Raw genomic sequence first — 57,671 nt, 5'->3', positions numbered from 1 at the left:
CCTCGACCTGGCACACCAGGTCAGCCCGCTGCCGCCGGGCCGTGAGCTGGACATGCTGCTCACCGCGGGCGAGCGCATCTCGATGGCGCTGCTGGCGATGGCGATCCACAACCTCGGCTTCGAGGCCCGCTCCTACACCGGCTCGCAGGCCGGCGTGGTGACCACGTCCGTGCACGGGCGGGCGCGGATCATAGACGTCACCCCGGGCCGCCTGCAGTCCGCGCTGGACGAGGGCGCGATCGCGATCGTGGCCGGCTTCCAGGGCGTCTCGCAGGACACCAAGGACGTCACCACGCTGGGCCGCGGCGGGTCGGACACCACCGCGGTCGCGATCGCGGTGGCGCTCGAGGCCTCGGTCTGCGAGATCTACACGGACGTGGACGGCGTCTACACCGCGGACCCGCGGATCGTCTCCGACGCGCGGCACATCAAGACCATCACGTACGAGGAGATGCTGGAGCTCGCCGCCTGTGGCGCGAAGGTGCTCCACCTGCGTAGCGTCGAGTACGCACGCCGGGCGAACCTCCCCATCCACGTGCGCTCGTCGTACTCGAACAACACCGGAACCATGGTCACCGGATCGATGGAGGACCCTTCTGTGGAGCACGCACTGATCACCGGTGTCGCCCACGACCGCAGCGAAGCGAAGATCACGATCGTCGCCGTGCCGGACGAGCCGGGCGCCGCCGCGAAGATCTTCGAGACCGTGGCCGAGGCCGAGATCAACATCGACATGATCGTGCAGAACGTCTCCACCGAGGGGACCGGCCGCACCGACATCTCGTTCACGCTCCCCAAGGCGGACGGCCCGACCGCGATGGCCGCGCTCAACAAGGTGCAGGAGCAGGTCATGTTCAAGGGCCTGCTCTACGACGACCACGTCGGCAAGGTCTCGCTGATCGGCGCCGGCATGCGCTCGCACCCCGGCATCGCCGCCAAGTTCTTCTCCTCGCTCGGTGAGGCCGGGGTGAACATCGAGATGATCTCCACTTCGGAGATCCGGGTCTCGGTCGTCTGCCGCGACACCGACCTGGACGCCGCCGTGCGCTCCATCCACGACGCGTTCGACCTCGGTGGCAACGAGGAGGCCGTCGTCTACGCCGGAACAGGAAGGTAAGGACGTCATGGGACGGCCCACCCTCGCCGTCGTCGGTGCCACCGGCACCGTCGGCACCGTCATGTGCGAGTTGCTGTCGTCCCGCAAGGACGTGTGGGGCGAGATCCGCCTGGTCGCCTCCGCCCGCTCGACCGGCCGGCTCGTCTCCGTCCGCGGCGAGGAGCTGGAGGTCCAGGCGCTCACCCCCGAGGTCTTCGACGGCGTCGACGTCGCCATGTTCGACGTCCCGGAACCGGTCGCCGCGGAGTGGGCGCCGGTCGCCGCCACCCGCGGCACCGTCGTGGTCGACAACTCCGGCGCGTTCCGGACCGACCGCGACGTCCCGCTGGTCGTCCCGGAGATCAACGCCGAGCAGGTGCGCAACCGCCCCCGCAACATCATCGCGAACGCGAGCTGCACCACGCTCACCATGGTGGTCATGCTCGCACCGCTCCACCGGGAGTACGGTCTTCGCGAGCTGGTCCTCGCCTCCTACCAGGCCGTCTCCGGCGCCGGTCAGGCCGGCGTCGACATCCTGCACGACCAGATCTCCAAGGTCGCCGGCGACCGCGCACTCGGCACCCGCTCCGGCAACGTCCGCCAGTCCGTCGGCGACGACCTCGGCCCGTTCCCCGCGCCGATGGCGCTCAACGTGGTGCCGTGGGCGGGATCGTTGCAGGACCTGGGCTGGTCCTCCGAGGAGCTGAAGGTCCGCGGCGAGACCCGCAAGATCCTCGGCCTCCCCGACCTGAAGGTCTCCGCCACCTGCGTCCGCGTCCCGGTCATCACCGGCCACTCCATCGCCGTCCACGCGGTCTTCGCCTCCGAACTGGACGCCGAGGGCGCCCGCCAGGTCCTCCGCAACGCCCCCAGCGTCATCCTGGTCGACGACCCCGCCTCCGGCGAGTTCCCCATGCCCATCGACGCCGTCGGCACCGACCCCGCCTGGGTCGGCCGCATCCGCCGCGCCATGGACGACCCCCGCGCCCTCGACCTCTTCGTCACCGGCGACAACCTCCGCAAGGGCGCCGCCCTCAACACCGTCCAGATCGCCGAACTCCTCGCCAAGGAACTCACCCCCAAGCCCAGCTCGTCCCGCTGACGCGCGGTGGGCCGTTCTGGCCCGAACCGAATCAGAGGCTGATAGTTTTCGGCCCTACTCGTCGAGCGGTCCGGCATGTGCGGCTCCTGCCCGGGGTCGATCCGGCGCGCGGCGAGTGATAGGTGGACTCCGACAGAAGGTCTCAGATGAGCGCGAAGAAACCATTCAACGAGGAATGGCGTAAGAGCACCCGAAGCACCACTACGAACTGCGTCGCGTGCAGCCGTGTGGCGGGGGACTCGGTCAAGGTCATGGATTCCAAGGGCTCTCCCACTGAGCAACTGCGCTTCTCCGAGGCGGCTTGGGTGGCTTTCACATCGATGATTACCGGAGTCGCACGGTCCTAGGACAGCTTTACGGCAGCTCGGCATGGTGAAGAACCGCCGCCTTGTCGATCAGGTCGCGGCTGGCCTCCACGGAGAGGCTGCTTGCCTCGAGGCCCCAAAACCGCTCCACGAAGGGAGCCACCCGGGACGCACCGTCCGCGATCATGACATCGCCGGCCTGATGCTCGAGGAAGACCAGGTCATCATCGGCCGGCGCGGCGAACTCCAGGATCACGAAGGTGCCCCACAGGCCGAGGTGTGCGCCTCGCCGATTGGGAATCACCCGGATGTCGACGTTGTCACGATCACTGACCGTCCGGAGCTTCTCCAGCTGACGGACCAGTCCAATCGGGCCACCGATCTGGTGGTGGAGGACGGCTTCATCGAGGATGAAGATCGCTTTGAAGCCGTCCGCCCGATCCAGCACTTCTTGCCGTTTCATGCGCGCGTGCACCAGTCGACGAACGCGGGCTTCGTCGTTCGACAACGCCCGCAGCAGGCACTCCGCGTACTCCTCGGTCTGCAGTAGGCCCGGAATGACTGATGGTTCGAACGACCGAATGACGCTGGCCGCACCCTCATATTGCAGGTAGGTCCGAAAGTCGGGCCGGTGTACGTCCTCGTACTCCGCATACAGGCGCTGGCGTGCGTACGTCGCGCACTCGATCAGTTCCTCGGTGCGCGCCGGGTCGTCGATGCCGTAGTAATGGAGTAGTACGCACAAATCCATGATCGAGAGCTCCACCATGCCGGACTCGATGTGCAGCAGCTTCGAGAGGGGGCGCCAAGTCAGAGCGGTGGCTACTTCCTTCTGGGACAGCCCTCGCTCCTCGCGGAGAGCTCGCAATGTGCCCCGCAGGTGCCTGCGGAGAATGATCGGGCTCTCGTTTCGTATGTCCATCGGACCCACTCCGCCCCTTCACCCCGATACGACGTGGGTCACCAGCGTATCTACGGGGAGTGATGTTGGTGGGGTTCCTAGGTGCCTGAGTGAACACTCGTGAATGGATCTCGAGTCGCGGACTGTCGTACCTGTGTCGCAAGCTGTAGGGGTGACACGGACGTTCAAGGTTGTGATGGCTGGGGTTGCCGCTGCGGCGACGTTGGGGATGGCGGGCTGTCAGGTCGAGGTGGGGAGCGACGGGCCCGCGGGGACGGGGGCCACGGCTGATCCGGGTGCCGGGGCGGCGGACGCGTCCGCGCAGCTCGAGGAGCTGGCGGTGGCGAAGGCCGGGTCGATGAGCGGCTACAGCCGGGAGAAGTTTCCGCACTGGCGGGACGCCGGCGCGAACTGCGACGTGCGGGACACGATTCTGCAGCGGGACGCGGAGGACGTGAAGCTGAACGGCTGCAACGTGACCGACGGCCGGTGGTACAGCGTGTACGACGGGCAGACCTACGACGACCCGGGCAAGGTGGACATCGACCACATGGTGCCGCTGGCGAACGCGTGGCGGTCCGGGGCCAGCAAGTGGTCGAACGAGCAGCGCGGGGACTTCGCCAACGACGAGGAGCGGCCGCAGCTGATCGCGGTTTCGGCGAGTCAGAACCGGGCAAAGGGTGACCAGGATCCGTCGACCTGGAAGCCGACACTCAAGGACTACTGGTGTCAGTACGCGCAGGACTGGATCACCGTCAAGCACTACTGGAAGCTGTCGATCACGAGCGCGGAGAAGGAGGCGCTCGGCGACATGCTGGCGACCTGCTGAGGGGGGCGAAGGGCGTGGCTGACGCGGACATCGTGGCGGGGCCGGGCGGCGTGATGACCGACGAGGTGGGCGTGGTCACCGGGGAGCTGACATTGCGCAGCGAGCTCGTCGACGGCCACGCGGTGCTGCGGGTGCAGTACAAGGACGCCGAGGAGTGGTACGCGGTGACGGGCGGTAAGGCCGCGCTGAAGGACCCGGCCGACCTCGACGCGGTGCATGCGATCGCGGTCGGCCTCCTCAACCGTCCCGAGGGCTAGGCCCTGTATCGGCGTGGATGGCCGGGCTGCGGCGAGGCCCGGACGACACCCGGACCGTGCCTCACCCCGACGCCCACGTCGATACAGGGCCCAGGGCGTGTTCGGTGGAGCATCACCGGACACGCCCTGGGTCAGGAGCGTTCGAAAGATCAGGAGCCGGCGGCAGCCGACCCGGACGACGCCCACATCTGCTCGAGGGCCGGCCCGCACTGCGGCTGCCCCTCGAAGACGGCCAGGAAGTCGGAGATCGGGATGCGCGAGCTCTCGTCCGGGGACGGGATCTCGACCGGTGCGCCCAGGTCGTTGAGCAGCAGTTCGATGCTGTCCTGCCCGGCCTCGACCGCGAGGTACGGCGAGGCGCCCGGCGGCACCATCGCCCACATCCGGCGCACCCGCCCCTGCGGGTCCAGCTCGACCTCGCCGGTGACCTCGGTGGCGGTCAGCCCGATCCGGCCGGCGTCCAGCGCGGCCCGGAGCGCGGGCCGGTCCTCCTCCGACGCCATTTCCAGCGCCTTCCGCAGGTCCAGCCGCACGCGTACCACGTCGGGCGACGGGCCGGGCTGTGCGGACGTCACCCCGCGCAGCCAGCTGACCATGCCGATGGGCGTGGCGGCCAGGCCCTCCACGCCCATCCGGGCCGCCTCCCAGGTGCCGGTCGGCTCCGCGCCGGCCGGTTCCTGGAGGGCGTAGAACGTGCCGTCCATGACGATCGACCGGTTCTCGACGGTCCATTCGGCGCCGATCCGGCTCGGGTCGTCGAGCGCGGAGTCCATCTCCGGTTCGGCCAGCGACGGGATCTGGAACCGTGATCGCATCGCCAGCCGTCCGCGGTCGAAGTCGACAGCGCCCTCGCACGAGCCCAGGTCGCCGCGGCCGGCGGGCATCCGCCAGCAGAACATGGTCGTACCGGCGGCGTGGGTGGCGTCGACCGCCGCCCGTACCCGCGCGCTCAGCTCTTCTGTCACACCCGCCCCCTCGTGTTCGTGATCTAGTCCCTGCCCAGAATGAGCCAGGTCACACGCGAGTGGGCGGGTTTTCTCAGTCCTCGTCGACGACGGCGACCTTGGCGGCCGCGGCGGCGGCCGCGGAACGCCCGCTGCCGGACGCGTGCTGCTCCTCGTCGCTGACCGGGAAGTGGCAGGCGACCTGGTGGCCGTCGGCGAGCACGGCCAGCGGCGGCTCCTCCGTCGCGCACACGTCCTGGGCCTTCCAGCAGCGGGTACGGAACCGGCAGCCGGACGGCGGGTCGATCGGGCTCGGCACGTCGCCGGTGAGCAGCACCCGCTCGCGCTGCGCCTTGTCCCGACGGGACGGGTCCGGGACCGGGACCGCCGACATGAGCGCGACCGTGTACGGGTGCCGCGGGTGCGCGTACAGGTCGTCGCGCGGTGCCACCTCGACCACCTTGCCGAGGTACATGACCGCGACCCGGTCGGAGATGTGCCGCACCACGGACAGGTCGTGCGCGATGAACAGGTACGTCAGGTCGAGTTCCCGCTGCAGGTCGTCGAGGAGGTTGACGACCTGCGCCTGGATCGAGACGTCCAGCGCGGAGACCGGCTCGTCCGCGACGATCATCTTCGGCTTGAGCGCCAGCGCGCGGGCGATGCCGATGCGCTGCCGCTGGCCGCCGGAGAACTCGTGCGGGTAGCGGTTGTAGTGCTCGGGGTTGAGCCCGACCATCTCCAGCAGCTCCTGGACCGCCTTCTTCTCACCCTGCGGCGTCGGGATCTTCTGGATCTGCAGCGGCGCCGCGACGATCGTGCCGACCGTGTGCCGCGGGTTCAGCGACGAGTACGGGTCCTGGAAGATCATCTGAATGTCCTGGCGCAGGCCGCGCAGGCCACCGCCCTTGACGTGGGTGATGTCCTTCCCGTCGAACGTGATCTTGCCGCCGGTCGGCTCCAGGATCCGGGTGATCAGGCGCCCGGCCGTGGACTTGCCGCAGCCGGACTCGCCGACCAGGCCGAGCGTCTCGCCCTTGTTCACGGTCAGGTCGATGCCGTCGACCGCGCGGACCGCCGCGACCTGGCGGCGCAGCAGACCGGCCGTGATCGGGAAGTGCTTCTGCAGGCCGGAGACCTCAAGAAGGGGAGTACTCACAGGTTCGGGCTCACTTCCTGGGTGAAGATCTCCCGGCGCAGCTCGGCCGGCATGTGACAGGCGACCGCGTGCGTGGAGCCGACCAGCTCGGGCCGCTCGGTGAACGAACGGTCGCCGTTGCGGCCCGCGTACGGGCAGCGCGGGTGGAAGGAGCAGCCGGACGGCAGGTTGATCAGCGACGGCGGCGTACCCTTGATCGGGTTGAGCCGGTCGCGGACCTCGCGGTCCAGCCGGGGCATCGAGCCGAGCAGACCCCAGGTGTACGGGTGCTCCGGCGTGCGGAACACGGTCTCGGCCGGTCCGCGCTCGACCGCCTTGCCGCCGTACATGACCAGGATGTCGTCGGCCAGCTCCGCCACCACGCCCAGGTCGTGAGTGATCATGATGACCGCGGAGCCGAACTCGTCCTGCAGATCCCGGATCAGGTCGAGGATCTGCGCCTGCACGGTCACGTCGAGCGCGGTGGTCGGCTCGTCCGCGATCAGCAGCTCCGGGTTGTTGACCAGCGACATCGCGATCATCGCGCGCTGCCGCATGCCGCCGGAGAACTGGTGCGGGTAGTCGTCGACGCGGCGCGCGGGCTGCGGGATGCCGACCCGGGCCAGCATGTCGATCGCGCGCTGCTTGGCGGCCTTCTTGCTGCCGCCGTGGTGGATCCGGTACGCCTCCACGATCTGCTGGCCGATCGTGTAGTACGGGTGCATCGCGGACAGCGGGTCCTGGAAGATCATCGACATCTTCCGGCCGCGCAGCCGGCGTACCCGCTCGTTGTCGGCCTTGATCAGCTCTTCGCCGTCGAGCCAGATCTCGCCGCTGACCGTGGCGTTGCTGCGGGTGCGGTGCAGGCCGAGGATCGCCAGGCTGGTCACGCTCTTGCCGGAGCCGGACTCGCCGACGATGCCGAGCGTCCGGCCGCGCTCCAGCGCGAACGAGACGCCGTCCACGGACTTGACGATGCCGTCGTCCGTCGCGAACTGCACGCGCAGGTCGCGTACCTCGAGGAAGGACTTCGGCGGTGAGATGTCGGCCGGGCCGATCTCGGTGACGGGCACAGAAGTGGTCATGGACTAACCCCTCAGCTCAGCCGGACGCGCGGGTCGACAGCGGCGTAGAGCAGGTCGACGACCAGGTTGGCGATGACGATGAAGAACGCGGCGAAGAGCGTGACGCCGAGGATGATCGGCAGGTCGTTCTGCCGGATCGAGGTCAGCGTGGCCTCGCCCAGGCCGCGGAGGTTGAACGTGGTCTCGGTCAGGATGGCGCCGCCGAGGAGGCTGCCGAGGTCCAGGCCGAAGACGGTGATCAGCGGCGTGAGGCCGGAGCGCAGCGCGTGCTTGCTGACCACGTCCCGCTCGCGCAGGCCCTTGGCGCGCGCGGTGCGGATGTAGTCCTCGCTCAGCGTCTCCAGCATGTTCGCCCGGGTGAGACGCGCGTAGGTCGCGGCGAACAGGAAGGCCAGGGTGATCCACGGGAGGATCAGGTTGAGCGCCCACTCGGCCGGGTTGACCACGAAGTCGACGTACCCGGGCGGCGGCAGCCAGCCCAGCCAGTAACTGAAGACCGCGGCGGAGACCAGGCCGGTGAAGTAGATGGGGAGCGAGACACCGGCGAGCGCGGTCGTCATCACGATCCGGTCGGCGGGGCGGCCCTTGCGCAGCGCCGAGATGACGCCGGCACCGATGCCACCGATCACCCAGAGGACCGCGGCGCCCAGCGCCAGCGAGAGTGTCACCGGGAGGCGGTCGATCAGGTACGGCCACACCTCCTGATCGGTCTTGAACGAGTAACCGAAGCAGGGGGCGTTGCAGGTCGTGACGTCCGGGCCGTTGTCGTACTCCCGGCCCATCACCAGACCCTGCAGGAACTTGCCGTACTGCACGTGGATCGGGTCGTCGAGACCCAGCTTCGTCCGGATGCCCTCCACCGCGACCGGGTCCGCCGTCTTGCCGATGTACAGCAGGGCGGGGTCACTGCCGGTCAGTTTCGGCACCAGGAAGAAGACGCCGAAGGTCACGAGCGTGATGACCAGCAGCGTGAAGACGACGTTGATCAGTCGCCGAACGACGTAAGCGAACACGAGCCGAGGCCTCCAGGTTCAACGGGTGTCCCTTCCCGGTCAGAGAAGGGACACCCGCCAGGCGTACTAAAGGGTGTTACCGAGGAACCTCAGGAGACGCCGAGCGCCTGGAAGTCGTACATGCCCCAGAACTGGTGGATGTAGACGTTGGTCAGGCGCGGGTTGCGGTAGTTGAGGGCCTTGTCGACGACGAAGGGCAGGACGTACGCGCCCTCCATCACCTTGTGGTTGATCTCCGTGTAGATCGCGGCAGCCTCGGCCGGCGGAACCGTCTTGGCCTTGTCGAACAGCGCGTCGATCGCCGGGTCCTTGATCTCGGCGTGGTTGAAGTTGCCGTTCTGCACGATGTACCGGCTGTCGGCCAGCGGCTGCAGGTAACCGGCGCCCGACGGGTAGTCCGCCGCCCAGCCGGAGATGATGAGGCCGTAGCCCTTCTGCTTCACCACGTTCGGCGCACCGGTGATCGAGCTGGACTGCGCGCCGTCGATCTGGTCGATCTTGGCGTCGATGCCGACGGCCTTGAGCGACGCCTGCAGTGCCTCGGCGGTCTTGACCTCGGCCGGCTTGTTGTTACGGACCGCGATCGTGGTCGAGAAGCCGTTCGGCTGGCCACACGCGGCGAGCGCCTGCTTGGCGGCGTCGACCTGCGGCTTGCCCTGCTTGCGGTTGTACGGGTCGTAGTCCGCCTCGGAGCCCGGGATGTTCGGCGGCAGCAGGTTGATGCCGATGTCGCCACCCGCGATCGGGCCACCGCGCGCGGTCTGCAGCGAGGTCGGGTCGGAGGCGAGCATGACCGCCTTGCGGCAGTCGACGTTGTCGAACGGCGGCACCGAGGTGGCCATCGACGCGTACCGGATGAAGCCGGTGGTCGGGGTGTCCGAGTTCGCCTTCAGCGTCTCGTCCTGCAGGATCTTCGTGCGGGCCGCGGCCTGCACGCCGGTCTGCGCGGCGTCGACGTCGGCGGTGCCGGCGATCAGACGCTGGTCCATGTCGTCGGCGTTCGTCGTGATCGTCATGTTGATCGCGTCCGGCAGCGCCTTGCGCAGCGGGTCCGAGGCCTGGTCCCAGTGCTCGTTACGCACCCACTTGATCGACTTGCCGGGCGCGTACGCCTCGACCTTGTAGGGGCCGGACGAGGCCGGCTTCGTGCCGTACTGCGCGCCGGTGTCCCGGGCGGCCGGCACCGGGCCCGCGCCCGGCATCGCCAGCAGGTACGGGAAGTCCGCGTACGGCTGCTTCAGGTTGAAGACGATGGTCTTGTCGTCCGGCGTCTGCACCGACTTCAGGCCCAGCTTGTTCGGGTCCGAGTCCTTGTACGGGCCGGGGTACTTCTGACCCTGGTCCAGCTGCTCGATCAGGTAGACCGGGCCGCCGGAGACGACGTCCTGCGCGAAGATGCGCTCGATGCCGTACTTGACGTCCTTCGACGTGATCGGCGTGCCGTCGTCGAACTTCAGGCCGTCCCGCAGCGTGTAGGTGTAGGTCTTGCCGTCGTTGCTGAGCGTGGCCTCGGCCGTGGCCAGGTCCGGCACCAGCTTCATGCCGTCGGCGCCCGGCTTGGCGTCGTAGGAGAGCAGCGTGCGGGTGTAGAGCCGGTTCAGGTTCCACACGAACGCGTAGTAACCGCGGGCGGGGTCGAGGCTGTCGACGTCCTGCGAGCTCCAGAGCTCGAGGGTGCCGCCCTTCTTGTCGGACACGTTCAGCACCTCGGTCAGCGCCGCGTTCTGCGCGTTCTTGGCACCACCGTTCGACGAGTTCGACCCGCCGCTGTTACCGCATGCCGCGGTGAGTCCCAGGGCGACGGCCGCCGTGGCGGCGACCAACGCCTTCCTCTTACTAGACACTGCTGCCTACCTCCTTGACGTGCGACCGTGGGTCGCGACGGAATGCGCGTACTGCGGTGATGCGACTGCTGCGCGGGTCAGTGAGCCTTGGGGTCCAGGGCATCGCGGAGTCCGTCGCCGAACAGGTTGAAGGCCAGCACGGTGATGAAGATGCACACGCCGGGAATGATCATGTACATCGGGTCCGACTGGTAGTAGCTCTTGGCGTCGTAGAGCATGCCGCCCCAGGAGGGGTTCGGCGCCTCGATGCCGACACCGAGGAAGCTGAGCGACGCCTCGGTGATGATGTTCGTCGGGATGATGAGCGTGGTGTAGACCAGGATCGGCGCGGCCAGGTTCGGCAGCAGCTCCCGGAACAGGATGCGCCCGGTGCGGGCACCCAGACTGCGCGATGCCTCGATGAACTCCCGCTCGCGCAGCGACAGCACCTGACCACGGACGATACGCCCGATGTACGGCCAGCCGAAGAATCCGATCACGCCGATCAGTACGGACATCCGCGACCAGCGGCCGTCCAGCCCGAAGAACGTGTCCGGCAGCACCGAGACCAGCGCGATCGAGAACAGCAGCTGCGGGAACGCCAGCAGGAAGTCCATCACGCGGCTGATCACCGCGTCGATCCAGCCGCCCACGAAGCCGGCCGCCAGGCCCAGGATCGCGCCGATCACCGTGGACACCGCCGCGGCCAGGAACGCCACGAAGATGGAGGTCTGCGCACCGTAGATGACGCGGCTGAAGATGTCACGGCCGGAGGTCGGCTCGACACCCAGCCAGTGCTCGCCGCTGATGCCGCCCAGCGGGCCGATCGGCAGGCCCAGCGTCGGGTCGATCAGGTCGTTGTTGAACGCGTCGATCGGGTGGCCGATCAGCTTCACGATGGGGGAAGCGAGGAACGCGACGAGCACCAGGAAGATGACGAAGCCACCGCCCGCCATCGCGACCTTGTCACGCTTGAACCGCCGCCATGCGATCTGGCGCAGCGAACGCCCCTCGATGGCCTTGCCGCTCGTGCTGGCAGCACCTTCAGCCGGATCGGCGACGTCGTGCGTCGACTCCTCCGAGAGGGACGCGCCCGGTCCACTGACCATCCGTGCCTCGGTCCTCCTCCGGCCACCGGACCGCAGGCGCCGCCGCAGCGTCGACCGGACGACACGAGGGTCGCCTGTCGGCACGGTGGATCACCCGCGGCCTACGGCAACCGGTCGATTGTCGTGAGCCTCGAGTGCCCACGCCTCCATCCGACGGCCTCAGGTGGGGCGTGGGAAGGCAGCGCGGACACGGCGACGGGTGTGCCGCCGCCGGATGAACAGTCCACCGAGGAGGCCACTCCGGTCAACGCTCAGAGTGACCATGTAACCAACTTCAGGCCACGCCGTGATGATGGCGTGACCTGAATGGGATCAAGGACGGAAAAACAGGGCAAATCAACTTTGAGCATAGGCAAAACATGTCTGTTACGGGGGTATTTCGGCGGCTTTTCAGCTTCACACCGCGCGACGCCCCTCGAACGCCCTGCCCAGGGTGATCTCATCCGCGTACTCCAGGTCGCCACCCACCGGCAACCCGCTGGCCAGCCGCGTCACCGAGATCCCCATCGGCTTCACCATCAGCGCCAGGTACGTCGCGGTCGCCTCGCCCTCGGTGTTCGGGTCCGTCGCCAGGATCAGCTCCTTGACGTCCCCGTTCCCCAACCGGATCAGCAACTCGCGGATCTTGAGGTTGTCCGGCCCGATCCCCTCCAGCGGATTGATCGCGCCGCCGAGCACGTGGTAGCGACCGCGGAACTCGCCGGTCCGCTCGATCGCCACCACGTCCTTCGGCTCCTCGACCACGCACAGCACCTCGTTGCCGCGGCGCGGGTCACGGCAGATCCGGCACTGCTCCTCCTCGGCCACGTTGTAACAGACCGTGCAGAAGCGCACCGACTCCTTGACCTTCCGCAGCGCCGCCGCCAGCCGCGCCACGTCCGCCGTGTCCGAGGACAGAATGTGGAACGCGATCCGCTGGGCGCTCTTCGGACCCACGCCGGGCAGGCGTCCCAGCTCGTCGATCAGATCCTGAATGGCACCCTCGTACATCGCCGGCTCAGAACCCCATGCCGAGTCCGCCGAGCCCGCCCGTGACCGGACCCATCTTCTCCTCCGTCAGCGCACGCACCGCCTCCGCCGCGTTGTGCAGCGCCGCCAGCACCGTGTCCTCCAGCGTCTCCGGGTCGTCCGGATCGATCACCTTCGGATCGATCTTCACGGACCGCACCTCGCCGGTCCCGGCCATCGTGACGGTCACCAGACCGCCGCCGGCCGTACCCGTGACCTCGGACTCCGCCAGCTCCGTCTGCGCGGCCTGCGCCGCCTGCTGCAACTTCGCCGCCTGCTTCATCAACTGCTGCATGTTGGGCTGTCCACCAGGACGCACCACGGCAGGCTCCTCTTCATCCCGCGGCTTCGCCGCACCACCGAACCGCCGCCCAGCGTAGCCGCCCCGCCCCGGCCCACCCGCCGTACAGTCCCGCGGCCGAGCCCCGGACCCCACGTTCGGTGCGGTGCGGGTTCGTGGGCGCTGTGCTGTCCCCGGGGCCGAGCCCCGAAACCCACGTTCGGCGTGGTGCCGGTTCGTGGGTCGGTCTCTGTTCCGCCGCCGATTCTTGTTCCCGCTTCCGGCGTGGGCACGCTGGGCATGCTCCCGCGGGCCAACCTTGCGGCGGCCTCCGCCGCCGCTCGGCCGCCGCATCGGAGCCGGTTCCGGCGTGGGCACCGAAAGACCGCCGGCTTCCCTCGCGTCGTTCGCCGCCGGTTCCGCCGGGCGCCGCGCCCGGCACGTCGTCCATAGCCGGACGGGACGCCTGGCGTGCCGGCCCGGTCGGGCCCGCACCCGCAGTGGGTGGGCCCGACCGGTCACATCTCCGTGATCTTCTCGGCGCCGAACGCCTGCTTGAGAAGGAGGAACGCCTGCTCCTCGCTGCTCTGCCGCGCCGACTGCTCGTCGATGATCTCGTCCAGCGGCTCGTCGCCCGGGTCGAAGCCCTCGAACTCCTTCGTTGCCGTCTCCACGGGCTGGCTGGCCTGAGCCGCCGCCGCAGCCGCCGCAGCCGCGGCGGCCGCGGCCACCGCCGCCGCGGCCCGGCCCTGTGTCGGGCGTGGAGCCTCCGTCGCCGTGGCCGCCGCCGGCTTGGCCGCCGAGCCACGTCCCTGGGCCGCCGCCGCGGCAGCGGCCGCCGCCCGGCTCGCGGCCGCCTTGGCGCTCGCGATCGCGGGATTCGACGCGCCCGGCCCGGCCGCGGTCCGTCCCGGCACCGTCGGCGCCGGGGCAGGCGGGGCCGACGCCGAAGAGGCCACCGGCGCCGAAGCGCCCGGCACCGCCACGGCGGATCCGCCGGCCCCCGGTGCCCCGAACGCGGGTGCGCCGGAAACCGGGCCCGCGCCCGGCCCGCCCAAGGCCGGCGCTCCGGAAACCGGCCCGGTCGAAGCCGCGAACGACGAACCGCCGCCCGCCGATCCCGGACCGCCGCCGGGCGAAGCGAAACCGCTGCCCGGCGCGCTCCCGGCGGTCGCCGGACGCGCCGGTGTGCGCGCCTGTCCGAAGCCACCGCGGCCGCTCGAACCGCTGTCCGGCGGCGCCGGACCGTCGTACTCCGGGTCGTAGGGTGGTTCCTCGTCCGCCGGGAAGTCGTCCCAGGCGCCGGCGCCGCTCGCGAACGCCGGACCGGCCGACGGCCCGCCCGGTGCGGATGCCGGAGCCGGCGCGTGGGTGGCCGCCGAGGGCTCCTCCGGCCGGGCCGGTGCGCCGCCGCGCGTGCCGCCGTCGGGCGCGACCTGCTTGCCGCGCGCACCCGCCGCGGCCGCGCGTGCCGCCGCGAGCCCGCCCGCGGACGCACGACGCCCGGGCGCCGGGTCCGCGGGAGCCGGGCCGTCCGGGTGCGCCGGAACCGCAGCCGCCGGCTCGCCGGTCCGCGCCGGCTCCGGCCGGCCACCGGCGGCAGCCGATCCGCCACCCGCGGGTGCGGGTTCCGGCCAGCCACCGTCGTCCGTCGCGCTCGGCAGGCTTCCCGGGCGTACCGGCTCGGGCCAGCCCGCACCGTCGTCCGCGCCGCCACCACCGGGCGGCACCGGGCTCGGCCAACCACCGTCACCGGCGTTGCCGCTCGTGTCATCGGAGCCGGCCGCGCCGGGCTGCACCGGCGTCGGCCAGTCGACGTCGCCGCCCTGTTCGCCGGCCGTGGTCACGCCCGGTTGCGCCGGGCCGGGCCGGTCGCCCGCTCGAACACCAGCGTTGTCGGCACCACTCGTGCCGCCGGGCCGTGCCGGCGTCGGCCAGCCGTCATCGGCAGGCCGGGGACCGCCGGGCTGAGCGGCGGGGCCGCGGTTGTCGGTCGCCCCGCCGGGCCTGGCCGGTGCCGGCCGGCCGTCGTCGGCCGGTTGGGTGCTGCCGGGCAGAGCTCCGCCGGCTGCGGTCCCGTGCCTGGCCGGTGCCGGCCGGCCGTCATCGGCCGGCTGGGGGCTGTTGGGCTGGGTGGCCTGACCGGCATCGGCGGTGATTCCGGGCCGGTTGCCGGTGGTCGGGCCGCCGGCCGGGGCCGATGCCGCTTGACCGGGTGCGGTGCCGTCCACCGTGGGGCTCGGCGAGGGTCCGGTGCCGGACGGCGTCTCGCTGCCGGTCGGCGTGCCGGGGGCAGCGTACGGCGCCGCGGTGCCGGGGGCAGGGTGCGGTGCGGCCGCGCCGGGCCGGGAGGTGACGGGCGGGGGCGCGTCGGAACGGGGGATGTCGGGGATGGCGGCAGGGGTGGGCCAGCCCGCGTCCTCGGCCGCCGTGGTGGACGCGGGGGTCGGCCCCGGTGACGGCCCCGATCTCGCGTCCGGCTCGGATAACGAGCGCGTGGGCGCCGACGGGGGAGTGGGGTGGCCGGGCTGGGCCTGGCCGGCCGACTGGCGCTGAGCCGGGGCGCGACCGCCGCGTCCGGTGGGGGCGTCCGGCTCGCCGGCCGGGCCGGCCGGGACGCAGCGGACCTGCCAGCGGACGCCGAGCAGCTCGTAGAAGGCCTCGCGGACGAGGTCCATGCCGCCGGGCGTGCCGTTGAAGATGTCGATGTGGTTCGGCAGCCGGAACGAGAGGACCAGCGTGTCACCCTCGACGGTGCGCACCGTGGCGTCGCGGAGCACGGCGCCGGCACGCTTGTTGCGCGCGTTGATGTAGGCGTGTGCCTCCGGCCACCACCGGGTGCGAAGCTCGGCCACATCCACCCCGTCGGGTGACGCGGCCGGCTCGGCGACGACCGCGGCCGGGGCGGCCGCCGGCTGCCCGGCCGGTGACGCCGGACCGCCCTGCACGGAACCGCCCTGCACGGAACCGTTCTGCACGGAACCGTTCTGCACGGAACCGTTCTGCACGGAACCGTTCTGCACGGAACCGTTCTGCACGGAACCGTTCTGCACGGAACCGTTCTGCACGGAACCGTTCTGCGCCGCACCGTCCGGAGAAGGATCCCCCTGGCCGGCTCCCGTCTGTGCGGGACCGGCCTGGACCGGCCCGGGCTCGGCGGGGCCGGGCTGCGCGGAGTCGGCCGGAGAAGGACCGGGCTGGGCCGGCGCCGCCTGAGCCGCACCGGCCGGAGGAACGGCGGCACCCGGAGCGCCACCGGCCGGCGGCGCGCCCGGAACGCCACCGGCCGGGGTGGCCGGACGGCGGGCCTGGGTGGGCGTTCCCGCCTGGGCGGCCGCCTGGCGTGCCGCGGCCTGACCGCCGCCGCCGGAGGACCGGGCCGCGGCCTGACGCGCGGCCGCCCGCGGGTCGAGCGCCGGCTCGGGGCCGGAAGCGGCCGGGATCGTCGTCTCCGGAGCGGCGGAAGTGCCGGGGACAGCGGGTGCGGGCTGACTGCGTACCGCCGGAGGGGTCTGTAGGGCTCCACCGCCCGCGGCCAGGTGGCGCTCCATCCGCTCCAGGCGCTGCAGCAGCGCGCCCGTGGAGTCGTCGGCGCCGGGCAGCAGCATGCGGGCCGTGACGAGTTCCAGCAGCAGGCGGGGGCCGGTGGTGCCGCGCATCTCGACCAGGCCGTTGTGCACGATGTCGGCGGCGCGGGAGAGCGTGGCGGAGCCGAAGCGGCCGGCCTGGGTGGTCATCCGCTCGATCTCGTCGGCGGGACCGTCGATCAGGCCCTTGGCGGCGGCGTCCGGCACCTGCTGCATGACGATCAGGTCGCGGAGCCGTTCGAGCAGGTCGGTGGCGAACCGGCGCGGGTCGTGGCCGGCCTCGGCGACGCGGTCGATCGCGGCGAACGCGGCGGCACCGTCCGCCGCGGCCAGCGAGTCGATCATGTCGTCGATGAGCGCGGAGTCGGTGACGCCGAGCAGCGAGACCGCGCGCGCGTACGTGACGCCCTCCTCGCCGGCGCCCGCGATCAGCTGGTCGAGCACGGAGAGCGTGTCCCGGGCGCTGCCGCCGCCGGCGCGGACGACCAGCGGGAACACGGCCGGCTCGACCTTCACACCCTCGGCCTCGGTGAGCTGCTCCAGGTACGGCCGGAGCACGCTCGGCGGGATCAGCCGGAACGGGTAGTGGTGGGTGCGGGACTTGATCGTGCCCAGCACCTTCTCCGGCTCGGTGGTCGCGAAGATGAACTTCACGTACTCCGGCGGCTCCTCGACCAGCTTGAGCAGCGCGTTGAAGCCGGCCGACGAGACCATGTGCGCCTCGTCGATCACGTAGATCTTGTAGCGGCTGTTGGCCGGCGCGAAGAACGCCTTCTCCCGCAGCTCGCGCGCGTCGTCGACACCACCGTGGCTGGCCGCATCGATCTCGATCACGTCGATCGAACCGGCGCCGTCGTTCGCCAGCGACTTGCAGGACGTGCACACCCCGCACGGCTCCGGCGTCGGTCCCTGCTCACAGTTCAGCGAGCGGGCCAGGATGCGCGCCGAGCTCGTCTTGCCGCAGCCGCGTGGCCCGGAGAACAGGTACGCATGGTTCAGCCGACCGCTGCGCAGCGCCTGGCTGAGCGGCTCGGTGACGTGCTCCTGCCCGATGACCTCGGCAAACGTCCGCGGCCGGTACTTGCGGTAGAGGGCCAACGCCACTGCCGTCTCCTCTCGACCGCGCCATTCTCCGCCGCCGTGACCACGACGGCCACCACGGGGTCTGAAACGTGCCCGACCGGTTACGGGATGCGGCGCAGCTGCTGGTCAACCCGGAGAACCCCGGGGACACGAAGGCTCCCCGTGCACCTGCCAGAGCCCGCTTATCCTTGCTGCCTTCCGGCCCTGGGGAGGTTCACGGGATATCCACCGCACGGGGAGTGAGCCCAACTCTACCCGCCCGGGCGACGATCCGTCGCATCGGGGCCGAGACCCCGGTCACGCCCGACCGGGAACCCCCGTGCACGCCCGCCCGACGGCACGGTATTGTCTGCGGCGGAGGATTCGCCTAGAGGCCTAGGGCGCACGCTTGGAAAGCGTGTTGGGTTAACACCCTCACGAGTTCGAATCTCGTATCCTCCGCGTGAGTCAGCGGTTAACCGGACCGGCCCGATGGGCCGGTCCGGTTTCGTTCGTGGGGCCCCTGGTTTGTGGTGACCGCCCACCAACGTGCAGGGAGGCCGCCCGCGGCCGACCGGTGCCCGCGGGAGCGCTCGGGAGGTGCCCACGCCGGGAGCGGGAAGATCAGGGTTTTGATCTCCAGTAGTCCAGGGTCTGGCGGAGGACCGTCTGGAACAGCGCAAAGTTGATCGGCTTGTATATGTAGCTGTCCGCGCCGGCCGCGTAGCAGGCGTCCGCCTCGGCCGGGTCCTCCGACGAGGTGAAGACGACCACCGTCAGTGCGGCCAGGTCCGGGTGGGCGCGGAGGCGGCGGAGGACGTCGAGGCCGCTCTCGCCGGGCATGTTGAGGTCGAGCAGGATCATGTCGGGGTGGCGGGCGCCGTCCGCGGTCAGCCGGGGCAGCACGTCGGCGCCGGAGCGGACGAACTCGAGTCGGATGTCGGGGTGGGAGCGGCCGATCGCCCGGCCGATCGCCTCGACGTCCTCGTCGGAGTCCTCCACCACCATGATCAGGTCTTCGTTCACCGCTGCTCCGCTCTGATCGCCAGGACGGCGATGTCGTCGGCCCCGGTCGCGCCGAAATCCTTGGCCGCCTGACTCAGTTCGCGCACCAGTTCGTCGACCGGGAGGTCGCGGAGGCGGCGCGCGGTCTCGTGCAGCGCCACGTCCTCGAACATCCGGCCGGCGCGGTCGCGGCTCTCGGTCAGGCCGTCGGTGAACATCAGGAGCGTGTCGCCGGGCGCCAGCATCAGCCGGGACCGGCCGAGCCGGGCCTCGTCGATGATGCCGAGCGCCAGCCCGCCGCCGCGGCCCGGCGTCACCCGGCCGTCCCGGTGCAGCACCATCGGCGCCGGATGGCCGGCGGACGTCCACTGCACGCTCAGGCCCGCGCGCGTCTCGCGCAGCAGTGCCACGCCCGCGGTGACGAACCGCCAGGAGCCGTCGCGGCGCAGGCCCGCGTTGAGCCGGCTCAGCGCGCGGGCCGGCGACACGCGCTCCTGCAGCAGCGTGCCGAGCGTGTGCCGGGACATCCCGGTCAGCGCGGCCGCGGCCGCACCACGCCCGCAGACGTCACCGATCAGCGCGGCCACCACGCCGTTCGACCGGACCACCAGGTCGTAGAAGTCGCCGCCGACGTCCAGCGCCCGGTCGCCGACCGCGTAGGCGGCCGCCACCCGCATGCCCGGCACCTCCGGCAGGCGGCCCGGCAGCAGATGTTCCTGCAGCGTGACCACTTCGCGCCGGCGCGACTCGTAGAGTTCGCTGTTGTCCACGGCGAGCGCGGCCCGCTGCGCCAGGTCCCGCAGGAACGACGCGTGCGGCACCCGGGTCTCGTCCCGGTCGAAGAAGAACAGCAGCACGCCCAGGACCCGGTCGCGCGCCCGCATCACCTGCGCGTGCAGCAGCCGGGCGCCGACCTTCTCCGCGTCGGCCGGCTCGAGGCGCTCGGCCTGCCCGGAAACGGCCCGCTCGGCCAGGGCGCGCAGGTCGTGGGCGGTGGCCTCGTCGGCCAGCAGCGCGGCCATCCGGCGCATGTCCACGTGCACCGCGCTGCGCAGCATCAGCTCGCGGCCCTCGCAGGAGAAGACCAGGCAGCCCTCCGCGATCGCCGGGACGGTCATCCGCGCCACCCGGTGCATCGTCTGGCCCGGATCCAGCACCGCGTCCATCTGCAGCGACGCCTCGGCCAGCAGTGCGTCCCGGATCTGCTGCTCGTCGTCGGCGCGGCGGCGGCGCAGCCGGGCGATCGCCTCCCGCGTGACGTCGACCACCTGCCAGAGGCGCGTCGTCAGCCGGTCCAAGTCGGCCGTGTCGTCGACCAGCAGCTGGATCGTGCCCGCGGCCTCTCCGGTGACCTCGAAACCGGCCACGATCACGCGGTTCGCGCCGTGCACCGGCTCCCGCACGACCACGGCGTCACCGTCCTGCCACAGCGCCATCCGCCGGGCCAGCGCCCGGTCGTCGCCCGTCTCCAGCGGCACGCCGGTCCACCGGTACTCGGCGATCCCGCCGTCGCTCACCCGGTGCCGCAACCCCCACACCGCCACCACGCCGGGTTGCGCCTGCAGCGGCGGAAGGACCAGCTCGGCCAGTTCCTCGCGGTCGGTGATGGCCCCGGTGGCCCGCCACAGCCGGTGCAGCGCACCAGCCCAGGCCTGGTCGCCGTCGCCCACGCTCATCACCTCCGCCGGTACGCTCAGTAATGTACTGGCCGCACGGCCGGCACGATATCCCGTCGATCGTTGCCAACCGACAACTAACGATGTGACCGCTCACAGACGTGTCGAAACACCGCTCCAGCCGCGTGTTCCGCTCATGGCGATATGGTTTAGGCGCGGTCCGGGTGTCGCAGGTACCCTGACAGCCGCGGGCCGCTAGCTCAATGGCAGAGCTGTGGACTTTTAATCCATAGGTTCGGGGTTCGAGTCCCCGGCGGCCTACCACCGAAGATCAAGATCTTGATCTTCCCGCTCCCGGCGTGGGCACCTTCCCAGTGCTCCCGCGGGCACCGCTCGGCCGCGGGCGGCCTCCCTGCCGGTTCCGCGGGTGGTCCCGCAGAACCGGGCAGGTCCTTCCCGGCCATGGCCACCACGTCGACCCGGACCGGACCGCCCGGCACCGTGCCGGACACCGCGATCTGTTCCTCCGCGGTCATCGGCACGAGCCGGCCGCTGGTGCCGAGCGACACCTCGCCGGCGCCGGGCCGCGGTCGTGGCGAACGTACGCGTGGTTCCGGCCGCGCTCGCCATCTCCTCCGCCTCGGGCAGGTCGACGGCGAGCGGCCACTCGGCGAGCACCGGCAACCCGCCACGAGCGCGGGCAACACGAGCTCCCGATGCCGCGGCACCCTGACCGGCGGTCAGGGGAAGGTGGTCCAGATGGTGGTGCCGCCGCCGGGGGACTCGTCGGCCCAGGCGTGGCCGCCGTGGCGTTCGGCGATGCGGCGGACGATGGCGAGGCCGGCGCCGGAGCCGTCGACGCCGGGGGCGCGGGGGTGGATGCGGCGGAAGAGTTCGAAGGCCTGTTCGCGTAGGTGGCCGGGCATGCCGATGCCGTTGTCGCGGACCATCAGGGCCGGTTCGCCGTTGATCTCCGCGGTGGCGATCTCGACGTGTCGCGGGCCGTCCGGGCGGGCGTACTTGGCCGCGTTGACGAGCAGGTTGACCAGTAGTTCGTCGAAGAGGACCGGGTCGGCGAGCAGCGTGCCGGACGGGGCCACGGTGACCCGGACCGACTCCTCCTCCAGGCGCGGGCCGGCGATCTCGGTGGCCCGGGCCACGGCCGCGTCCAGGTCGATCCGGTCGCGGTGCAGGTCGGTGCGGCCCAGGCGGGAGTAGTAGAGGAGCGCGTTGAGCAGCTCGTCCATCCGGGTGGCGAGGCGCTGGATGGAGGCGAGGCGGCGCGCGGTCGTCTCGTCCATGCCGTCGGTGTTGTCCTCGATGAGGAACGCGGCCTGGTTCGCGATGCCGCGCAGCGGTTCCTTGAGGTCGTGCCCGGCCGCGTGCGCGAACGAGTCCAGGTCGACGTTGCTGCGGCTGAGTTCCGTGTTCAGGCTGGACAGGCGGCGGGTGTGCGCGAGCGCGACCTGCAGGATCGCGCGGCCCAGCTCGACCGACATCGCCAGGTCGGTGGTGGTCCAGGGCGCGCTCCGGCCGCGTACCGTGGCCAGGAAGACCGCGGTGGAGCCGCGTGGTGTCAGCCGCTCGCCGTGCGGGCCGAGCACCACCGGGCGGGCCGGGTCCGCGGCCCAGCGGCGCGGCACGGTGCGTTCGCGGCGCAGCCAGACGACCCGGTCGCCGGTGTCGCTCAGCGGGAGCACGAGCACGCCGTCTATCGCGCCGGTGAACGGCGCCATCGCGGGCAGGTCCTCGCCGAGCCGGTCGCTGTGCCAGGGTTCGCCGACGGTGGACGGCGGCAGCGCGGCCCAGAGCGCGTCCAGTGCCTCCCGGCCGGGTGCGGCGCCGTGCACGGTGGTGCGGCCGTTGAGGCGCACCGCGACCGCGTCGGACTCGACGACCTGGTCCAGGCCGGCCGGGTCGGACCAGCCGCTGACCATGCTGTCCGCGATCGGCTCGATCAGCCGGGCGATGACGGTGCGGGCCCGTTCCCGGGCGACGGTGTCGTCGCGCTCGCGCAGCGCGGTCAGGTGCAGGGACAGTGCGACGCCGAAGAACTCGCAGGCGGCGCGCAGCTGCGGGCCGAGCGTCGTCGGGGTGCTCCCGTGGCAGGCGATCAGGCCCCAGAGCCGGCCGCCGGCCAGCAACGACACGGACATCGACGACGCGACGCCGATGTTGCGCAGATACTCCAGGTGGTACGGGGAGACGGTGCGCAGCACCGACAGGGACAGGTCGAGCGGCGGTGCGGCCGCGGGGAGCAGTTGCGCGGTCGTGTCGTCCACGTCCGCGATCACCCGGATCCAGTTCCGTTCGTAGAGCCGGCGGGCCTGCGGTGGGATGTCCGTCGCCGGGAACCACAGGCCGAGCCACGGCTCCTGCCCGTCGGCCGTCTCCTCCGCGATCACCTCGCCGGGCCCGTCCACCGACTCGAACCGGTACGCCACCACCCGGTCGAAGCCGGTGATCGCGCGCACCTCGCGGACCGCGGCCCGCGCGGCCTCCACCACGGTCGTGGCCGCCTGCAGCCGGACCAGCGCGGACCGGATCGGCGCGTAGAACATGGTGAACGGCGTGGTGACCGGCGCGGCCGGCTCGAACTCCAGCACCAGCAGCCCCTCGGAGCGGTGCACGGTGACGTCGAACGGGCGGCCGTCCAGCGCGACCGGCATCATCGCGGTCTGCCCGGTGTCCGCGTCGGCCAACGCGGCCAGCGCGGCCGTCGCCGCCCCGGAGAGCAGGCCGGAGACGGGTGCGCCGACCACCGCGCCCGGACCGAGCAGCTGGGACGCGTTGTCGCTGACCACCTCGATGGTGTCGTCCCGCAGCGCGATCAGCGCGCCGTAGGACTGGATGCCGCCGAGCCGGTGGATCGGCTCCCGCACGCACGCGGAGAGGTCGAACGGGGCGCCGGCCGCCCGTTCCGCGGCGACCGTCCGCTCGGAAAGCCATGATCCGTTGTTGTTCACACCCCTCAGACTTCCAGCTGCCACAGCCGTTCGGCCACCCGTTCGACGCCGCGGGTGAGGTGCCGCCGGTACGTGCTGAACGGCACCCCGAGCTTCTCCGCCGCCGCCTCCTGGGTGGGCGCCCGGTGGAAGTACGTGGTGGCGAGCGCGCGGTGCAGCTTGCCCTCGCGGGTGTCGTCGCGCAGCGCGTCGACCGCCTCGACGATCAGGTCGCGCAGCGTCTGCACCGGGTTGCCGCCGCGGTCGCCGATCAGGTGCGTGCGCAGCAGCGGGTTGCTCTCCAGCGCGTCCGGCAGGTGCCAGTTGCGCAGCGCGTCCCGGACCGCGGCGTCGAAGTCCGCGCGGGACAGCACCGTGAACGCGGGCCGGCCCGGCCGCGCGTCCGGCCCGAACAGCAGGCGCGCGTTCAGCGCGGTGATCCACGCGTCGACCGGCAGCGCACGCCAGTCGTGGCCGAACACGCCGTGCGGCTGCCCGTCGATCATGATGCGGTCGCCGCCCGGGACCGCGTGGTGGTCGGTGAACGTCATCAGCGGCAGCACCCGATCGGGCTCCGGGACGACCACGAACGACCAGGCCAGCCGGGCGGACCTGATCCAGGCCTCCAGCACCCGCATCTGCATCAGCATCCCGGCCTCGCGTGGGCGCTGGTCGATCGGCGGGTGTGCGAAGCGGGCGACCAGCAGGTGCTCGCCGGGCCGGGGCGGCGCGGTCTCGGTCGCGGCCCAGGCGAGCGCCACGGCCGGGTCGGCGGCCAGCTCGACCGGGTCGGGCTCGGGCAGGCGCAGTTGGGCGGAGTACGCGATGAGGGCGCCGTCCGAGACGCGGCGATAGGCGGTGAACGCCTCCGGCCGCCGCTCCAGCCAGAAGTCGAGCACGCCGGACGGGCTCATCCGGCGTACCGCCGGGTGGTCGCGAACGTTGAGGGGTTCGACCCGCACCGCGTCGTCGCCGCGCGCGGACACGAACGGGCCGAGCACCTCGTTCGCGCGCAGCAGGTGCCAGAGCGCGCGCATGGCCGGTTGCACGACCTCGCCGGACGCGGTCCGGGCCCGGTCCAGGATGTGCGTGGCGAGCTGGTGGTGCAACCGCTCGTAGCCCTGCGGGTCGCGCCAGCGCAGGTCCGCCTCGATCGCGCCGCGGACCACGCCGTGCGGGTGGAGGCCGTACCGGTCGGACTCGACGAACGGCAGCCGCCGCAGCCAGTCGAAGACGGTGGCGGCCTGGTCGCCGACCACCGAGCGCAGCAACTCCTCCGTGGTGCTCTGGACGTGCGCGCAGACCTCCAGCGCGAGCCGGTGCGCGGGCGACGGCACCTCGCCGACCAGCTGGTCGATCAGCGTGGTCAGCACGTCCCGGGTCGGCACCCAGCGAGCGGGCGACTCCCGGGCGGCCGACGACGCGGCCAGGCTCAGCGCGAGCGGATGACCTCCGGCGAACGCCAGCACCGCCTCGTGCTGCGACTCCGGCACGCCGCGCAGCCGCAGCAGCTCGACCGCCTCGTCCGGTTCCAGGTCGCCGAGCGATGAGACGCGCAGCAGGCCGGACCAGGAGACGTCGGACGCCCAGAGCGGGTCGGGTGGTTCCTGGCCGGCGAGCACCGCGACCGCGCCGGCCGGCAACTTCGGCAGGTACGTCTCGCGCAGCCAGCCCTCGAGGTGCCGGGACCGCTCGAACGCGTCGACCAGCAGCACCGAACCCTCGGTGACGGTCGCTGCCTCGAACCGCTCGATCGAGCCACCGTCGATCTCCACCACGGCGCGGCCGGCGTCGCGGGCCTCGTCCGCGAAGCGACGCAGCAGCGTGGACTTGCCGACGCCCCCGGCACCGTGCAGATAGAGCACGGCGTACGCGCCGGGGGCGGCGGCGAGCGCGTCGCGGAAACCGGTCAGCTCGGCGCGCCGGCCGACGAACGACTGTTGCCGAGCGGCCCGCAGGCGTTCCGCGAGCCGCGCGACCGTGTGCATCATGCGTCGATTATCACGACCGGTGATATACGCCGGTTCGACGCGGTGCGGCTCATTCGGACAGCGGCACCGTCGGCGTCGGGTGCTGGCGGAGCAGCGCGGTCTCCACCATCACGTCCAGCAGCTCGGCGTAGCTCACCCCGGCCGCGGCCCACATCTGCGGGAACTGCGACATCGAGGTGAAACCGGGGAACGTGTTCACCTCGTTGATCACCGGCACCACGCCGTCCGGCGTCTCGCGCAGGAAGAAGTCGACACGCAGCAGCCCGCTGCAGTCGAGCGCGCGGAACGCGGTCACCGCGCACTCCTCGATCGCGGCCGTGACCTCGGGGGAGAGCTTGGCCGGGATCTCGAACACGGTGCCGACGTCGGTGTACTTCGCCTCGAAGTCGAAGAACTCGAAGCCGTCCGGCACGCGGATCTCCAGCGACGGCCCGGCCTCGACCCGCCCGTCCGGGAACTCGAGCACGCCGATGTCCACCTCGCGGCCCGGCACCGCGGCCTCGACCAGCACCTTGTGGTCGCTGCGGCGGGCCAGCTCGACCGCGGCGTCCAGGTCGGCCCAGTCGTCGACGCGGGACACGCCGATGCTCGACCCGGCGCGCGACGGCTTCACGAAGACCGGCAGGCCGAGACGCTCACGGTCGGCCTCGCTGACGGTCTCGTCCCGGTGGCGCAGCACCACGCCGGGCGCGACCTCGATGCCCTCGGAGACCAGGATCTTCTTGGTGAACTCCTTGTCCATCGAGACCGCGCTGGCCAGCACGCCGTTGCCCAGGTAGGGCAGGCCGGCCAGCTCCAGCAGCGCCTGGATGGTGCCGTCCTCGCCGTACGGGCCGTGCAGGCACGGGAACGCCACGTCCACGTCGCGCAGCGCGGCGAGCGCCTGGGAGATGCTGCTGATCGGCAGCGGGTGGACCGCGCCGTCCTCCTCGCGGGTCTGCGCGAGCAGCCCGTCGAGGTCGAGCGTCGCGGCCGTGTCCGGCTCGTCCTGGCCGACGACCCAGACGCCGTCGATCGTGATCCGGACCGGCACCACCTGGTAGCGCTCGCGGTCCAGGTGCTGCATCACGCTCAGCGCGGACTTGCAGGACACGTCGTGCTCGCCACTGCGGCCGCCGAAGATCACGGCGATGCGGGTCTTCCCACGCTCGGTCAAGGTTCAGGCCTCCGTGTGTAGAAGATGGCGTCGGGGTAGCCGCACGCCGATGCCGGTGAGAAGTTCGTGAGCGTTCGTTCCGGCGTGCTCGGCCTGCTCGGCGACGGTGGGTTCACCGTGCGCGCCGGGGCCGAACAGCACCGCCTCATCACCCTCGGTGACCGGCAGCTCGCCGATGTCGATGATCAGGTGATCCATCGACACCGGACCGAGAATCGGCCGGCGCACGCCGTGAATGAGCACCTCGGCCACGCCGCCGAGCCCGCGCGGGACACCGTAGCCGAAACCGAGCGGCAGCACCGCGCGGCCGTCCCCCGCCTGCACCACGCGTGCGCGCACGGTCATCGCCGGCCGAAGACCGGAATCGACCCCCGGCACCGGCGGTACGCCGTACAACGCGATCCCGGCCCGGCCGAGGTCGAAGCGCGCGGACGGCACCTGCAGGATGCCGGCCGAGTTCGCCAGGTGCAGCACGTCCGGGGTCAGCCCGGCCGCCCGGGCCAGCCGGATCGCCTCCGCGAACGCGCTCTGCTGCGCGACCAGGCTCTCGGCGGCCGGGTCCTCCGCGTGCGCCAGGTGTGACCACAGGCCGCGGACCCGGATCTGCCCGTCCGACTCGTACTTGCGGGCCCAGCCGAACAGCTCCGGCCAGGTGTCCCGGGTGGCGCCGCCCCGGCTGAGCCCGGTGTCCGCCTTGATGTGCACGTCCAGCGCGACGCCGCGCCGCGCCGCCTCGGCCGCGATCGCGTCCAGGTGGGGAAGGGTGGCCACGGAGAGCGTGACGTTCGCCTCGGCGAGCGCGGCCAGGTCGTCCTGCGGCCCGCACATCCACGCCAGCAGCGGCGCGTCCAGCCCGGCCTCGCGCAGTTCCATCGCCTCCGTCGCGGAGGTGACGCCCAGCCAGTCCGCGCCGGCCGCGACCGCGGCGCGCGCGGTGGGCACGGCGCCGTGCCCGAAACCGTCGGCCTTCACGACCGCCATCAGGCCGGCGTCGCCCATGGCGCGCTTGAGCACCCGGGTGTTGTGCGCGATCGCACCCAGGTCGACTGTTGCCTCAGCCAATGTCGCCACAGCCCTTCCGGATTCCCTTCAGCCGAGCACGATCCCCCGTGAGGCTATCCATTTGGAAGCTCATGTCATGCTCACGCCAGTGGCCTTTCTCACTTGGCGACCCTGCGTGATCGATCGTGCCACGGACCGTTGCTGAGCTGCGGATATGTGGTCGCCGCATTGACCGGTGGGGTCCGCTGGCTACACTCGGGACCTCTGGCGCGACACCGCGGGCGAAGGACGCATGACCATCTACAGCAGTGCCGCCCGGGTGGGCGAAATCAAGATCATCGTCACCGGCGGGGGGACGGGCGGTCACACCTATCCGGCGCTGACCACGATCCGCACCATCCGCGAACGGCTCTCCCGGGCCGGGACAGAGCCGGACATCCTCTGGGTCGGCGTCTCGCACGGGCTCGAAGCCAAGATCTCGGTGCAGAACAACGTGCCGTTCAAGGCGATCACCACGGGCAAGCTGCGGCGCCACATCAACGTCAAGGACCAGCTGCGCAACGTGGCCGACGCGTTCCGCATCCCGTTCGGCGTGCTGCAGGCGATCGTCGCCGTGGCGAAGGCGAAACCCGACGTGGTGATCTCCACCGGTGGCTACGTGTGCGTGCCGGTCGGCGTCGCCGCCTGGCTGCTGCGCCGCCCGCTGGTCATGCACGAGCAGACGCTCGCGGTCGGCCTGGCCAACCGGATCCTGTCCCGCTTCGCCAACCGCATCCTGCTCAGCCACGAGTCGTCGATCGACCACCTGCCGGAGAAGGTGCGGTCCAAGGCCGTCGTCACCGGCAACCCGATCCGGCCCGAGGTGTTCATGGGCCAGCGCGAGCGCGCGATCGCCGGGTACGGTCTCGACCCGCGGCTGCCGCTGGTCTACGTCACCGGCGGTGCGCAGGGCGCGCTGCAGGTCAACAAGCTGATCGCCGAGGTGCTGCCGGACCTGCTCACCCGCGCGCAGGTGCTGCACCAGTGCGGTGACTACTCGTACGAGATGATGCGGGAGCGGCACGCGTCCCTGCCGCCGCACCTGCAGCAGCGATACACCGTCTTCCCGTACATCCACGACGAACTGCCGGACGTGCTGGCCGCCGCCGACGTCGTGGTGGCCCGCAGCGGTGCCGGCACGGTGGCCGAGCTCAACGCGCTGGGCAAGGCGAGCGTCTACATCCCACTGATCCCGACTCAGGGCGACGAGCAGCGCCGGACCGCCCGGCACCTGGCCGACCTGGGCGCGGCGCGCATGCTCGCGGCCGAGGACGCGACGCCGGACCGGCTCCGTCAGGAACTGATCGCGCTGCTGGACGACCCGGCGTACCGTCACCGGATCTCCGAGGCGGCCCGCACGCACGGCCGCCCGGACGCGGCCACCGCGGTCGCCGACGAGGTGCTGGCCGCGGCCAGATAGGCCGTCGATCCGGCCCGGGGGCAGAGGCCGGGGTAACACTTTGGAGTTCCCCGGATTGCCCCGCGGGCCGGTCCGGGGTCCACTGAACTACATGGGTGGCATTCGAGTCGGCACGTCGGGCTGGGCGGACCGGGAACTGGTCTCGTCCGGCTGGTACCCACGTGAGTTCAACGACCCGGCCGGGCGGCTGGCGTACTACGCGGAGCACTTCGACCTGGTCGAGGTGGACACCACCTACTACGGCATCCCGGCACCGGCGACCGCGCGCGCCTGGGCCGACCGTACCCCGGACGGTTTTCTCTTCAACGTGAAGGCGTTCTCGCTGTTCACCGGCCATCCCACGCCGGCCAGCGCGGTCCCGGCCGCGTTGCGCCCCGCCTCCGGCGCGCAACGGCTGCGCCGGCGGGACCTCGACCCGGACGCGTACGAGCGGCTCTGGGACGGCTTCCACGACGTCCTCGCGCCGCTCGCGGACACCGGCAAGCTCGGCGTGGTGCTGCTGCAGTTCCCGCCGTGGCTGACGCACGGCGAGAAGGCCAAGGAGCGGATCGTCGCGACCGCGGACCGCTGCCGACCGCACCGCGTCGCGGTCGAACTGCGGAACCCGAGCTGGTTCACCGACGAGAACGCGCTCGACACGCTGCTCTTCCTGCAGTCGCACGACCTCTCGCACGTGATCGTCGACATGGCACAGGGCCTGCCGTCGTCCGTCCCGCCGATCACGGTCAGCACCGCGGACCCGGCCGTGGTGCGCTTCCACGGCCGCAGCGGCGCGTGGGAGTCCGGCGACAAGAAGGAGAAGTTCCGCTACGAGTACGGCGACGACGAGCTCGCCGAGTGGGCGAGCCGGCTGCGCGAACTGGCCGGCGAGGGCGACTCGCTGCACGCGCTGATCAACACGTGCTGCGCCGACACCGCGCCGCGCACCGCACTCCGCCTCGCCTCGCTCGTCGGCTCCCGGACCCGGCCGTCCCCCGCCTGACGCTCCCGGTTTCCCGGTCCGGCTGCGATGATGCATCCCGTGCAGCCCACCCGCATCCTCTTCGACTTCTTCGGCACGCTGGTCGACTACTCCCCCAGCCGCACCACGCAGGGCTACCCCAAGACCTGGGCGACGGTGCGGAACTGGGGTGTCGAGGTCGGCTACGAGCGCATGCTCGCCGAATGGTCCGCCACCTGCCTCGAGCTCGACCGCAGCTGCGAGGCCGGCCACCGTGAGTACTCGATGACCGAGGCCGCCGCCCACTTCCTCCCGAAGATTCTCGGCCGCCGCTCCACGGCCGCGCAGGGCGAGGAGTTCGTCCACGCGTACCTCGACGAGTGGAACGCCGGCGTCACGTACCCGGCCGGCATCCAGTCGTTCGTCCGCACGCTCGCCGAGCGCTACCAGCTCGCCGTGGTCACCAACACCCACTGGCCCTCGCTCGTACCGCACCACCTGGTCGCGATGGGCCTCGCCGACGCGTTCGCCGAGGTCGTCACGTCCGTCGAGCTCGGCCGCCGCAAACCCCACCCGCAGACGTACGCGACCGCGCTCGCCGCCCTCCAGGCCGCCCCCGAGGACGCGGTCTTCGTCGGCGACACGTTCGAACCCGACTTCCTCGGCCCCGAGGCCGCCGGCATCCGCGCCTACCTCATCGACCCGCGCGGCCACGCCCCCGTCCCGGCCGACCGCCGCCTCACCACGGTCTTCGACCTGGCCGAGAAGCTTTAGACCAGCTCCTCCAGGGACGCCCGCCACCACCCGTCGCCGTGGAGGACGTGAGCGGGGCCGTGGTCAGCACGTGCGCGATCGCGTCGCCGAGGTCACCGATTCGTTCCCGTTCGCCGTCCCGCGTCCAGATCTGCGCGTTCGGGCGCAGCCGGTTGTGTCTGCTCCCACCCCCGCTCGCCCGGTGGCGGGCTCAGCGAGCCGGCCGCACGCAGCGCGACCACCGGCAGCTCCAGCACCTCGCGTCGTCTCCGTTCGCGGCGCTGCCGCTCACCCGTCATGCCGTCGCCTTCCCGATCGTGTCGCGTGTGCCGGCGAGGGCCTCCACGAACTCCTCGTCGGCACGCATGTCGCGGTGAGAATCGCCCTCGCAGAACGCGGTGCCGCGCCGGGCGGCGATCGCCGCGTCGAAGACGGCGGAGCGGCGAGGCGGATCGGCAACGGAACGGAGCGTGGCGGAGGTCAGCCACGCGGCGAGGTCCGGCGGGGCGGCCGGAGTCGGGCCGGTCATGCGACGGGGCGGTGAGCGCCCCTCCCACACGTCATGGTGCCCATGATCGTAGCCGGGAGGGCCCACCACAACCGGGTAATCCCGCATCGGCGCGGTTGCGGTCGCCGAAGGCCTTTCAGGCTTGCGGATGCGAGCCGTAGGATGGCGTACGTGACGCGATTTCGGATCGGGGAGGCGGCCGGGCTGCTCGGCGTGAGTGCGGACACCGTGCGGCGGTGGATCGACGCCGAGAAGCTGGTGGCGGTGCGCGACCAGGCCGGGCACCGGGTGGTCGAGGGGGAGGCGCTGGCCGCGTTCGTGCGGGAGCAGCACGCGGCGGCGGACCCGGCGTCGGAGACCTCGTCGGCGCGGAACCGGTTGCGTGGCATCGTGACCGCGGTCGCCAAGGATGGTGTGATGGCGCAGGTGGATCTGCAGGCCGGGCCGTTCCGGGTGGTGTCGTTGATGAGCCGGGAGGCCGTCGACGAGCTGGACCTGCGGGTCGGCTCGGTCGCGGTCGCAGTGATCAAGTCGACCACCGTGGTCGTGGAGACGGCGTCGCCGGGACGGCGGACCGCATGAGGCGCGCCATGGCTGCCACACTGACGGCGCTCCTGCTGCTCGCCGGCTGCGGCGGAACCGGTGACGAGGAGCCGGCGGCGAGCGGCGGTTCCGGTGGGGCCGGCGGCGACGTGCTGAGCGGGCAGCTCACCGTCTTCGCGGCGGCGTCGCTGACCGAGGCGTTCGACCGGATCGGGCAGCAGTTGCAGGCGCGGCATCCGCAGCTGTTCGTCACGGTCAACTACGGCGGCAGTTCCGGGCTGGCCACGCAGATCAACGAGGGCGCGCCGGCCGACGTGTTCGCGGCCGCGTCGCCGGCCACCATGACGACGGTCACCGACGCGGGCAACAACGCGGGCGCGCCGGTGGTGTTCGCCCGGAACCAGTTGGTCATCGCGGTGGCGAAGGGAAACCCGAAGGATGTCACCGGTCTGGCGGACCTGGCCCGGCCCGGGCTGAAGGTGGCGCTCTGCGCCGAGGAGGTGCCCTGCGGCGCGGCCGCGAAACGGGCCGGGGTGACGGTGACCCCGGTGACGCTGGAGCGGGACGTGAAGGCCGCGCTCGCCAAGGTGAAGCTCGGTGAGGTGGACGCGGCGCTGGTCTACCGCACCGACGCGACGGCGGCCCCGTCCGATGTGGACGCCGTCGAGTTCCCGGAGTCGGCGAACGCGATCAACGACTATCCGATCGTGGTGCTGGCGGACGCGCCGAACCCGGCCGCGGCCGCGGGCTTCGTCGAGTTCGTCCGGACCGAGGGCCTGGCGGTGCTGACCGAAGCCGGCTTCCAGGCGCCGTGACCGGACGGCAACGGGTTCCGGTGGCCCTGCTCGTCCCGGCGCTGCTCGGGCTCGCGTTCCTGGTGCTGCCGCTGGCCGGGCTGCTGATCCGGGCGCCGTGGGGCACGCTGCCCGCACGGCTGGCCGAGCCGCAGGTGCTGGCCGCGCTCCGCCTGTCGCTGCTCACCGCCACGCTCGCGACCGTGCTGTGCCTGCTGCTCGGCGTACCGCTGGCGTGGCTTCTGGCCCGGGTCGAGTTCCGCGGCCGGCGGCTGGTCCGGGCGCTGGTCACGGTGCCGCTGGTGCTGCCGCCGGTGGTCGGTGGCGTGGCGTTGCTGCTGGTCTTCGGCCGGCGCGGCATCATCGGGCAGTGGCTGGATCAGGCCTTCGGGATCACGCTGCCGTTCACCACCGCGGGCGTGGTGCTGGCCGAGGCCTTCGTGGCGCTGCCGTTCCTGGTGATCGCGGTGGAGGGGGCGCTGCGCGGCGCGGACGCGCGGTTCGAGGAGGCCGCGGCCACGCTCGGCGCCGGCCGGTGGACCACGTTCACGCACGTCACGCTGCCGCTGGTGGCGCCCGGCATCGCGGCCGGCGGGGTGCTCTGCTGGGCACGGGCGCTCGGCGAGTTCGGTGCGACGATCACGTTCGCCGGGAACTTCCCGGGCCGGACGCAGACGATGCCGCTGGCGGTCTATCTGGCGCTGGAACGTGACGTGGAGGCCGCGATCGTGCTGAGCCTGATCCTGCTGGCCGTCTCCGTGACGATCCTGGCGGCGCTGCGCGACCGATGGGTGGGATCCGCGACGTGACCGGGCTCGACGCACGACTGACCGTCGACCGGGGCACGTTCCGGCTGGACGTCGCGCTGCGGATCGCGCCCGGCGAGGTGGTGGCGCTGCTCGGGCCGAACGGCGCCGGCAAGTCCACGGCGCTGCGCGCGCTCGCCGGCCTGCAGCCGCTCACCGCCGGCCACGTCCGGCTCGGCGACGAGGACCTGGGCGCGCTGCCACCGGAACGCCGGCCGATCGGCGTGGTGTTCCAGGACTATCTGCTGTTCCCACACCTGTCCGCGCTGGACAACGTGGCGTTCGGCCCGCGGCGGCGGGGCGTCGGGCGACGGGCCGCCCGGGCGGTCGCGCTCGACTGGCTGACCCGGGTCGGGCTCGCCGCGCACGCGTCGAAACGACCACGGCAGCTCTCCGGCGGGCAGGCGCAGCGGGTGGCGCTGGCCCGCGCGCTCGCCGTACGCCCGAGTCTGCTCCTGCTCGACGAGCCGCTCGCGGCGCTGGACGCCCGGACGCGGCTGGACACCCGGGCGGAACTGCAGCGGCACCTGACCGCGCACCCCGGCGCGACGCTGCTGGTCACGCACGACCCGCTGGACGCGCTGGTGCTGGCGGACCGGCTGGTGATCGTGGAGGGTGGTGTGGTGGTGCAGGAGGGTGACGCGGCGACCGTGACCGCGCGCCCGCGCACCGACTACGTGGCCCGGCTGGTCGGACTGAACCTCTACCGGGGACGGGCGAGCGGGCACGAGGTCACGCTGGACGACCTCACGCTGCGTGTGGACGATCGGGTGGACGGCGAGGTCTTCGTCGCGTTCCGGCCGTCCTCGGTCGCGCTGTACGCGGAGAAGCCGGCGGGCAGCCCGCGGAACATCTGGGCCGCCACCATCGCCGGCATCCAGCGGCACGGCGACAATCTGCGCATCGAGCTGGCCGGACCGCTCCCGGCGGCCGCGGATGTGACACCCGCCGCAGCCGCTCAGCTCGACCTGATACCCGGCCGAACGGTATGGGCGGCCGTCAAGGCAACCGAGACGCATGCTTACCCCGCGTAGTGGGAACCCGTCACTGGGCTTGCAGGTCTTGACGTAACGGGTTACCGTTCTCGCAGTCCCTCGGATGTCTGGCGCAGGCACAGCAAGCCGCCACAGGCACACGATTTGCTGCCGTAGGCACGAAGTTCAGCTGCCGCAGGCACAAGAATCTGCTGCCACAGGCACGAAATTCTGCTGCCGCGGGCACAGAAATCGCCGCCGCAGGCACACAAGTCTGCGCCGCCCGTAGGAGATCTCCGCCGTTGCACCACGTGAGCGGCCCACAAACTTTCCCGATCGCTCTCCGAGACGCTTATTGCGCATATCGAGCGATTCCTACCCTCAAGGAGACTCGTCGATGAGCCCTACCCGCACCCTGGACCGGCACACCACCACCCGGCGCCGCGCGAAGAAGCCGCAGCAGGAGCAGGTGCCGACCGGTGACCTCGCCATGGTCGACGGCCTGCTGGACATCCAGGACCGGCACGCGTACCTGCGGGTCGACGGCTACCTGCCGTCGCCGGAGGACGTGACCGTGCCGATGTCCCTGGTCCACCGGCACGGCCTGCGCCGCGGTGACCGGCTGACCGGCGGTGCCGCCGGCAACCAGCTGACCAAGGTCTTCACGGTCGACGGCGGCGACCCGGACGACGCCCGCCGCCGCCCCGACTTCTACAAGCTCACCCCGCTCTACCCGCAGCAGCGCCTCCGCCTGGAGACGGACGCGGACAACCTGACCAGCCGGGTGATCGACCTGGCGATGCCGATCGGCAAGGGCCAGCGCGCTCTCATCATCTCGCCGCCGAAGGCCGGCAAGACCATGGTGCTGCAGGCGCTGGCGAAGTCGATCAGCACGAACCACCCGGAGGCGCACCTGATGGTGGTGCTGGTCGACGAGCGCCCCGAGGAGGTTACCGACATGCGGCGCTCGGTCGACGGCGAGGTGGCCGCGGCCACGTTCGACCGTCCGCCGCACGAGCACACCGCGGTCGCGGAGCTGGCCATCGAGCGGGCGAAGCGCCTGGTCGAGCAGGGCCGCGACGTGGTCGTGCTGCTCGACTCGATCACCCGCCTGGCGCGCGCCTACAACCTCCAGGCCCGGTCCGGCGGCCGTACGCTCAGCGGCGGCCTGGACACCACCGCGCTCTACCCGCCGAAGCAGCTGCTCGGCGCCGGCCGCAACATCGAGAACGGTGGCTCGCTCACCATCATCGCGACCGCGCTGGTCGAGACCGGCTCGCAGATGGACACCGTGATCTTCGAGGAGTTCAAGGGCACCGGCAACGCCGAGCTCAAGCTCGACCGCAAGATCGCCGAGCGCCGCGTCTTCCCCGCGGTCGACCTGCACGCCACCGGCACCCGCCGCGAGGAGATCCTGCTGGCACCGGACGAGCTCGTCGTCGTCCAGCGCCTCCGCCGCGCCCTGGCCGCGGCCGACCAGGGCCAGGCGATCGAGCAGCTGCTCGGTCAGCTGCGCAAGACCAACAGCAACATCGAGCTGCTGATGCGCCTGGCCCGGGCCAACGGCTAGAGCGTGTATCGAAGTCAGAGCCAGATGTTGATGCAGGCGATCTGGACGGTGGCTTCGTAGCGGACGGCGAGTTTGTCGTACCGGGTCGCGACCGCGCGGTGCTGCTTCAGCCGGCTGATCCCGCGTTCGATGGTGTTCCGTTGTTTGTACCGCTCAGCATCGAAGTCGTAGGGCCGGCCGCCGGCTGCACCCTTCCGGGTGCGGCCGGCGGCCTGGTCGGTCTTGATCGGGATGACACAGGTGATCCGGCGGCGGCGCAGATAGGCGCGGTTGGCCCGGCTGGAGTAGGCCTTATCGGCCATCACCGCCTCCGGCCGGGTTCTCGTCCGGCCGGACAGTTTCACGACCTTCACCCGTTCCAAGACCTTGACGAACTGCGGGCTGTCGCCCCGGTGCCCGGCCGTGACCACGATCGCCATGGGCTTGCATCCCTGCTCACAGGCCAGATGAACCTTTGTCGTCCAGCCGCCACGCGACCGGCCCAACCCGTGATCGTCAGGCTCCGGATCACCGACACCGCCCGGCGGCTCCGCCTGCCCGGCGCTGTCGCGGCGTGCTCCGGCGGCATGCTGATGCGCCCGCGCGATGGTCGAATCAACCGACAGATTCCAGATGATCGCGCCCACCGCCTCGGCCAAAGCTTGCAGCCGGGCGAGGATTCTCGACCAGGTCCCGTTGCGTTGCCACCGGCGAAACAAAGCGTATGCCGCGGACCATGACCCGTAACACGGCGGTATGTCCCGCCATGCACAGCCGACCCTCACCCGCCATCGGATCGCGTCGATCACCGTCCGTCGGCACGTCGCAGGCGGGCGGCCGGAACGCCGCTGGTCAGGAACAGAAAGCAACGGCTCCAGACGCGCCCACTGCACGTCGGTCAGGTCATGCCGCCGCAACACCGCTAAGGTGTCCACGAGGTCTCCGGTATTCAGGTGTTTCTTGGTCGAAAAACCTTCTACCGGAGACCTCGCCTATTTCAGCCACGACGCGCCGCAACCCTCGTGGACTTCGATACACGCTCTAGGCCGGGTAGTTCACGATCGGGCTGGTGCCGTAGGAGCCGACGACGGGGGTGCCGGCGTCGTTGATGGTGCGTTCGATGCCGCCGCTGCCGTCGAGGAAGACCGTGACGGCGCTGTGGAAGCGGACGCCGGCGCGCACCGGGGCCTCGATGCCGCGCGCGGCCCGGATGTCCACGCCCTGGTTGAAGTAGGAGTAGACGCCCAGGCCCCAGGCCTCGTGGGTGCGCACGTGCGGCGCGACCTTGTACGAGGCCCAGCCGGGGCCGGTCGGGCTGGTCCAGGCGGCCTGCGACGGCGGGTCGTACGGCAGCTCGCTCTGGTAGAAGATGGTCCGGCCGCGTTCGCCGTTCCAGATCGTCTGCCACTTCTGGTAGTGCTCGACGAACAGGCCGTACGCGGTCACGTCGTCACCGTTGACCACCACGCCGACGTCGCCGGTGTTCCGGGTCCAGCCGATGCCGTTGCCGTGGTCGCCGCGCCACACCCAGATGTTGTCGATGAGCGTGTCGTCGCTGTGCACGGCGAGGCTGGTGCGCGCCTTGCCCTCCCACGGTCCGCCGACCCGGAAGAACACGTCCTGCAGCGAGATCGGGTTCCGTGAGTGGTCCCGGGACGACCGCGGGGAGCCGATCGTGACCAGCGTGTCGGACTCGCGCGGGCCGGCGTCGACCAGCACGCCCGCGATCCGCACGCCGTCGACGTCCGCGACCTCGAGCGCGGCCCGGCCGGTGTCCGGCGCCAGGCTGGGCATGCCGATGCCGAGCACCACCGTGTCCGGCCGGGTCACCTTGATCGAGTCGCGCAGGTGGTAGACGCCCGGCGTGAGCAGCAGGTGCTTGCCGAGCCCGAGCGCGATATTGATCTTCGTGGCCGAGTCGCCGGGCTTCGCGACGTAGAAGTCGTTGATCGACAGCGAGCGGCCCGGCGCGGCGGCACCGGAGCCCCACGTCGTGCCGGCCGAGTCGCGGCGCAGCCCCGGCACGAAGACCCGGTACTTGCCGCGCGCGTCGACGTGCAGGTACGGCTTCTCGCGCGTCACCGGGCTGGTCGGCAGCGTGGTGTACGGCGGGTCCGGGAAGCCCTGCGCGGGTGCGCCGGTCACGCCGGAGAAGACCTGGTTCCAGACGCCGTTGGTCCACTCGCCGCCGAGCTCGGAGTCGCGGGTCAGCCACTGCTGCTGCGACCCGTTGATGGTGACGCCGTCCACCTTGGAGTCCGCGATGTATCCGCCGCTGGAGAAGCCGCCGTTGCCCGGTTCCAGCCAGAGCGTGCCCTTGACGTGCACGCGCCGCATCGGCGACGCCTGCGAGACGGCCCACTGGTTCGACCAGTCGGTCGGCGTGATCGCGAGGTTCTCCGCGCCGCGCCAGAAGTTGGTGAGCGCGGAGATGCCCGCGACCGAGCCCGGGTCCGGCTGGCCGACCACCCGAACCGCGCCGGTGATGTCCACATCGTCCGGTGAGGTGCCCAGGCCGGCGATCGTGGTGTAGTAGCCGAGTCGTGCGTCGAGGTCGTAGGAACCGGGCTTGAGCAGCACCGCGTACCGGCTGGTGCCCATCTCGTTGCGCTCCTGCTCCGCGAAGAGCGTGTCGAAGCGCGCCTGGATCTCGGCCGCGGGGGTGTCGCTGTCGTAGACGAAGACGTTCGGCCCGAAGTCCGGGGCGCCGCCCCAGTTCGCCAGTGCCACGCCGGGCTGGGGGATCACCCCCGCCGCGGTGACGGCCGCTGTCACGACGCCGAGCGAGATCGCCCGCCGCCGCATGGAAATGGTGCCCATCTGCCTGCCTATCAAGATCAAAGACCGGTCGCGCCGGTACGCCTGAGAGCGCTCTCTGCCGCGTGACCGCATTGACCGGTCCGATGAAGAAGGGGGACGTGATGTTTCTACCCGGTTACCCAGCGCCGCGCCAGGCTTGAGCGCTCGCTCAAACTCGGCTAGTCTCCGGTTTGAGCAACTGCTTAAAGCGATCGCTTCACGCTGGGGGAGAGCCGTGACCGACGACCCAGGGGCGGACGCCGCCCGTCACCACGAGCAGGCCGACAGGGCGCAGCACCGGCGCGAGTGGCGGCGCACCCGCCCGCTGCTCGCCGCGGTCATCGCGGGCATCGGCGCGCTCGGGTTCCTGCTCGCGGTGCGCACCGGCCGGGTGGACACCGCCATGTTCTTCGTGCTGCTGCCGGCCGCGCTCGCCATCGCGCTGGTCTTCGTGCCGGCCAGGAGCGGCTACGGCCGGGCCTTTCTCGTCGTCACCATCGTCATGCTGCTCACCTCCGTCTTCCTGCACGAGGGCGTGATCTGCGTGGTGCTGGCCGCGCCGCTGGTCTACTCCGTCGTCCTGCTGATCACGGTCGCCGCCAAGCTGATGGAGCGGCGCGACAACCGCCGGGGGTACGCGCTGCTGCCCGTACCGCTGCTGGTGCTCGTCACCGGGTTGGAGGGCGTCACGCCCGAGTTGCGCGTCAACCCCGTCCAGACGTCCGCCGTCACCCGCACCGTGGCGCTGCCGGCCGCCGAGGTGGAGGCGCGCCTGGCGCTGGGCCCGCGTCCGGCCGAGGTCCGGTCGCTGCCGCTGAGCGTGCTGGGCGTGCCGATGCCGGAGCACATCGCCGGTCACGGGCTCGAGGCCGGCGACCTGTGGGTCTTCGGATACCACGGCAGCTCGCACGGGCCCGGCGGCGCGATCACCACGCGCGTCGCCGCGCACGAGGCCGGCCGGCTCGCGTTCGACGTGGTCGGCAACGACTCGATCACCGGGCGGTGGATGGAGTTCACCGGCGCGGAGGTGACCTGGCGGGCCGTGGACGACGCGCACACCGAGATCCGGGTCGAGCTTGCGTACGTACGCGGCCTGGACCCCGCCTGGTACTTCGGCCCGCTGCAGGATCGCCTCACCACGGCCGGCGCCGGGCACGTGCTCGACATGATGCGGCTGTCATGATCGCGATCCGGTACGCCTGCGTGCTCGTACCCACGGCGTTCGTCCTGATCGGACTGTGGCTGGAACGGGACCGGGACGCGCGGGCCGCGGCACTGCTCGCCGGGATCTCCGCCGCGATCGGCATCGCCGCGCTGGACGTGGTGGCCCGGGTCGCCGGCTGGTGGAGCTTCGCCCCGGTCGACGGCGCGTTCCACGGCCTGCCGGTCGACCTGTGGCTCGGCTGGGCCGCGCTGTGGGGCGCGGTTCCGGTGCTGACCCGCCGCGTGCTGCCCTGGCCGCTGACACTCCTGCTGTTGGTCTGGCTGGACCTGGCCGCCATGCCGGAGCTGGCACCGCTGCTGATCCTGGGCGAGGACTGGTGGATCGGCGAGATGATCGGCGCGGTCGCGGTCGCGCTGCCGTCGGTGGCGCTCGGCGTGGCCGGCGCGGACCGGAAGTGGCTGGTGGCAAGGGTTCTCGGGCAGCTGGTGGTGTTCGCGGCGCTCGCGCTCTGGCTGATCCCACGGATCGCGTTCGGCTTCGACGGCGCCACCTGGCCGCGGCAGAACCTGGCGATCCTGGCCCAGCTCGCGCTGCTGGCGTCGGTGCCGGCGTTGCTCGCGGTGCGGGAGTTCGCGGTCCGCGGCCGGGGCACCGCCTACCCGTGGGATCCACCGGACCGGCTGATCACCACCGGGCCGTACGCGTACGTCGCCAACCCCATGCAGATCAGCGTGGTCGCGCTGATGCTGCTGCTGGCGGCCGCCGCGGGCAGCTGGGCGATGCTGCTCGCGGCCGTGGTCGCGGTCGCGTTCAGCGCGGCCGTCGCGGAACCGCACGAGCGTGCCGCACTGGCCGAGCGGTACGGCGAGGACTGGCGGGCGTACCGGCGGCACGTCCACGACTGGTGGCCCCGCCGGACGCCCTATGTGGACGGACGTGCGGCGGTGCTGTGGCTGGACGACGACTGCGGGCCCTGTGCCGCGACCGCCGCGTTCCTGCGCGACCGGCGACCGCACGGGCTGGTCGTCGCGCCCGCCGCCGACCATCCGGGGGTGATCCGGCGGGCGGCGTACGCGGGCGGCGACGGCGATCCGGAGCACGGGGTGGCCGCCGTCGCGCGCGGTCTCGAGCACCTGCACCTCGGCTGGGCCTACATCGGATGGTTGCTCCGGCTGCCCGGCCTGAACCCGGTCGCCCAGGCGGTCACGGACGTCTTCGTCGCGCCGCCGCACCCGGCCGGTACGGTCGAGGGGAATCACGAATGGGGGCCCGATGTCGGACACCAAGCAGAAGCTCCTGGACGGCACCCTCGCCGCCGTCGCTGAGCACGGCATCAAGGGCGTCTCGGCCCGCACCATCGCGGCCGCGGCCGGCGTCAACCAGGCGCTCGTCTTCTACCACTTCGGCAGCGTGGACGACCTGCTGACGGCGGCCTGCCGGATGCACACCGAGGCCCGCGTCGCGGCCTACTCCGCCGAGTTCGCCCGGGTCACCTCGCTCCGCCAGCTGCTGGACGTGGGGCGCGCGCTGCAGGTGCGCGAGCGGGAGCTGGGCAACGTGTCGATCCTCGCGCAGCTGCTGGCGGCCGCGCAGGGCGACCCGAAGCTCGGCGGGGCGGTCGGCGCGGCGTTGCAGCTGTGGGTCGACGAGATCGAGTCCGTGCTGCGGCGGCTGCTCACCGGCTCGCCGTTCGCGGAGGTCGCGGACCTGGGCGGGCTGGCCAAGGCGGTCTCCGCCGCGTTCGTCGGCATCGAGCTGTTCGCCGGCGTGGACGCGAAGGGTTCCGAGCACGCGATGTCCGCGCTGGAACAGCTCGCGGTGCTGGTCGAGGTGGTCGACGATCTCGGCCCGATCTCCCGCCGCGCACTGAACGCCAAAATCAACAAGGCGGTGCGGTCGCGGTAGACCCCGCCGCGATCCCGGCGGCTACTGTGACATCTTTTCGCCTTATTCCATATTTGCCGGAATTCATGCGCTTTGTCATTTCGCGTGCGCAGAATGAACGCCGAAACAGTCAGCCGTCCGGGTTCCCAGGCCGTGCCGCAGCGTTGCGGTCGCGCTCATCGGTGGTTCAGGCCACCGGCTGCCGGGGATGCGCGAGAGTGCCCCGGACCGACCTGGGAGGCATCACGCACGTCCCCACGACGCGCCGGGCACTGACCGGCGTCCTGGCGCTCACCGTCGCCGGGATCGCCGCGGCCGGCCCCGCGCACGACTCGCACGCCGCGGACGGGCGGCCCACCGCGGCGGCGGCCTCACCCACCGAGGAGCGCGGCTCCGCGGCCGGGGTGGCGCCGGACGACCGGCCGTTGCGGCTGATCGGCCTGCGGCCCGGCATCCACCCGCGCTCGATGATGACGCGGGGCGACGAGGTCCACGCCGGACCGGCCGGCGCCGGCCGCGCACTCGAACGCACGGGCCGCCACGCCGCACCACGCTCGGCAAAGGCCGCATCACGCTCGGCAAAGGCCGCACCACGCTCGAGCAAGGCGGCGTCACGCTCGGGCAAGGCGGCATCACGCTCGGCGAAGGCGACGCCGCGCACCGTGAAGGCGGCGTCGCGGTCGGCGAGAGCGGTCAAGCGGACCAAGGAGATCACGGCGCTGCGGCCGAGCCTGACCCGCCGGACCGGCACCGTCCAGAAGCAGCGCATGCGCGCCGAGATCCGGCGCCACACCGGCGACGTCCGCAAGCGCTCCGCCCGCTGGCACGACGCACGGGACCGGAAGGCGCGCCACGCGTCCAAGGTCACGTACCGCAAGGGCAAGCAGCGCAAGAGCGTCCGGCCGGCCGGCGAACTCGGCCGGGTCGTCGAGTACGCGCTGAACCAGGTCGGCAAGCCGTACCGGCGCAACGCGGCCGGCCCCGGCTCGTACGACTGCTCCGGTCTGGTGTCGGTCGCGTACAAGAAGGCCGGCGTCAAGCTGCCGCACTCCAGCCACGCCATCGCCCGGAAGGGCAAGAAGGTGCGCCGCGCCGACCTGCGCCCCGGAGACGTGGTCCTGCCGCAGTCCGGGCACGTCGGCATCTACCTCGGCAACGGGAAGATGGTGCACGCGGCCACGCCGCGCAAGGGCGTCGTGGTGTCGAAGATGTACGGCTTCTCCACCGCACGCCGGCTGCTGTAGGAACGGTCCGGCACAATGCGGCGATGTCCCACAACGTCACCGAGCACGCCCGCCTCGCCGACCTGCCCTTCCTGCCCGAACTCCGGCTCTACCAGGCCGGACCGGGCGTCGGGCTGTGGACGCACAGCGGCGGCGCGTACTCCAGTGACCGTCCGCCACCGTTCTGGGCGTTCGCCTGGGCCGGCGGGCAGGGCCTCGCCCGCTACGTGCTGGACCACCCGGACCTGGTCGCCGGCCGGCGCGTGCTGGACCTGGCCGCCGGGTCCGGGCTGATCGCGGTCGCGGCCGCGCGCGCCGGGGCCGCGACCGTGACCGCCACCGACGTCGACCAGGACGCGCTCGACGCGATCCGGCTCAACGCGGAGGCGAACGGCGTGCCGGTCGGCACCGGGCGGCTGGACCTGCTCGACCCGGCCGCGCACACCGCGGCCGACGAGTACGACGTGGTGCTGGCCGGCGACCTCTTCTACACCGAGGCGCTGGCCGGCCGGGCCCGGGCGTTCCTGCGGCGGGCCGCGCGGGCCGGCGCGCTCGTGCTGGTCGGCGACGCCCGGCGCGGCTTCCTCCCGGAGGACCTCTTCGAACGGATCACGGCCTACGACGTACCGGTGCCCAGGGCTCTCGAGGAGACGCGGCGCAAGCAGGCCATGGTCTATCGCCTGAAGGAATCACTCAGGTAGCGGCACGGGTGCCGATGGGACGCCTGTGGGTCGCGCGGCGGCCCGCGGGCGAACCGGCCGCAGCGGAGGTGGTACGTGAGCGTGGGAACAGGTGCCGTCGTGCGCCCGTTCCGGCCGACGCCGCAGATCGTCGCCGCGATCGTGCTCACCGTGGCCGCCGCCGCCTGGTGCGTGGCCGGGTTGTGGCACGTGTGGTCCGTCCCGGTGCTCGGCTGGCTGCCGCTGCCCGCCCTGGGAGTGCTCGCCGCGTTCGAGTGCCGCGCCGCCGCCCGCGCGCCCGGAGCCGGCCCCGCGGTCCGTCGCTTCTGGGCCGCCATCGCCGTGGCCAGCGCGTTCGTCTTCGCCGGATCGGTCAGCATGGGTTACGACTCGGTCCAGGCCGGTGCCGAACCCACCCAGACCAGCCCGCGCAGCGCCCTGATCTTCGCGGGTGGCCTGGCCGCCGCGTACTGGGGGCTCCTCCGGTTGCCCAGCCGGAACCGCACCGCCGGCGAGCGGCTGCGGTTCGCGCTCGACGCCGGCGTCATCGTGGTCACCGTCGCGCTGTTCGGCTGGCACTTCTCGCTGCGGCACGTCGAGACCTGGCGCACCACGACCGGCTCGGACTTCGCGCTCGTCGCCATCGTCGCGGTCGCGGCCGTCGCGCTCGTCGCGTTCGTCAAGGTCGCGCTCACCGGCACCGGCGGCGTCGACCGGCACGCGCTGCACCTGCTGGCGATCGGCACGTTCGGCAGCGCGGCCACGGCGGTGCTCAGTCCCGCGCTCGCCACCCGGCCCTACCTCAACGGCTGCATGCTGGCCGTACCCATCGCCTATCTGTTCGTCATCCTCGCGGCCGACCGGCAGCGGCGGGCGCCCGGCGGCCGCTCCGAACCGCTGTCCGGCCGGGTCAAGGTGAGCCTGGTGCCGTACATCGCGGTGCTCGCCGCCGGCAGCCTGCTCGTCCACGACCGGCTCGGCGGCCCGTCCGAACCGATCATCATCGCGGTGACGTTCGGGTCGCTGACCGCGCTGGTCATGGTGCGTCAGCTGACCGTGCTCCGGGAGAACGCGCGGCTGCTCGCCACCGTGGACGCGAACCTGGCCGCGCTGCGCAGCGCCTGGGACGACCTCGACACCGTGCAGACCCAGCTCGCGCACCAGGCCTCGCACGACGCGCTCACCAACCTCGCCAACCGGGCGCTGCTGGCCGCGCGGGTGGACGCGGCCACCGCGGACGGCGAACGGTTCGCCGTACTGCTGATCGATCTGAACGATTTCAAGGCCGTCAACGACTGGCTCGGGCACGCGGCCGGTGACCGGCTGCTGGAGGTCGTCGCGGAGCGGCTGCTGCACGCGGTCCGCACCGAGGACACGGTCGCGCGGCTCGGCGGCGACGAGTTCGCCGTGCTCATGCCGGGCCTGGACGCGGCCTCGGCCGGCGAGCGGTGCGCGGAGATCGCGGCGCGCGTGCAGCGGCCGGTGGTGATCGAGGGGCACCAGCTGGAGGTCACCGCCGGCATCGGGCTCGCGGACAACGGCAACGCGGCCACCGGCGCGGACGTGCTCCGGCGCGCGGACGTCGCGATGTACGTGGCGAAGGCGAAGGGCGCGGTGTTCGTCGGATACCACCCGGACATGGACCAGATCGCGGCCGAGGAGGCGCGGCTCGCGGCGGACCTGCGCCAGGCCATCGAACGCCAGCAGCTGCACCTGCTCTACCAGCCCGTGGTGGAGCTGCCGACCGGCCGCACGGTGCGGGTGGAGGCGCTGATGCGCTGGCGGCACCCGACCGAGGGCATGGTGCCGCCGGACCGGTTCATCGCGATCGCGGAGCGCAGCGGGACCATCGACACGCTGGGCGAGTGGGCGCTGCGCGAGGTCTGCCGGCAGATCGTCTCGTGGCGGACCGTCGACCGGGTCGACGTCGAGGTCAACGTGAACGTCTCGGCCCGGCAGCTGCGCTCGCCGGGCTTCCCCGACCTGGTCACGTCGATCCTCGCGGAGTACGGCGTCGCACCGTCGAGCATCACGCTGGAGATCACCGAGACCGCGGTCTTCGACGGCGGCCCGGCCGTGGAGAGCCTGCAGACGCTGCGCGGGCTCGGCTTCCGCGTCGCGCTCGACGACTTCGGCACCGGGCACTCGTCGCTGAGCCTGCTGACCACCTGCCCGGTCGACGTCATCAAGGTGGACAAGTCGTTCGTGGCCGGGATCGGCGGCCACGGCCAGCAGGCGGTGATCGTCACGGCGCTCATCCAGATCACCGCCGGGCTCAACCTGCACGCGGTGGCCGAGGGAGTGGAGACGGCCGACCAGGCGGCACGCCTGTACGCGCTCGGCTACCGCTTCGCCCAGGGCTACTACTTCGACCGCCCGCTGCCCGCGGACGACGTCGTCTCCCGCTTCCGCGTCGCCGCTCACTGACCGGCCCGGCTCTCGGCGCTCGCGCCTTCAAGATCTTTGTGTGCCCACTTCCGGCGTGGGCGCTTGCGGTGCTCCCGCGGGCACCGGTCGTCGCTGGCGCTCCTCCCTGCCGGATTCGTCGTGGAACAGAGCAGAACCGGCGGCGCCTTGCCCGAAATGTCAATTTGTTGCGTGGTATTGGTGCGTGCGAATCAACCGGTTGACCGTTCGGGTCGTGGGGGGTCGGGCGTCCGTGTGTCGCAGCCTGTCGGGGGTCATCGGTAGGCTCCCGCTCCGGGTGTGGTGGTGATCGGCCGGTGGGGGAGAGATAGCAGTGAGCGGACCGGCGCGGCTGGCTGTGGACCTGGGCACCACGCACACGGTGGCGGTGGTGGAGCGGGTCGGGCAGCCGGCGCGGGCGCTGCTGTTCGACGGCTCGCCGATCCTGCCGTCCGGCGTGTTCCTCGCGGCCGACGGCGTGGTGCACACCGGCCGCGACGCGGCCCGGCTCGGCGCGAGCGAGCCGGAGCGGTTCGAGCCGCACCCGAAGCGGCGCGTCGACGAGGGCTCGGTGCTGCTCGGCACCGCCGAGGTCGGCGTGGCCGACCTGCTGCGCGCGATCCTGGTCCGGGTGGCGGAGGAGGCTCGCACGGCCGGCGTCGACCCGGCGGGCGCGGTGCTGACCTGCCCGGCGGACTGGGGTGGCCCGCGGCGTGCGGTGCTGGCCGACGCGGCGCGGCGCGCGGGCCTCGGCGACGTGCGCCTGCTGGACGAGCCGGTCGCGGCCGCCACCTACTGCACGCAGGTGGTCGGCCAGCAGGTGCCGGTCGGCGGCGCGGTCGCGGTCTTCGACTTCGGCGGCGGCACGCTGGACGTGACGGTGGTCCGCCGGGAGCCGGGCGGCTGGCGCGTCGCGGCCACCGGCGGCCTCGACGACCTGGGCGGGCTGGACGTCGACGACGCGCTGGTCGGGCACCTCGGGCACGTGGTCGCGGCGCGGCACCCGGAGGTGTGGCGCCGGCTCTCCGCGCCCTCGACCCCGGCGGAGCGGCGCGACCGGCAGGCGTTCTGGGGCGAGGTGCGCGCGGCCAAGGAGATGCTGTCCCGGCTGACCAGCGCGCCGGTGCGGGTGCCCGGCCAGGAGGAGCCGCTGCACCTGACCCGCGACGAGGTGGAGCGGGTCGCGGGCCCGCTGGTGGCCCGCGCGGTGGACGAGACGCGGCGGGTGCTGGAGCGGTCCGGCGTCGCGTCCGCCCAACTCGACACGATCCTGCTGGTGGGCGGCTCGAGCCGGATCCCGCTGGTGGCGAGCCGGCTGCACGCGCGGTTCGGCGTGGTGCCGTCCGTGCCGGAGCAGCCGGAGCTGCCGGTGGCCTACGGCGCGCTGGCCAACGAGCGCCTCGGCCCGATCGCGTCCGCGCAGGTCTCCGCAGTGCCCACGTCACCGTCCGGCTACCCGTCGACCGGCGCGACCCCCGTGCCGGGAACGCCGACCCCCGGCGGCCCGATGCCCGGCGATCCGGTGCCCGATATGCCGGTTTCGGGGTCGCCGGTGTCCGGCATGCCCGTCTCGCCGCCAGGGCCGGGTCAGGCATTCGGCCAGGGCGGGACCGCCGGCGGAAACCAGGGTCATCGAGCGAGTCAGTACCCCGGTCAGGGCCCGGGGCAGTATCCCGGTCAGTACTTCGGCCAGGTGCCGGGTCAATATCCCGGCCAGGCGCCGGGTCCGGCCGCCGGCCAGGCGCCGGGGCCGTATCCCGGTCAGGCGCCGGGTCCGGCCGCGGGCTGGAGCACGGCGCCACCCGGCTGGCCGTCGCCGGACGGCGGCCCGTCCCCCGCCGCGGGCGGCACGCCGACGGGCGCGGCGCCGACCAGCGCACCTCCGGCGGGCCAGGGCGGCACGCCCGGCACGGGTGGTCCCGGCGTTCCCGGTGGCGCGGGCGGTCCCGGTGGTTCCGGCGGCTTCCGCGGTTCCGGTGGTCCCGGTGGTTCCGGCGGGAAGATCGACACCGGCGACGTACCGGTGGATCTGCCCGATCCGGCTGAGACCAGGAGGCGGAACCGGCGGCGCGTGATCGCGATGCTCACCGTCGGTGCGGTGGTCGCGGCCGTCGCGACCTGCGGGACCGTCGTCACCAGGTCGGTCCAGGGCTGGCTGTCGGACGTCCGGGCCGGTGGGCTCACCGACGGTGGGCTCGCCGACGTGCTGAGCGGCGCCGGCGGCACCCCGGCCGACGGCGAGCTGGTGCGCGTCGGTCAGCCGATCGAGCTCGGCGGCGGTGCCACCACGGTCGCGGTGGCCGGCTCGACCGTGTACTACGCGCGGGTCGTCGGCGCCACCACGGAGGTGGTCGCGACGAACGCGGCGGACGGCACCCAGCTGTGGAAGAAGACCGCCGCGATCGCCGGGCGCGAGGTGCACCTGACCGTGCTGGACGAGTTGCTGCTGCTCGACGCGGACAGCGCCACCACGCACGACCAGGACGACGCCCGCGCGGTGCTGCAGCGCTCCGACGGCGCCACGGTGCGGGACTTCCCGATCGCGGACACGACCGACGTCGCGTTCCTCGGCTCGGACGCGGTGATGGAGCAGACCAGCGCGTTCGACGGCTACCGGCTGTACCGGATGAATCTGCGGACCGGCAAGACGGTCTGGAGCACCACCGGCGTCGAGGACACCCTGGCGATCGACGCGCACCGGGCCGAGCCGCTGCGCGAGTGGGTGGGTGAGCAGGGCCCGAAGCAGGGCGCCGGCACGCTGCCGCCGACCGAGTACCGGCACTTCGACTCGCTCTCCGCGTCGTCGGTCTCCATGGTGCAGCTCACCGACGACCAGCGGGTCCGAGTGCTCGACATGGCCGCCGGCACCGCGAAGAGCACGTCCGGCGCGGGCGCGGTGCCGATCGAGGACGACTTCTGGACCGCGTTCGACGGCCAGGTGATCGGGCTGATCGACGCGGAGACCTCGGCGCAGCCGACCGTCGCGGGTTACGGGCTGAACGACTTCGCGAAGAAGTGGGAGCTGCGGCTGGAGGCGGGCGAGAGCGTGGACCGGGTCAAGCCGTGCGGCGAGCACGTGGTGTGCGTGGCCGTGGACAGCGCGAACAGCCAGTACCGCACGGTCGCGGTCGACACCACGAACGGCCGCCAGGTGTGGAGCCAGCCGGTCGATTTCAGCGTGGACGAGGGCTGGTACGTCACGCCGAAGAGCATTCTCTGGGGCAACCAGTTCTTCGACACCATGCAGGACGTGAAGCTGCTCGGCCTGGACGGCAAGGAGATCTCGAACCTCGGCGACACCGACGTCTACGCGATCCGCGACGGCCGGGCGCTCGGCGTGAGCATCACGGTCGGCCTCACCTCGCAGACCGGCTGGGTGGTCCGGGTCTGGGACGTCTCGACCGGCAAGGCGACCGGCACCGCGGAGTTCAGCACCGAGCTGCCGAAGGAGGCCGCGTTCGCCGGCGACGTGGGCGCGCTGATCGACGGCAAGGGCATGCTCAGTGTGTACCGGGTGACGAGCCTGGGCTGAGCGCGGTCAGCGGCGTCGCGGCCTTGAGCAGCATCTCCGCGTACTCGCCGGCCGGGTCGGAGTCGAGCACGATCGCGCCGCCCGCGCCGATGGTCAGCGTGCCGCCGTGCCGGACCGCGGTGCGGATGACGATGCTCAGGTCGGCCGTGCCGGTCAGGCTGAGGAACCCGAGCGCGCCGGAGTAGACACCGCGCGGCCCGTCCTCCAGCTCGTCGATGATCCGCATGGTGCGCTCCTTCGGCGCGCCGGTCATCGAGCCACCCGGGAAGCAGGCGCGCACCGCGTCGACCGCGGTCACGCCGGCCCGCAGCCGCCCGCGGATCGTGGAGACCAGCTGGTGCACGGTCGCGTACGACTCGGTGGCCATGAACGCGGGCACCCGCACGGAGCCGACCTCGCACACCTGCCCGAGGTCGTTGCGGACCAGATCGACGATCATCAGGTTCTCAGCCCGGGTCTTCGCGTCGCCGGCCAGCGACATCCGCAGCTCCTCGTCGCGGACCGGGTCCGCGGAGCGCGGCGCGGTGCCCTTGATCGGCTTGCTCTCCGCGGTGCCGTCCGGCAGCACGCGCAGGAACCGCTCCGGCGACGAGCTCAGCACGCTCACCTCGCCGAGCCGCAGCAGCGCCGCGTACGGTGCCGGGTTGTTCCGCCGCAACCGCCGGTAGAGCTCCAGGTCGGTCGCGTCCGGATCGGTCACGGTCAGCCGGTCGGTCAGGCAGATCTCGTAGCTCTCGCCGGCCCGCAGCCGCTCCTGCGCCGCCACCACGTCCGCGACGTAACGGTCCCGTTCCTTGCCCATCAGCGGTGCCGGATCCAGCAGCGGTCGCGGCCCGGCGTCCCGTTTCACCGCCACCGGAATCGCCGAGATCAACGACGCGGTCTCCGCGACCCACGCGTCGGCATCCGCGCCGGTGGATCGCAGCGCCACCGCCCAGGCACATCGCTCCACGTGGTCGAGCACCACGAACCGGTCCACGAAGATCCACGACGCGTCGGGAGTATCCGGTGCGTGGGCGCCCGGCGTGCCGTCGTTCTTTAGTTCGTATCCGAAATAACCGACATAACCGCCGGCGAAGTCGAACGGCAGGCCGGTGGCCCCGGTGATCTGCCGCGCCGCGAGCCCGGCCCGCAGCACCTCGAAGATCGACCCCGCCACGGTACGCACCTCCGCGCCATCGGCCACCCCACCGACACCTTGCGGCGCGGCCCCGCCGTGCGATGCCGCAGGGTCGCCGAGTGGCGCGGCTTCGCGCTCCGGCAGGGCTTCGCGCTGAGGTGCGGCTTCACCGAGTGGCGCGGCTTCGCGCTGCGGCGTGGCTTGGTGCTGAGGTGCGGCTTCACCGGATGGCGCGGTGTCAACCGCTTCGGCGGCGGTCGGCGCGGTGACAGGCGCGGTGGTGGCCGTCTCGGCGGTGGGCGGCGGGGTGAGGGTCGTGGTGATCCGTACCGTGCCGGAGCCGGCCCGGTAGGAGAGCGTCTCCCGGGACGTACCGAGGAACGAGAAACGCGACAACCCGTCCGCGACCAGGCTGCTGTCCAGCCAGAATGCCGGTACCGAGTCGCCGCAGAGCCGGGCGAACAGCTCCTCCGGGTCGGGGAGGTGTTCCACCCGTACCGTGGCCAGGGTCTGCCGGTCGGGTGGTGGTGTGGCCGCGGCGGCCGGCGGTACGGCCCGCCGGCGCGGCCGGAGCAGGTCGTTGAGCCGCAGGAAGTTCTGGATGATCTCCTCGCCGTGCGCGGACGCGATCGACTCGGGGTGGAACTGCACGCCCCACCACGGCCGCGTGGCGTGGCGCAGGCCCATCACCACGCCGTCCTCGGCCCAGGCGGTCGCGATCAGGCGCGGCGGCAGCGGCTCCGGGACCGCGAGGGAGTGGTAGCGGACCGCGACGAAGTCCTGCGGCAGGCCGGCGAAGAGGCCGGTGCCGGTGTGCCGGACGCGGGTGAGGTGCCCGTGCCGCGGCTGCGGCGCCCGCGTGACCGTGGCGCCCGCGGCGAGCGCGATGCCCTGGTGGCCGAGGCAGACGCCGAGCACCGGCAGGTCGCGGCGGGCCAGGAGCCGGGCGGACGTGCCGAAATCCGCGTCCCGGCCCGGATGCCCGGGGCCGGGCGAGATGATCGCGCAGTCGTACCGGCCGAGGTCGGGCAGGGGTTCGTCGTTGCGGACCACGTCCGGCTCATCGCCGGTCACGCCGGCGATGAGCTGAAAGAGGTTGTACGTGTACGAGTCGTGGTTGTCGACGATCAGCGTGCGCATCAGTCGACAATTGTGGCTCAGTCGCGGGTGGAGAGCTCACGCCAGTTGCCGGGGCCGTTCAGCATCGCCCGGACCGCCTCCAGCGCCTCGTCCTCGCCGCCGAACTCGAAGAACCGCGACGCCCCCTCGGCGCCGCCCGCGCGGGCCTCGACGTACCAGGTGTCCCCGTTGACCCGGAGGAAGACGTCCTTGCGGGCGATCCGCCCCCATTTGCCGTTCCACCAGTGCTTTCGCTGCTCCATAGCCACACACCCTATCGAACACATGTTCGACAGGGTGTGTGATCTTGCCAGAAGATTCGCCCGCGGGCGGGCTGAGCTGGCTACCCGCGGGGCGGCCTGAGCCGTATTACCCGCGGGGCGGCCTGAGCCGTATTACCCGCGGGGCGGCCTGAGCCGTATTACCCGCGGGGCGGGAAGTGCTCCCGGCGGATGGCCTCGTCGATGGCGGCGCGGCGGTCCGGGTCCGAGTTGCCGGCGATCAGCGCGTCGCGGATCTCGGTGAGCAGGCGGACCTCGTCGCTCGGCGCCTTCGGCTCCGGCTCCTCGCCGCGCCGGCGGCGCTCGGCCAGCTTGTTCATCGGGAAGACGATCAGGAAGTAGACGACCGCGGCGGTGAGGACGAACGTGATCAGCTGGTTGATGAACGCGGCGTAGGTGAACTCCACGCCCGTCACCGGCACCCAGGAGCCCTTCATGTCGCCGGTGCCGCCGGTGACCAGCTTGATCAGCGGCTCGAGGAACGACTTGGTGAACGACGTGACCAGCGCGGTGAACGCGGTGCCGATGACGACACCGACGGCCAGCTCGATCACGTTGCCGCGCATGATGAAGTCTTTGAAACCCTGGATTACCGATCGCACTTCGAACTCCGGAGCAAGTGAGGGGGTGGGAAGCATTACCGTATTGCCCAGATCGCCGGACGGCTATTCGAGGTACGCGCCGGCCTCCTTGGCGGCCAGCTCGGCGTCACCCGCGCGGATGGCCGCGACCAGCCGTCCGTGGTCGACGTAGCTCTCCGCGGTCATCCCCTCGTCCTGGAACGACTGCGCCACCGTGGCCCGCATCGCGCTGCGGAACGACGCGTACAGCGCGGCCAGCATCTCGTTGTGCGCGGCGGCCAGGATCGCGGCGTGCAGTGCCACGTCCGCCTCGACGAACTCGTGCAGCCGGCCGGCCGCCCAGGCCGCCTCGCGCCGGTCCAGCGCACGTTCCAGGTCGGCCACGTCCGCGGCCGTGCGGCGCACCGCGGCGAGCCGGGCCGCCTCCACCTCGAACGCCCGCCGCACCTCGACCACCTCGGCGAACTCCGCGGCCGCCATCCGCCGGCCGACCACGCCGGCCAGCTCGTCGCTGGACATCACGTAGGTTCCGGAGCCCTGCCGGGTCTCCAGCACGCCCGCGTGCACCAGCGCCTTGACCGCCTCGCGGATCGTGTTGCGGCCGACGCCGAGCGCCTCCACCAGCTGTGGCTCGGTCGGGATGCGCCCGCCGACCGGCCACTCGCCGGACGTCACCTTGGCGCGCAGTTCCTCGATGACCCGCTCCACCAGCCGGTATGTCATTCCTTACACCATCCTCCGGAAAAGTGGCCCGAATTCATCCTATGAATTTACGATGGGTTCGTGTCGACCTCCCCCATGGTGCTGGAACCCGCCGCCGCCGTCGCCCCCGCGGTGCGTGGACGCGCCCGCGGCGTGTTTCTCGTGCTCGCCGCCATGCTCCTGGTCGCGCTCAACCTGCGTACCTCGATCACCAGCGTCGGCTCACTGCTCACCGAGGTCCGCGAGGGCCTGCAGCTGTCCGGCCTGATGGCGGGTGTGGTCACCACCATGCCGACCGTCGCGTTCGCGTTCTTCGGCGCGTTCACCCCGGTGCTGGTCCGCCGCTTCGCCGCGCCCCGTGTGCTGGTCGCCGCGATGGCCGCGCTGGTGCTCGGCCAGGCGCTGCGCGTCGCCACCGGGTCCGCCGCGGTCTTCGTGATCACCAGCGCGCTCGCGCTCTCCGGCATCGCGATCGGCAACGTGCTGATGCCGATGCTGGTCAAGCAGAACTTCCCGGAGCGGACCGGCCTGATCACCGGCATGTACTCGGTCTCCATGTCGATCGGCGCCACGATCGGTGCGGCCGCGACCGTGCCGATCGCGCACGCGTTCGGTTCGTGGCGGGCCGGCCTGGGCGTCTGGGCGATCCTCGCGCTCGCCGCGATCCCGCTCTGGCTACCGGCCGCGCTGCGCCACCGCGCGGCGTCCCGGGCCGCGGCGGTCGCCGGAGCAACGGCCGTCGCGCGGGTACGCCCGGGAGCCACCCGGCTCGGCTGGGCCATGGCGATCTTCTTCGGCGCGCAGTCGCTCAGCGGATACGCCGCCATGGGCTGGCTGCCCACACTGTTCCGGGACGCCGGCTTCTCCCCGGAGAACGCGGGCGTGCTGCTCGGCGTGCTGTCCGTGGTCGGCGTGCCGATGGGCCTGATCATGCCGTCGCTGGCCGCGCGGCTGCGCAACCTGCACGGGCTGATCCTCGCGCTGGCCGGGCTCATGATCGTGGCGTACCTCGGCATGATGCTCGCGCCGCGCGCCGGCGCGTACCTCTGGGTGGTCGTGCTGTCGGTCGGCCAGAGCTCGTTCCCGCTGGCCCTGACCGTGCTGGGCCTGCGCGCCCGGACCGCGGAGGGCACGGTCGCGCTCTCCGCGTTCGCGCAGAGCATCGGCTACCTGTTCGCCGCGCTCGGCCCGCTGCTCGTCGGCTACTTCTACGGCCTGACCGGCGCCTGGACCGTCCCGATGCTCTTCCTGACCGGCATCGCCGTCCTCCAGGCCGTCGCCGGACTCGCCGTCGCCCGCCCCCGCTTCATCGAGGACTGACCCCCCGCGTACGACCGGGACCGGCTCTGAGCGGGTTCCCAGCGGGGAACGAGCGGGTCGCGAGGCGCGGTCGTGAGACTTCGCCGGTCGAGTGACGACCGGATGGGGTGTGCGTGGTGCTGCGAGGTCGACGGATGCGGATCGCGGCCGGCGTGGCCGCCACGGCGGTCGTGGTGGCGGGCGCGGCCACCGCCTACGCGCTCACCTCGGGCGGCGAGCCGATCGCGGACGGGCCGTCGCTGGTCGCGGCGGACACCGGCGACGTGACGCTCGCGGTCGCGGCCACCGGCACGCTCGGGCCCGCGTCCACCCGCGGTCTCAGCTTCGGTACGTCCGGCGCGGTCACCGCGGTGCACGTGCGGGTCGGTGACGTGGTCGAGGCCGGCGACGTGCTCGCCGAGGTGGACGCCACGGACGCGCGGGAGGCGGTGGACGCGGCCACGGCGGAACTGGCCGCGGCGCGGGAGGCGCTGTCCACGGCGTCGTCCTCGTCCGGCACCAGCTGCGTGTCGGACACCGGCGGGGGAGCGGTCTACTCCTACGCGACGACCGGCACCACGCCCACGCCCACGCCGTCGCCCTCGCTGTCGTCCACGGGCGGCGGCGACCCGGCGCCGGCGGTCACGGTCACGGTCACGGTGACCGAGACGGTCACCGTCCAGGTGACGGTGCCGGCGTCGCCGCCCGCCTCGTCCTCGCCGTCGTCCTCGCCGTCCGCCGGCCCGTCACCGACCGGCACGCCGTCCCGCCCCACGACCGGCGGCAGCCCGTCCGCCCCCACCGGCGGCGGTACGACCGGCCCGGGTGCGATTGACGGCGGTGCGACCGGCGGCGGTGCGACCGGCCCGGGCTCCACCGGTTCCGGTTCGACCGGCGGCTCCGGCTCGACCGGCGACGGCTGCGCCGAGACCGGCAGCACCGGCGGGACCGGCAGCACCGGCGGGACCGGCAGCACCGGCGGGACCAGCAGCGGTGGTGGGACCAGCAGCGGTGAGACCGAAAGCGGCAGCGGTGGTGCCCGGAGCGGTGGCACCGCCGGTGACGCGGTCTACGCCGCGCAGACCAGGGTGAACAGCGCGGAGGTGGCGCTGGCCGAGGCCGAGGAGGCGCTCGCCGGTGCCGTCCTCACGGCGCCGGTCGGCGGCAAGGTCCTCTCCGTGGCCGGCGGGGTGGGCAGCACCGCCGGCGCCGGCAGCACGTTCGTCTCGCTCGGTGACATCGCGGGCATGGAGGTGCGGGCCGACTTCCCGGAGGCGGACGCGGGCCGGCTGGAGATCGGCCAGGTCGCCACGGTCACGCTCCCGGACCGGCCCGGCGAGACGTTCCCGGCCACGGTCACGCAGGTCGACCCGGCCGGCACCGTCACGGACGGCATGGTCACCTACGGCACGCTGATCACCTTCGACACCGTGCCGGCGGACGTGCTGATCGGGCAGAACGCGCAGGCCACGATCACGATCTCCGCGGTCACCGGCGTGCTGCGGGTGCCGTCCTCGGCGCTCCGGGACGTGTCCGGCACGACCGGCGTGGTGACGGTCCGGGCCGACGGCGTGGACAGCGTGCGGACCGTCCGGGTGGGGCTGGTCGGCGACGCGTACGCGGAGATCACCTCGGGCCTGTCGGCCGGTGCGGTCGTGCTGGTGGCGGGCTGATCCCGTACCCCCGCCGGCCTGCGGTTCTAAGATTTTGTTCAGTTTTCTCCGACCTCGTTCCGAGGCACCTCCGATAGATGTTGGAGCCGGTGTCCACGATCGGGTGGGAACGGCAGGAGGCAACACGGTGCGTCAGCAGACCGAAGCACGGCCAACGAAGGTGCTCGTCGTCGACGACGAGCCGAACATCTGCGCGTTGCTGTCGGCCACGCTCCGCCTGATCAACTTTGACGTGCGGGTGGCGAACGGCGGGCACGAGGCGCTGACCGCCGCCACCGAGTTCGAGCCGGACCTGGTCGTGCTCGACGTGATGCTGCCCGACCTGGACGGCTTCCAGGTCGCCCAGCGGCTGCGGTCCGGCACCCGCCCGGTGCCGGTGCTGTTCCTGACCGCGCGCGACGCGGTCGAGGACCGGATCTCCGGCCTCACCGTCGGCGCGGACGACTACGTGACGAAGCCGTTCAGCCTGGAGGAGGTCGTGCTGCGAATCCGCGCGATCCTGCGCCGCAGCCGTGGCGACGCGGACGGGTCCGAGGACAACGGCCTGCTGCGGTACGCGGACCTGGAGCTGGACGAGGACGCGCACGAGGTCCGCCGCGGCGGCCGGCTGGTCGAGCTGTCCCCGACCGAGTTCAACCTGCTCCGCTACCTGCTGGTCAACGCGGGCCGGGTGGTCAGCAAGGCGCAGATCCTGGACCGGGTGTGGAGCTACGACTTCGGCGGCGACGGCCGGATCGTCGAGTCGTACGTCTACTACCTGCGCAAGAAGATCGACCGCTGGGAGCCCCCGCTGATCCACACCGTCCGCGGTGTCGGCTACGCCCTCCGCCTGCCCCGGGGTGCGGAGGAGTGAGCCCGTCGCCACCCGGCCCCGGCCCGGGAACGCCGGATCCGTCGGCTCGACCGCGGCGGGAACGGCCGGGCCGGGCCGGGAACGGCGGACCGAGTCTCTGGCGGCTGCGGCGGTGGCGGCACTGGACGCTGCGGTCCCGCCTGGTGCTGGTGATCGCGTCGCTGACCGCGGTGGCGTTGCTGCTCGCGAACCTGGCCGGTGTCTGGCTGCTGCGCAGCTACCTGACCGACCAACTGGACGACCGGCTGGCGAGCCGGATCGAGGACCCGGTCATGATGATCAACCGGATCTGCGACACGTCGTCCGGCTCCGCCACCGACCCGGACGGAACCGTCCTCCCCGGCGGGCCGCCGCACCGCGGTCCCGGCTGGCCGGGACCGCTCGCCGGCCCGGAACAGCTGCTCAGCCTCTACCGGGCGGACGGCACGCTGCTGTGCACCGACCGGCAGACCGGCGACGCCCAGGTCGAGCAGGCCGACGTGCTCGCGCAGGTCGGAAAGGCGGACCCGGCGACGGTACGGATGACCGACGGCACCAACTGGCGGATCACCGTGCAGGAGAACTCGCTCGTCGTCAACGACACCCCGGTGACGCTGCTGACGCTGAAGGGCGCCTCGCTGGAGGACATCGACCGGACCGCGGACGGCCTGCTGCTGATCAACCTGGCCGTCGAGCTGGTCGTGCTGCTGATGCTCGGCCTGGTCGCCGCGGTCGTGGTCCGGCTCGGCCTGCACCCGCTCACCCGGATGGAGGCGATGGCCGCGCGGATCAGCA

44 protein-coding genes, 2 tRNA genes, 1 other RNA gene and 4 pseudogenes (2 of these 51 running past the window's edge) are annotated in these 57,671 nt (G+C 72.1%); 27 read left to right on the top strand and 24 right to left on the bottom strand.

Features of this window, described 5'->3' with window-relative positions; genetic code table 11:
- The 3 genes from J2S44_RS17500 to J2S44_RS42935 form a co-directional block, all read left to right on the top strand.
- On the top strand, positions 1-1,117 hold the 3' portion of the coding sequence (locus tag J2S44_RS17500; protein ID WP_310414853.1) for an aspartate kinase. Its footprint begins 149 nt before the window's first position; only the last 1,117 of its 1,266 coding nucleotides appear in the window; its start codon lies beyond the left edge, outside the window; the stop codon is at positions 1,115-1,117.
- 7 nt (positions 1,118-1,124) lie between these two features.
- On the top strand, positions 1,125-2,198 hold the full coding sequence (locus J2S44_RS17495) for an aspartate-semialdehyde dehydrogenase (protein ID WP_310414850.1): 1,074 nt from the start codon (positions 1,125-1,127) through the stop codon (positions 2,196-2,198).
- A gap of 146 nt (positions 2,199-2,344) precedes the next feature.
- The gene (locus J2S44_RS42935) at positions 2,345-2,545 is read left to right on the top strand and encodes a DUF397 domain-containing protein (protein ID WP_374727861.1); all 201 of its coding nucleotides are present in this window, start codon (positions 2,345-2,347) and stop codon (positions 2,543-2,545) included.
- Between the two features lie 7 nt (positions 2,546-2,552).
- On the opposite strand, the gene J2S44_RS17490 is transcribed toward J2S44_RS42935, so the two are convergent.
- On the bottom strand, positions 2,553-3,425 hold the full coding sequence (locus J2S44_RS17490; protein ID WP_310414847.1) for a Scr1 family TA system antitoxin-like transcriptional regulator: 873 nt from the start codon (positions 3,423-3,425) through the stop codon (positions 2,553-2,555).
- 208 nt (positions 3,426-3,633) lie between these two features.
- Here J2S44_RS17490 and J2S44_RS17485 point away from each other — a divergent pair, with 208 nt between their 5' ends.
- Together J2S44_RS17485 and J2S44_RS42930 are read left to right on the top strand one after the other, a co-directional pair.
- A complete protein-coding gene (locus tag J2S44_RS17485; RefSeq protein WP_310414844.1) occupies positions 3,634-4,233 on the top strand; it encodes an HNH endonuclease family protein in 600 nt (199 codons plus the stop codon).
- Entirely contained in the window at positions 4,128-4,490 is a 363-nt protein-coding gene (locus J2S44_RS42930) for a hypothetical protein (protein WP_374727991.1), read from the top strand. Before J2S44_RS17485 ends, J2S44_RS42930 begins: the two co-directional genes overlap by 106 nt.
- Positions 4,491-4,639: 149 nt before the next feature.
- Here J2S44_RS42930 and J2S44_RS17475 read toward each other — a convergent pair whose 3' ends face one another.
- The 8 genes from J2S44_RS17475 to J2S44_RS17440 all read right to left on the bottom strand — a co-directional run bounded on the left by J2S44_RS17475 (position 4,640) and on the right by J2S44_RS17440 (position 12,905).
- On the bottom strand, positions 4,640-5,455 hold the full coding sequence (locus J2S44_RS17475) for a hypothetical protein (protein ID WP_310414841.1): 816 nt from the start codon (positions 5,453-5,455) through the stop codon (positions 4,640-4,642).
- Between the two features lie 73 nt (positions 5,456-5,528).
- Positions 5,529-6,593, bottom strand: coding sequence for an ABC transporter ATP-binding protein (locus tag J2S44_RS17470; RefSeq protein WP_310414837.1), 1,065 nt, complete (start codon positions 6,591-6,593; stop codon positions 5,529-5,531).
- Entirely contained in the window at positions 6,590-7,657 is a 1,068-nt protein-coding gene (locus tag J2S44_RS17465; RefSeq protein WP_310414834.1) for an ABC transporter ATP-binding protein, read from the bottom strand. Before J2S44_RS17465 ends, J2S44_RS17470 begins: the two co-directional genes overlap by 4 nt.
- Positions 7,658-7,668: 11 nt before the next feature.
- On the bottom strand, positions 7,669-8,670 hold the full coding sequence (locus J2S44_RS17460) for an ABC transporter permease (protein WP_310414832.1): 1,002 nt from the start codon (positions 8,668-8,670) through the stop codon (positions 7,669-7,671).
- Between the two features lie 89 nt (positions 8,671-8,759).
- Positions 8,760-10,514 carry an ABC transporter substrate-binding protein gene (locus tag J2S44_RS17455; protein WP_310414830.1) on the bottom strand — a complete coding sequence of 585 codons (1,755 nt, stop codon included), beginning with the start codon at positions 10,512-10,514 and terminating at the stop codon, positions 8,760-8,762.
- A 77-nt stretch (positions 10,515-10,591) separates the two neighbouring features.
- On the bottom strand, positions 10,592-11,602 hold the full coding sequence (locus J2S44_RS17450; protein WP_310414827.1) for an ABC transporter permease: 1,011 nt from the start codon (positions 11,600-11,602) through the stop codon (positions 10,592-10,594).
- Positions 11,603-11,998: 396 nt separating this feature from the next.
- A complete protein-coding gene (recR, locus tag J2S44_RS17445) occupies positions 11,999-12,592 on the bottom strand; it encodes a recombination mediator RecR (RefSeq protein ID WP_310414825.1) in 594 nt (197 codons plus the stop codon).
- Positions 12,593-12,599: 7 nt separating this feature from the next.
- Complete coding sequence (locus tag J2S44_RS17440) at positions 12,600-12,905, bottom strand: YbaB/EbfC family nucleoid-associated protein (RefSeq protein ID WP_310429751.1); 306 nt, start codon at positions 12,903-12,905, stop codon at positions 12,600-12,602.
- A gap of 2,927 nt (positions 12,906-15,832) precedes the next feature.
- Between J2S44_RS17440 and J2S44_RS42925 the strand changes: the two are divergent.
- A pseudogene (locus tag J2S44_RS42925) lies at positions 15,833-15,928 on the top strand (pentapeptide repeat-containing protein); the annotation flags it as partial.
- 75 nt (positions 15,929-16,003) lie between these two features.
- Here J2S44_RS42925 and J2S44_RS17435 read toward each other — a convergent pair.
- A pseudogene (locus tag J2S44_RS17435) lies at positions 16,004-17,581 on the bottom strand (DNA polymerase III subunit gamma and tau); the annotation flags it as partial.
- Between the two features lie 130 nt (positions 17,582-17,711).
- An RNA gene (ffs, locus tag J2S44_RS17430) (signal recognition particle sRNA small type) lies at positions 17,712-17,802 on the bottom strand.
- Between the two features lie 114 nt (positions 17,803-17,916).
- On the opposite strand from ffs, the gene J2S44_RS17425 reads away from it, so the two are divergent.
- Positions 17,917-18,001: transfer RNA gene (locus J2S44_RS17425), tRNA-Ser, on the top strand.
- 162 nt (positions 18,002-18,163) lie between these two features.
- Here J2S44_RS17425 and J2S44_RS17420 read toward each other — a convergent pair.
- Both J2S44_RS17420 and J2S44_RS17415 read right to left on the bottom strand, forming a co-directional pair.
- On the bottom strand, positions 18,164-18,565 hold the full coding sequence (locus J2S44_RS17420) for a response regulator (RefSeq protein WP_310414823.1): 402 nt from the start codon (positions 18,563-18,565) through the stop codon (positions 18,164-18,166).
- Positions 18,562-20,214, bottom strand: coding sequence for a PP2C family protein-serine/threonine phosphatase (locus J2S44_RS17415; RefSeq protein WP_310414820.1), 1,653 nt, complete (start codon positions 20,212-20,214; stop codon positions 18,562-18,564). The genes J2S44_RS17420 and J2S44_RS17415 overlap by 4 nt, the downstream gene beginning before the upstream one ends.
- Before the next feature lie 195 nt (positions 20,215-20,409).
- Here J2S44_RS17415 and J2S44_RS17410 point away from each other — a divergent pair.
- Positions 20,410-20,484: transfer RNA gene (locus tag J2S44_RS17410), tRNA-Lys, on the top strand.
- 416 nt (positions 20,485-20,900) lie between these two features.
- Here J2S44_RS17410 and J2S44_RS17405 read toward each other — a convergent pair.
- From J2S44_RS17405 to alr, 4 genes are read right to left on the bottom strand one after another with little or no spacing between them, the layout of a single operon-like run.
- The gene (locus J2S44_RS17405; protein ID WP_310414817.1) at positions 20,901-23,126 is read right to left on the bottom strand and encodes an ATP-binding protein; all 2,226 of its coding nucleotides are present in this window, start codon (positions 23,124-23,126) and stop codon (positions 20,901-20,903) included.
- 5 nt (positions 23,127-23,131) lie between these two features.
- On the bottom strand, positions 23,132-25,096 hold the full coding sequence (locus J2S44_RS17400) for an AAA family ATPase (protein WP_310414815.1): 1,965 nt from the start codon (positions 25,094-25,096) through the stop codon (positions 23,132-23,134).
- Between the two features lie 49 nt (positions 25,097-25,145).
- The gene (locus J2S44_RS17395) at positions 25,146-26,252 is read right to left on the bottom strand and encodes a D-alanine--D-alanine ligase family protein (RefSeq protein ID WP_310414812.1); all 1,107 of its coding nucleotides are present in this window, start codon (positions 26,250-26,252) and stop codon (positions 25,146-25,148) included.
- Between the two features lie 3 nt (positions 26,253-26,255).
- Complete coding sequence (gene alr, locus J2S44_RS17390; protein WP_310414809.1) at positions 26,256-27,323, bottom strand: alanine racemase; 1,068 nt, start codon at positions 27,321-27,323, stop codon at positions 26,256-26,258.
- 223 nt (positions 27,324-27,546) lie between these two features.
- Between alr and J2S44_RS17385 the strand changes: the two genes are divergently transcribed.
- From J2S44_RS17385 to J2S44_RS17375, 3 genes are all read left to right on the top strand, one after another.
- Positions 27,547-28,713, top strand: coding sequence for a UDP-N-acetylglucosamine--N-acetylmuramyl-(pentapeptide) pyrophosphoryl-undecaprenol N-acetylglucosamine transferase (locus J2S44_RS17385; RefSeq protein WP_310414806.1), 1,167 nt, complete (start codon positions 27,547-27,549; stop codon positions 28,711-28,713).
- Positions 28,714-28,804: 91 nt separating this feature from the next.
- A complete protein-coding gene (locus tag J2S44_RS17380) occupies positions 28,805-29,695 on the top strand; it encodes a DUF72 domain-containing protein (protein WP_310414804.1) in 891 nt (296 codons plus the stop codon).
- A 39-nt stretch (positions 29,696-29,734) separates the two neighbouring features.
- Entirely contained in the window at positions 29,735-30,427 is a 693-nt protein-coding gene (locus tag J2S44_RS17375; RefSeq protein WP_310414801.1) for an HAD family hydrolase, read from the top strand.
- A gap of 274 nt (positions 30,428-30,701) precedes the next feature.
- Here the strand turns inward: J2S44_RS17375 and J2S44_RS17370 are convergent, their stop codons facing one another.
- Positions 30,702-30,935, bottom strand: a complete 234-nt coding sequence (locus J2S44_RS17370) for a hypothetical protein (protein WP_310414797.1) — start codon at positions 30,933-30,935, stop codon at positions 30,702-30,704.
- 150 nt (positions 30,936-31,085) lie between these two features.
- Between J2S44_RS17370 and J2S44_RS17365 the strand changes: the two genes are divergently transcribed.
- The 5 genes and pseudogenes from J2S44_RS17365 to rho all read left to right on the top strand — a co-directional run.
- Positions 31,086-31,496 carry a TOBE domain-containing protein gene (locus J2S44_RS17365; protein ID WP_310414795.1) on the top strand — a complete coding sequence of 137 codons (411 nt, stop codon included), beginning with the start codon at positions 31,086-31,088 and terminating at the stop codon, positions 31,494-31,496.
- 8 nt (positions 31,497-31,504) lie between these two features.
- A complete protein-coding gene (modA, locus tag J2S44_RS17360; protein WP_310414792.1) occupies positions 31,505-32,272 on the top strand; it encodes a molybdate ABC transporter substrate-binding protein in 768 nt (255 codons plus the stop codon).
- Positions 32,269-33,060 (top strand): ABC transporter permease, encoded by a 792-nt coding sequence (locus tag J2S44_RS17355; RefSeq protein ID WP_310414789.1) that lies wholly within the window; start codon positions 32,269-32,271, stop codon positions 33,058-33,060. Before modA ends, J2S44_RS17355 begins: the two co-directional genes overlap by 4 nt.
- Complete coding sequence (locus tag J2S44_RS17350) at positions 33,057-34,091, top strand: ABC transporter ATP-binding protein (RefSeq protein ID WP_310414786.1); 1,035 nt, start codon at positions 33,057-33,059, stop codon at positions 34,089-34,091. The genes J2S44_RS17355 and J2S44_RS17350 overlap by 4 nt, the downstream gene beginning before the upstream one ends.
- A gap of 397 nt (positions 34,092-34,488) precedes the next feature.
- A pseudogene (gene rho / locus J2S44_RS17345) lies at positions 34,489-35,601 on the top strand (transcription termination factor Rho); the annotation flags it as partial.
- Between the two features lie 14 nt (positions 35,602-35,615).
- Here the strand turns inward: rho and J2S44_RS17340 are convergent.
- Complete coding sequence (locus J2S44_RS17340; RefSeq protein ID WP_310429634.1) at positions 35,616-36,497, bottom strand: IS5 family transposase; 882 nt, start codon at positions 36,495-36,497, stop codon at positions 35,616-35,618.
- Between the two features lie 124 nt (positions 36,498-36,621).
- Positions 36,622-38,400 (bottom strand): pectate lyase-like domain-containing protein, encoded by a 1,779-nt coding sequence (locus J2S44_RS17335; RefSeq protein ID WP_310414778.1) that lies wholly within the window; start codon positions 38,398-38,400, stop codon positions 36,622-36,624.
- Positions 38,401-38,614: 214 nt separating this feature from the next.
- On the opposite strand from J2S44_RS17335, the gene J2S44_RS17330 reads away from it, so the two are divergent.
- From J2S44_RS17330 to J2S44_RS17300, 7 genes and pseudogenes are all read left to right on the top strand, one after another.
- Complete coding sequence (locus tag J2S44_RS17330) at positions 38,615-39,562, top strand: hypothetical protein (protein WP_374727860.1); 948 nt, start codon at positions 38,615-38,617, stop codon at positions 39,560-39,562.
- Positions 39,559-40,970 (top strand): annotated as a pseudogene (locus J2S44_RS17325) (methyltransferase family protein). The gene J2S44_RS17330 and the pseudogene J2S44_RS17325 overlap by 4 nt, the downstream one beginning before the upstream one ends.
- Positions 40,877-41,449, top strand: a complete 573-nt coding sequence (locus J2S44_RS17320; protein ID WP_310429747.1) for a TetR/AcrR family transcriptional regulator — start codon at positions 40,877-40,879, stop codon at positions 41,447-41,449. Before J2S44_RS17325 ends, J2S44_RS17320 begins: the two are co-directional and overlap by 94 nt.
- A gap of 197 nt (positions 41,450-41,646) precedes the next feature.
- The gene (locus tag J2S44_RS17315) at positions 41,647-42,672 is read left to right on the top strand and encodes a C40 family peptidase (protein ID WP_310414775.1); all 1,026 of its coding nucleotides are present in this window, start codon (positions 41,647-41,649) and stop codon (positions 42,670-42,672) included.
- Positions 42,673-42,695: 23 nt separating this feature from the next.
- On the top strand, positions 42,696-43,352 hold the full coding sequence (locus tag J2S44_RS17310; RefSeq protein ID WP_310414772.1) for a class I SAM-dependent methyltransferase: 657 nt from the start codon (positions 42,696-42,698) through the stop codon (positions 43,350-43,352).
- Between the two features lie 75 nt (positions 43,353-43,427).
- Positions 43,428-45,758, top strand: coding sequence for a putative bifunctional diguanylate cyclase/phosphodiesterase (locus J2S44_RS17305; RefSeq protein WP_310414769.1), 2,331 nt, complete (start codon positions 43,428-43,430; stop codon positions 45,756-45,758).
- A 313-nt stretch (positions 45,759-46,071) separates the two neighbouring features.
- The gene (locus tag J2S44_RS17300; RefSeq protein WP_310414766.1) at positions 46,072-49,269 is read left to right on the top strand and encodes an Hsp70 family protein; all 3,198 of its coding nucleotides are present in this window, start codon (positions 46,072-46,074) and stop codon (positions 49,267-49,269) included.
- On the opposite strand, the gene pabB is transcribed toward J2S44_RS17300, so the two are convergent.
- The 4 genes from pabB to J2S44_RS17280 form a co-directional block, all read right to left on the bottom strand.
- A complete protein-coding gene (pabB, locus tag J2S44_RS17295) occupies positions 49,238-51,529 on the bottom strand; it encodes an aminodeoxychorismate synthase component I (RefSeq protein WP_310414763.1) in 2,292 nt (763 codons plus the stop codon). The two genes, J2S44_RS17300 and pabB, sit on opposite strands and share 32 nt — an antisense overlap.
- A 17-nt stretch (positions 51,530-51,546) precedes the next feature.
- The gene (locus J2S44_RS17290; protein WP_310414760.1) at positions 51,547-51,771 is read right to left on the bottom strand and encodes a hypothetical protein; all 225 of its coding nucleotides are present in this window, start codon (positions 51,769-51,771) and stop codon (positions 51,547-51,549) included.
- 158 nt (positions 51,772-51,929) lie between these two features.
- Positions 51,930-52,427: a large conductance mechanosensitive channel protein MscL gene (gene mscL, locus J2S44_RS17285; RefSeq protein WP_374727859.1), complete on the bottom strand. Its 498-nt coding sequence runs from the start codon at positions 52,425-52,427 to the stop codon at positions 51,930-51,932.
- A 27-nt stretch (positions 52,428-52,454) separates the two neighbouring features.
- Positions 52,455-53,093 carry a FadR/GntR family transcriptional regulator gene (locus J2S44_RS17280; protein ID WP_310414753.1) on the bottom strand — a complete coding sequence of 213 codons (639 nt, stop codon included), beginning with the start codon at positions 53,091-53,093 and terminating at the stop codon, positions 52,455-52,457.
- A 75-nt stretch (positions 53,094-53,168) separates the two neighbouring features.
- Between J2S44_RS17280 and J2S44_RS17275 the strand changes: the two genes are divergently transcribed.
- The 4 genes from J2S44_RS17275 to J2S44_RS17260 all read left to right on the top strand — a co-directional run.
- On the top strand, positions 53,169-54,392 hold the full coding sequence (locus J2S44_RS17275; protein ID WP_310429746.1) for a CynX/NimT family MFS transporter: 1,224 nt from the start codon (positions 53,169-53,171) through the stop codon (positions 54,390-54,392).
- A 116-nt stretch (positions 54,393-54,508) separates the two neighbouring features.
- The gene (locus tag J2S44_RS17270; RefSeq protein WP_310414750.1) at positions 54,509-56,044 is read left to right on the top strand and encodes an efflux RND transporter periplasmic adaptor subunit; all 1,536 of its coding nucleotides are present in this window, start codon (positions 54,509-54,511) and stop codon (positions 56,042-56,044) included.
- 127 nt (positions 56,045-56,171) lie between these two features.
- Entirely contained in the window at positions 56,172-56,897 is a 726-nt protein-coding gene (locus J2S44_RS17265) for a response regulator transcription factor (RefSeq protein WP_310414747.1), read from the top strand.
- Between the two features lie 104 nt (positions 56,898-57,001).
- Positions 57,002-57,671 carry the beginning of a sensor histidine kinase gene (locus J2S44_RS17260; protein ID WP_310429744.1) on the top strand. The gene runs 971 nt beyond the window's last position, so the window shows 670 of its 1,641 coding nt (coding positions 1-670); its start codon is at positions 57,002-57,004; the stop codon falls past the right edge of the window.

This window comes from Catenuloplanes niger, assembly GCF_031458255.1.
Classification (GTDB): domain Bacteria; phylum Actinomycetota; class Actinomycetes; order Mycobacteriales; family Micromonosporaceae; genus Catenuloplanes; species Catenuloplanes niger.
Note: the sequence above shows the minus strand (reverse complement) of the source record. Positions and strands in the feature narration are given on the sequence as shown.

What these genes read in the sequence shown, in the direction of transcription:
- J2S44_RS17495 (WP_310414850.1), top strand. Translation starts at nt 1,125, where the DNA reads ATGGGACGGCCCACCCTCGCCGTCGTCGGTGCCACCGGCACCGTCGGC.
- J2S44_RS42935 (WP_374727861.1), top strand. Translation starts at nt 2,345, where the DNA reads ATGAGCGCGAAGAAACCATTCAACGAGGAATGGCGTAAGAGCACCCGA.
- J2S44_RS17490 (WP_310414847.1), bottom strand. Translation starts at nt 3,425, where the DNA reads ATGGACATACGAAACGAGAGCCCGATCATTCTCCGCAGGCACCTGCGG.
- J2S44_RS17485 (WP_310414844.1), top strand. Translation starts at nt 3,634, where the DNA reads ATGGCGGGCTGTCAGGTCGAGGTGGGGAGCGACGGGCCCGCGGGGACG.
- J2S44_RS17465 (WP_310414834.1), bottom strand. Translation starts at nt 7,657, where the DNA reads ATGACCACTTCTGTGCCCGTCACCGAGATCGGCCCGGCCGACATCTCA.
- J2S44_RS17450 (WP_310414827.1), bottom strand. Translation starts at nt 11,602, where the DNA reads ATGGTCAGTGGACCGGGCGCGTCCCTCTCGGAGGAGTCGACGCACGAC.
- recR (WP_310414825.1), bottom strand. Translation starts at nt 12,592, where the DNA reads ATGTACGAGGGTGCCATTCAGGATCTGATCGACGAGCTGGGACGCCTG.
- J2S44_RS17440 (WP_310429751.1), bottom strand. Translation starts at nt 12,905, where the DNA reads ATGCAGCAGTTGATGAAGCAGGCGGCGAAGTTGCAGCAGGCGGCGCAG.
- J2S44_RS17400 (WP_310414815.1), bottom strand. Translation starts at nt 25,096, where the DNA reads ATGATGCACACGGTCGCGCGGCTCGCGGAACGCCTGCGGGCCGCTCGG.
- J2S44_RS17385 (WP_310414806.1), top strand. Translation starts at nt 27,547, where the DNA reads ATGACCATCTACAGCAGTGCCGCCCGGGTGGGCGAAATCAAGATCATC.
- J2S44_RS17380 (WP_310414804.1), top strand. Translation starts at nt 28,805, where the DNA reads ATGGGTGGCATTCGAGTCGGCACGTCGGGCTGGGCGGACCGGGAACTG.
- J2S44_RS17370 (WP_310414797.1), bottom strand. Translation starts at nt 30,935, where the DNA reads ATGACCGGCCCGACTCCGGCCGCCCCGCCGGACCTCGCCGCGTGGCTG.
- modA (WP_310414792.1), top strand. Translation starts at nt 31,505, where the DNA reads ATGGCTGCCACACTGACGGCGCTCCTGCTGCTCGCCGGCTGCGGCGGA.
- J2S44_RS17335 (WP_310414778.1), bottom strand. Translation starts at nt 38,400, where the DNA reads ATGGGCACCATTTCCATGCGGCGGCGGGCGATCTCGCTCGGCGTCGTG.
- J2S44_RS17310 (WP_310414772.1), top strand. Translation starts at nt 42,696, where the DNA reads ATGTCCCACAACGTCACCGAGCACGCCCGCCTCGCCGACCTGCCCTTC.
- pabB (WP_310414763.1), bottom strand. Translation starts at nt 51,529, where the DNA reads ATGCGCACGCTGATCGTCGACAACCACGACTCGTACACGTACAACCTC.
- J2S44_RS17290 (WP_310414760.1), bottom strand. Translation starts at nt 51,771, where the DNA reads ATGGAGCAGCGAAAGCACTGGTGGAACGGCAAATGGGGGCGGATCGCC.
- mscL (WP_374727859.1), bottom strand. Translation starts at nt 52,427, where the DNA reads ATGCTTCCCACCCCCTCACTTGCTCCGGAGTTCGAAGTGCGATCGGTA.
- J2S44_RS17280 (WP_310414753.1), bottom strand. Translation starts at nt 53,093, where the DNA reads ATGACATACCGGCTGGTGGAGCGGGTCATCGAGGAACTGCGCGCCAAG.
- J2S44_RS17275 (WP_310429746.1), top strand. Translation starts at nt 53,169, where the DNA reads ATGGTGCTGGAACCCGCCGCCGCCGTCGCCCCCGCGGTGCGTGGACGC.